The organism is Acholeplasma equirhinis (genome assembly GCF_017052655.1).
GTDB classification, from domain to species: Bacteria; Bacillota_I; Bacilli_A; order Acholeplasmatales; family Acholeplasmataceae; genus Acholeplasma; species Acholeplasma equirhinis.
In genome coordinates this window covers 1,211,104-1,268,774 of record NZ_JAFIDC010000001.1, presented here as the reverse complement: position 1 = coordinate 1,268,774, position 57,671 = coordinate 1,211,104, and the positions used below count along the sequence as shown (strand labels likewise).

At 33.0% G+C, this 57,671-nt stretch carries 54 protein-coding genes and 2 other annotated features (2 of these 56 only partly in view); of the genes, 34 read left to right on the top strand and 20 right to left on the bottom strand.

Translation table 11 applies throughout. The features are described from left to right. The 4 genes in view from rsmA to JV173_RS05970 are tightly spaced (each overlapping or abutting the next) and all read right to left on the bottom strand, a layout consistent with a single transcriptional unit that may run on beyond the window. Positions 1-98: the start of a 16S rRNA (adenine(1518)-N(6)/adenine(1519)-N(6))-dimethyltransferase RsmA gene (gene rsmA / locus JV173_RS05985; protein ID WP_205735385.1), read on the bottom strand. The gene continues 700 nt to the left of window position 1, outside the view; 98 of the gene's 798 nt are visible here — the first part of the coding sequence; the start codon lies at positions 96-98; the stop codon falls past the left edge of the window. Further along, entirely contained in the window at positions 82-624 is a 543-nt protein-coding gene (rnmV, locus tag JV173_RS05980; protein WP_205735384.1) for a ribonuclease M5, read from the bottom strand. Before rnmV ends, rsmA begins: the two co-directional genes overlap by 17 nt. Next, a complete protein-coding gene (locus tag JV173_RS05975; protein ID WP_205735383.1) occupies positions 621-1,826 on the bottom strand; it encodes an HD domain-containing protein in 1,206 nt (401 codons plus the stop codon). The genes rnmV and JV173_RS05975 overlap by 4 nt, the downstream gene beginning before the upstream one ends. After that, entirely contained in the window at positions 1,826-2,416 is a 591-nt protein-coding gene (locus JV173_RS05970) for a phosphate propanoyltransferase (RefSeq protein ID WP_205735382.1), read from the bottom strand. Before JV173_RS05970 ends, JV173_RS05975 begins: the two co-directional genes overlap by 1 nt. Before the next feature lie 102 nt (positions 2,417-2,518). On the opposite strand from JV173_RS05970, the gene JV173_RS05965 reads away from it, so the two are divergent. Continuing rightward, positions 2,519-2,935 (top strand): HIT family protein, encoded by a 417-nt coding sequence (locus JV173_RS05965; RefSeq protein ID WP_205735381.1) that lies wholly within the window; start codon positions 2,519-2,521, stop codon positions 2,933-2,935. On the opposite strand, the gene JV173_RS05960 is transcribed toward JV173_RS05965, so the two are convergent. The 12 genes from JV173_RS05960 to dnaA all read right to left on the bottom strand — a co-directional run bounded on the left by JV173_RS05960 (position 2,916) and on the right by dnaA (position 18,821). Then, the gene (locus tag JV173_RS05960; RefSeq protein ID WP_205735380.1) at positions 2,916-4,229 is read right to left on the bottom strand and encodes a sensor histidine kinase; all 1,314 of its coding nucleotides are present in this window, start codon (positions 4,227-4,229) and stop codon (positions 2,916-2,918) included. The two genes, JV173_RS05965 and JV173_RS05960, sit on opposite strands and share 20 nt — an antisense overlap. Continuing rightward, complete coding sequence (locus JV173_RS05955; RefSeq protein WP_240453020.1) at positions 4,226-4,882, bottom strand: response regulator transcription factor; 657 nt, start codon at positions 4,880-4,882, stop codon at positions 4,226-4,228. The genes JV173_RS05960 and JV173_RS05955 overlap by 4 nt, the downstream gene beginning before the upstream one ends. Before the next feature lie 199 nt (positions 4,883-5,081). Continuing rightward, complete coding sequence (serS, locus tag JV173_RS05950) at positions 5,082-6,350, bottom strand: serine--tRNA ligase (RefSeq protein WP_205735379.1); 1,269 nt, start codon at positions 6,348-6,350, stop codon at positions 5,082-5,084. A gap of 50 nt (positions 6,351-6,400) precedes the next feature. Continuing rightward, positions 6,401-6,604: a binding site (T-box leader), on the bottom strand. Positions 6,605-6,620: 16 nt separating this feature from the next. Beyond that, positions 6,621-8,930, bottom strand: a complete 2,310-nt coding sequence (locus JV173_RS05945) for an ABC transporter ATP-binding protein/permease (RefSeq protein ID WP_205735378.1) — start codon at positions 8,928-8,930, stop codon at positions 6,621-6,623. 1 nt (position 8,931) lies between these two features. After that, entirely contained in the window at positions 8,932-9,558 is a 627-nt protein-coding gene (locus JV173_RS05940) for a TetR/AcrR family transcriptional regulator (protein ID WP_205735377.1), read from the bottom strand. A 140-nt stretch (positions 9,559-9,698) separates the two neighbouring features. Then, positions 9,699-10,148, bottom strand: coding sequence for a hypothetical protein (locus tag JV173_RS05935; RefSeq protein ID WP_205735376.1), 450 nt, complete (start codon positions 10,146-10,148; stop codon positions 9,699-9,701). Between the two features lie 94 nt (positions 10,149-10,242). Continuing rightward, the gene (gene gyrA / locus JV173_RS05930; RefSeq protein WP_205735375.1) at positions 10,243-12,831 is read right to left on the bottom strand and encodes a DNA gyrase subunit A; all 2,589 of its coding nucleotides are present in this window, start codon (positions 12,829-12,831) and stop codon (positions 10,243-10,245) included. 14 nt (positions 12,832-12,845) lie between these two features. Further along, complete coding sequence (gyrB, locus tag JV173_RS05925; RefSeq protein ID WP_205735374.1) at positions 12,846-14,759, bottom strand: DNA topoisomerase (ATP-hydrolyzing) subunit B; 1,914 nt, start codon at positions 14,757-14,759, stop codon at positions 12,846-12,848. Continuing rightward, complete coding sequence (recF, locus tag JV173_RS05920; protein WP_205735373.1) at positions 14,746-15,795, bottom strand: DNA replication/repair protein RecF; 1,050 nt, start codon at positions 15,793-15,795, stop codon at positions 14,746-14,748. Before recF ends, gyrB begins: the two co-directional genes overlap by 14 nt. After that, entirely contained in the window at positions 15,792-15,998 is a 207-nt protein-coding gene (locus JV173_RS05915) for an RNA-binding S4 domain-containing protein (protein WP_205735372.1), read from the bottom strand. The genes recF and JV173_RS05915 overlap by 4 nt, the downstream gene beginning before the upstream one ends. Before the next feature lie 207 nt (positions 15,999-16,205). Continuing rightward, entirely contained in the window at positions 16,206-17,336 is a 1,131-nt protein-coding gene (dnaN, locus tag JV173_RS05910) for a DNA polymerase III subunit beta (RefSeq protein ID WP_205735371.1), read from the bottom strand. Positions 17,337-17,462: 126 nt separating this feature from the next. Then, positions 17,463-18,821 carry a chromosomal replication initiator protein DnaA gene (gene dnaA / locus JV173_RS05905; RefSeq protein ID WP_205735370.1) on the bottom strand — a complete coding sequence of 453 codons (1,359 nt, stop codon included), beginning with the start codon at positions 18,819-18,821 and terminating at the stop codon, positions 17,463-17,465. 365 nt (positions 18,822-19,186) lie between these two features. On the opposite strand from dnaA, the gene rpmH reads away from it, so the two are divergent. From rpmH to JV173_RS05740, 33 genes are all read left to right on the top strand, one after another. Next, positions 19,187-19,321, top strand: coding sequence for a 50S ribosomal protein L34 (rpmH, locus tag JV173_RS05900; RefSeq protein ID WP_205735369.1), 135 nt, complete (start codon positions 19,187-19,189; stop codon positions 19,319-19,321). 124 nt (positions 19,322-19,445) lie between these two features. Beyond that, positions 19,446-19,802, top strand: a complete 357-nt coding sequence (gene rnpA / locus JV173_RS05895) for a ribonuclease P protein component (RefSeq protein WP_205735368.1) — start codon at positions 19,446-19,448, stop codon at positions 19,800-19,802. Then, positions 19,795-21,267 (top strand): YidC/Oxa1 family membrane protein insertase, encoded by a 1,473-nt coding sequence (locus tag JV173_RS05890; RefSeq protein ID WP_205735367.1) that lies wholly within the window; start codon positions 19,795-19,797, stop codon positions 21,265-21,267. The genes rnpA and JV173_RS05890 overlap by 8 nt, the downstream gene beginning before the upstream one ends. Positions 21,268-21,283: 16 nt before the next feature. After that, complete coding sequence (gene jag / locus JV173_RS05885) at positions 21,284-21,904, top strand: RNA-binding cell elongation regulator Jag/EloR (RefSeq protein ID WP_205735366.1); 621 nt, start codon at positions 21,284-21,286, stop codon at positions 21,902-21,904. Positions 21,905-22,034: 130 nt separating this feature from the next. After that, positions 22,035-22,955: a hypothetical protein gene (locus JV173_RS05880; protein WP_205735365.1), complete on the top strand. Its 921-nt coding sequence runs from the start codon at positions 22,035-22,037 to the stop codon at positions 22,953-22,955. Between the two features lie 17 nt (positions 22,956-22,972). Next, positions 22,973-24,115: a DNA recombination protein RmuC gene (locus JV173_RS05875; RefSeq protein ID WP_205735364.1), complete on the top strand. Its 1,143-nt coding sequence runs from the start codon at positions 22,973-22,975 to the stop codon at positions 24,113-24,115. 17 nt (positions 24,116-24,132) lie between these two features. Continuing rightward, positions 24,133-24,349: a binding site (T-box leader), on the top strand. A gap of 42 nt (positions 24,350-24,391) precedes the next feature. Then, positions 24,392-25,783 (top strand): asparagine--tRNA ligase, encoded by a 1,392-nt coding sequence (gene asnS / locus JV173_RS05870; protein WP_205735363.1) that lies wholly within the window; start codon positions 24,392-24,394, stop codon positions 25,781-25,783. A gap of 338 nt (positions 25,784-26,121) precedes the next feature. After that, positions 26,122-27,750 (top strand): ABC transporter ATP-binding protein, encoded by a 1,629-nt coding sequence (locus JV173_RS05865; protein ID WP_205735362.1) that lies wholly within the window; start codon positions 26,122-26,124, stop codon positions 27,748-27,750. After that, positions 27,750-28,679: a carbohydrate ABC transporter permease gene (locus JV173_RS05860; protein WP_205735361.1), complete on the top strand. Its 930-nt coding sequence runs from the start codon at positions 27,750-27,752 to the stop codon at positions 28,677-28,679. The genes JV173_RS05865 and JV173_RS05860 overlap by 1 nt, the downstream gene beginning before the upstream one ends. Positions 28,680-28,688: 9 nt before the next feature. After that, complete coding sequence (locus JV173_RS05855; RefSeq protein ID WP_205735360.1) at positions 28,689-29,633, top strand: carbohydrate ABC transporter permease; 945 nt, start codon at positions 28,689-28,691, stop codon at positions 29,631-29,633. Positions 29,634-29,680: 47 nt separating this feature from the next. Then, a complete protein-coding gene (locus JV173_RS05850) occupies positions 29,681-31,165 on the top strand; it encodes an extracellular solute-binding protein (protein WP_205735359.1) in 1,485 nt (494 codons plus the stop codon). A 50-nt stretch (positions 31,166-31,215) separates the two neighbouring features. Further along, positions 31,216-33,939, top strand: a complete 2,724-nt coding sequence (locus JV173_RS05845; RefSeq protein ID WP_205735358.1) for an immunoglobulin-like domain-containing protein — start codon at positions 31,216-31,218, stop codon at positions 33,937-33,939. Between the two features lie 156 nt (positions 33,940-34,095). Continuing rightward, positions 34,096-35,052, top strand: coding sequence for a hypothetical protein (locus tag JV173_RS05840; RefSeq protein WP_205735357.1), 957 nt, complete (start codon positions 34,096-34,098; stop codon positions 35,050-35,052). Then, positions 35,049-36,269, top strand: coding sequence for a lamin tail domain-containing protein (locus JV173_RS05835; protein WP_205735356.1), 1,221 nt, complete (start codon positions 35,049-35,051; stop codon positions 36,267-36,269). Before JV173_RS05840 ends, JV173_RS05835 begins: the two co-directional genes overlap by 4 nt. Positions 36,270-36,375: 106 nt before the next feature. Beyond that, entirely contained in the window at positions 36,376-37,332 is a 957-nt protein-coding gene (locus JV173_RS05830) for a DHH family phosphoesterase (protein WP_205735355.1), read from the top strand. Continuing rightward, positions 37,310-38,251, top strand: a complete 942-nt coding sequence (locus JV173_RS05825; protein ID WP_205735354.1) for a DHH family phosphoesterase — start codon at positions 37,310-37,312, stop codon at positions 38,249-38,251. Before JV173_RS05830 ends, JV173_RS05825 begins: the two co-directional genes overlap by 23 nt. Before the next feature lie 20 nt (positions 38,252-38,271). Further along, positions 38,272-38,847 carry an MgtC/SapB family protein gene (locus JV173_RS05820; protein WP_205735353.1) on the top strand — a complete coding sequence of 192 codons (576 nt, stop codon included), beginning with the start codon at positions 38,272-38,274 and terminating at the stop codon, positions 38,845-38,847. Continuing rightward, positions 38,844-40,190, top strand: coding sequence for a tRNA uridine-5-carboxymethylaminomethyl(34) synthesis GTPase MnmE (gene mnmE / locus JV173_RS05815; RefSeq protein ID WP_205735352.1), 1,347 nt, complete (start codon positions 38,844-38,846; stop codon positions 40,188-40,190). The genes JV173_RS05820 and mnmE overlap by 4 nt, the downstream gene beginning before the upstream one ends. A 60-nt stretch (positions 40,191-40,250) precedes the next feature. Beyond that, positions 40,251-41,939: a DNA polymerase III subunit gamma/tau gene (gene dnaX, locus JV173_RS05810; protein WP_205735351.1), complete on the top strand. Its 1,689-nt coding sequence runs from the start codon at positions 40,251-40,253 to the stop codon at positions 41,937-41,939. Between the two features lie 3 nt (positions 41,940-41,942). Then, positions 41,943-42,233, top strand: a complete 291-nt coding sequence (locus tag JV173_RS05805; RefSeq protein WP_205735350.1) for a YbaB/EbfC family nucleoid-associated protein — start codon at positions 41,943-41,945, stop codon at positions 42,231-42,233. Further along, complete coding sequence (gene recR, locus JV173_RS05800; RefSeq protein WP_205735349.1) at positions 42,233-42,820, top strand: recombination mediator RecR; 588 nt, start codon at positions 42,233-42,235, stop codon at positions 42,818-42,820. The genes JV173_RS05805 and recR overlap by 1 nt, the downstream gene beginning before the upstream one ends. 90 nt (positions 42,821-42,910) lie before the next feature. Beyond that, the gene (gene rpoE, locus JV173_RS05795; RefSeq protein ID WP_205735348.1) at positions 42,911-43,462 is read left to right on the top strand and encodes a DNA-directed RNA polymerase subunit delta; all 552 of its coding nucleotides are present in this window, start codon (positions 42,911-42,913) and stop codon (positions 43,460-43,462) included. Between the two features lie 150 nt (positions 43,463-43,612). Continuing rightward, positions 43,613-45,220 carry a CTP synthase gene (gene pyrG / locus JV173_RS05790; protein ID WP_205735347.1) on the top strand — a complete coding sequence of 536 codons (1,608 nt, stop codon included), beginning with the start codon at positions 43,613-43,615 and terminating at the stop codon, positions 45,218-45,220. An 81-nt stretch (positions 45,221-45,301) separates the two neighbouring features. Then, positions 45,302-46,168 (top strand): class II fructose-1,6-bisphosphate aldolase, encoded by an 867-nt coding sequence (gene fba / locus JV173_RS05785; protein ID WP_205735346.1) that lies wholly within the window; start codon positions 45,302-45,304, stop codon positions 46,166-46,168. Positions 46,169-46,195: 27 nt separating this feature from the next. Then, the gene (locus JV173_RS05780) at positions 46,196-46,747 is read left to right on the top strand and encodes a hypothetical protein (RefSeq protein ID WP_205735345.1); all 552 of its coding nucleotides are present in this window, start codon (positions 46,196-46,198) and stop codon (positions 46,745-46,747) included. 131 nt (positions 46,748-46,878) lie between these two features. Beyond that, entirely contained in the window at positions 46,879-47,541 is a 663-nt protein-coding gene (locus JV173_RS05775; protein ID WP_205735344.1) for a hypothetical protein, read from the top strand. 48 nt (positions 47,542-47,589) lie between these two features. After that, the gene (locus tag JV173_RS05770; RefSeq protein ID WP_205735343.1) at positions 47,590-48,651 is read left to right on the top strand and encodes a Gfo/Idh/MocA family protein; all 1,062 of its coding nucleotides are present in this window, start codon (positions 47,590-47,592) and stop codon (positions 48,649-48,651) included. Beyond that, positions 48,641-49,087: a hypothetical protein gene (locus tag JV173_RS05765; RefSeq protein ID WP_205735342.1), complete on the top strand. Its 447-nt coding sequence runs from the start codon at positions 48,641-48,643 to the stop codon at positions 49,085-49,087. Before JV173_RS05770 ends, JV173_RS05765 begins: the two co-directional genes overlap by 11 nt. Positions 49,088-49,176: 89 nt before the next feature. Continuing rightward, positions 49,177-49,494 carry an antibiotic biosynthesis monooxygenase gene (locus JV173_RS05760; RefSeq protein WP_276208427.1) on the top strand — a complete coding sequence of 106 codons (318 nt, stop codon included), beginning with the start codon at positions 49,177-49,179 and terminating at the stop codon, positions 49,492-49,494. A 5-nt stretch (positions 49,495-49,499) separates the two neighbouring features. Continuing rightward, positions 49,500-50,474 (top strand): ABC transporter permease, encoded by a 975-nt coding sequence (locus JV173_RS05755; protein WP_205735340.1) that lies wholly within the window; start codon positions 49,500-49,502, stop codon positions 50,472-50,474. Then, on the top strand, positions 50,467-51,465 hold the full coding sequence (locus JV173_RS05750; protein WP_205735339.1) for an iron chelate uptake ABC transporter family permease subunit: 999 nt from the start codon (positions 50,467-50,469) through the stop codon (positions 51,463-51,465). The genes JV173_RS05755 and JV173_RS05750 overlap by 8 nt, the downstream gene beginning before the upstream one ends. Then, entirely contained in the window at positions 51,462-52,220 is a 759-nt protein-coding gene (locus JV173_RS05745; RefSeq protein ID WP_205735338.1) for an ATP-binding cassette domain-containing protein, read from the top strand. The genes JV173_RS05750 and JV173_RS05745 overlap by 4 nt, the downstream gene beginning before the upstream one ends. Before the next feature lie 14 nt (positions 52,221-52,234). Then, positions 52,235-53,230 (top strand): siderophore ABC transporter substrate-binding protein, encoded by a 996-nt coding sequence (locus JV173_RS05740; RefSeq protein ID WP_205735337.1) that lies wholly within the window; start codon positions 52,235-52,237, stop codon positions 53,228-53,230. 51 nt (positions 53,231-53,281) lie between these two features. Here JV173_RS05740 and JV173_RS05735 read toward each other — a convergent pair whose 3' ends face one another. The 4 genes in view from JV173_RS05735 to ftsH are tightly spaced (at most 52 nt apart) and all read right to left on the bottom strand, a layout consistent with a single transcriptional unit that may run on beyond the window. Next, entirely contained in the window at positions 53,282-54,469 is a 1,188-nt protein-coding gene (locus tag JV173_RS05735; RefSeq protein WP_205735336.1) for an endonuclease, read from the bottom strand. Positions 54,470-54,486: 17 nt separating this feature from the next. After that, entirely contained in the window at positions 54,487-55,968 is a 1,482-nt protein-coding gene (lysS, locus tag JV173_RS05730; protein WP_205735335.1) for a lysine--tRNA ligase, read from the bottom strand. Positions 55,969-56,020: 52 nt separating this feature from the next. Next, positions 56,021-56,269 carry a S4 domain-containing protein gene (locus JV173_RS05725; RefSeq protein WP_240453019.1) on the bottom strand — a complete coding sequence of 83 codons (249 nt, stop codon included), beginning with the start codon at positions 56,267-56,269 and terminating at the stop codon, positions 56,021-56,023. After that, positions 56,259-57,671: the 3' portion of an ATP-dependent zinc metalloprotease FtsH gene (gene ftsH, locus JV173_RS05720; RefSeq protein ID WP_205735333.1), read on the bottom strand. The gene runs 522 nt beyond the window's last position; 1,413 of the gene's 1,935 nt are visible here — the last part of the coding sequence; its start codon lies off the right edge, out of view; it ends in the stop codon at positions 56,259-56,261. Before ftsH ends, JV173_RS05725 begins: the two co-directional genes overlap by 11 nt.

Below are 57,671 nucleotides of genomic sequence, written 5' to 3'. Positions count from 1 at the left end.
TTTTTCCCTTGAATATTGGCATCATTTACAATTTTTCTTAAAAGATTTTTATCAGTTAAAAAGTTCTGACCAAATCTTTTTTTAGCTTGATGTCGCATATAGAACGTTTTCTAACTCCTCTTTTGTGATACCTAACCAATTAAGTCTAATGAGTAAGGTCTTTGCATTACAGTGTCCAATATGAAAATGCTCTGCTATTTTATCTCTTAGCAATTGGCTGTTTTGTTCTCCAGTTAAGCCAAGTGCATGTAAATCAGATGTTACTAGCTGATTATGATGTGCTTTTGGTCTGATTTCATATTGAAGCCTTTCTCTCAAAACTTTCGTTTTAATGTGTTCAATACCAATCTTTTTACCGTTTTTAGATCTTGCAACATCCTTTTCTACAAATATATGTGAAGGATTTTTAAGTTTCGCTGCAAGTCTTTTACGAATAGACTCACCTGCATGATCTGGGTCAAATACTAAAATTATATCTAATTTGTCTTCGTTTTTTTGAAGAAAATCAATGACATCTTGCTTGATTTGAGAACCACCCACAGAAATTGTTTGAATATCTGGATAGAGTGCCTTTAATCTTGCCTCATCATGATAACCTTCGACAACGTATATTCTATTTTTCATATTTTTTTATAGAAGAATTTTGGATCTATCTTCATTGAAGAAGTAATTAATGAGTGCACAATTGATGAGTGTTTTGAAAGTGGTACAACTTTATCTTTTTCGTTTAAGATATAAATTTGATCACCTAAATTATATTCAGTTGCATTGTATGCACCTTGAGTTACTGAAGTCTTTAAAGTATAATAGTGCTTTTCTTCTTCTGTCATAGAAGATAGTATCGCATTAATTTGCGCTTGATTTTCTTCAGTATCATCGATATAATCCCAGATTTTACGATTAAGGAAATCATGTGCAAGTTCATTTAAAATCTTGTCTTCTGATTTTAAGAAATAAGCAATTAGTCCATTCATATAGAAATCATCAACTTCTAGATAAGCATACATATCTTCTGGATTTTTAAGAATTGCTTTTAAGGCAGTCACATCTTGTTTAAAGTCAAAGCCTTGTTCAAGTAAATCTTTCACTCTTAAGTAAATCTTTTCTAAGATTACTTCATAAGCTCTTGCTTTTGGATGATAATAAACTTGCCAATACATATGGTACCTAGCAACTAAATAGTTTTCAATTGCGTGGATACCACTTGCTTTGAATACTAATTTCTTATCTTTAACAATAACAACTCGCATTAAACGATCTAAATCAATATGACCATATGCTGCACCTGTAAAGTATGCATCACGTTCTAAATAATCTAGACGGTCAATATCAAGTTGACTTGAAATTACTTGTTCAATTAAAGGATATTTCTTTTCTTTTAAAATGATTGAAGCAACATCATCTGCAAAAGTATCATCCACTTCATTTAAAACTTGACGAAGTTCTGGATGATTTTTAATCATATTTGCACCAATCTTTTCATGATTAACTTTAAAGACATATTCAAAAGCGTGTGAATATGCACCATGACCAATATCATGTAAAAGAGCAGATGCTAAAAAGAGTAACTCTTCTCTTTCTGTTAAAGCTTCTTTGATTTCTGGAATCATTGAGAAGCGATATGCAAGTTCATAAACTCCTAAAGAGTGTGAGAATCTTGAATGCTCGGCAGCATGAAAGACCATATGTACACCAGATAGTTGTCTAATCCTTCTTAAACGTTGAAACACACTTGTATCAATCAAGTGTGTAATCAAATCATATTCTATATGAATATATCCATACAATGGATCTCTAAATACTTGCTGTCTTTTTTTCTTTTCCATTATTCAACGATTTCGTACTTTTTAACTAAAGTAACAGTGTCGCCATTCTTAAGCATAAATGCAGCACCATCGTCAGTATCTAGATGGCAATCTAAACGGAAATTAGCATTCACACGGCATAAAACGTTATCTAAGATACCTGGTTTTACACCACCAATTTTGATTGAAACAACTTGTTTATCTGTTACACCAAATTCTTTAGCTTCTTCTAATGAGAAGTGAATGTGGCGATCTGCAATAATAACACCTTCAGATAATTCAACTTCGCCTGCAGGTCCAACTAATTTACAAGCACCACTGCCTTTAACATCACCTGATGAACGAACTGGAGCTTGGAATTTGTAACGGATGCAATCCGATTGTGATAATTCAACTTGTGATGCAGGTCTTACTGGTCCTAAGATACGGACACCTTCAAGGGCAAGTCCACTTGGTGATACAACAGTTACCTTTTCTTCGGCAGCATATTGTCCAGGTTGACTTAACATCTTAAAGACTTTTAGCTCATAGCCCTTTCCAAATAAGATTTCTAAGTGTTCTTGGGTAACGTGAACGTGACGTCCTGAGATCCCAACTGGTATATTTTTCATGATTAAACTTCCCTTCTATATAATCAATTTGATTATAACACTAAAAGAACGCATCACCTTCATAAAACAATTTGTTATAATGTATTTAAAGGAGTAAGACATATGAAAACCATTTTTTCCCAAATTATCGATCGTGAAATTCCATCATCAATTGTTTATGAAGATGACCTAGTGATTGCTTTTTTAGATATTACACAAGCAACCCCTGGCCATACACTTGTTGTAACAAAAGTGCCTTATCAAAATATTTTTGAAGTACCTGAAGAAACACTTAAGCATTTATTTGCTGTTGTACAAAAATTAAGCAAAGCTATCTTTAAAGCCTTTGATGCAAAGGGATTAAATTTACTTAATAACAATATGCCTGAAGCAGGACAAACTGTCTTCCATTATCATGTTCACATTATTCCTCGCTATGAAAAAGAGGAAGTTACCTTTAAACTAACAAATCATATGAGTACTTTAAATAGTGATGCGTATAAAAAAAGAGCAGCAATGATTATTGCGGCTCTATCGTAAATAATACACCATTTTGGTAATTTGTAACTTCACATTTTAAATTAAATCTATCAAGTGTTTCTTTAACAATTGCTAGACCTAATCCGAATTGTCCTTTAGATCCTTTTTCATATGCTTTAAAGATCTTAGGAATTAAGGCTTCATCAATTTGCTCACCGTCATTATAGATGGTGAGTTTTTTTGATTTTAATTGGATCACAATTTTGGTTTGAACATATCTTACTGCATTATCGACAATATTTGAAATGGCAACATAAATGTTTTCACGAACCATTCTGTGTTTCCAATCTTCTTTAATATCAACAATAAATTTAGCTTGTGTTAAATACTTATAGTGGTTAACCACTTGTTCAATGATTTCCTTCATTGAAATCATTTCGCGGTCGCCACCTAAATCAATATAACCAATTTTAGAATATTCAATAATTTGTTTAACTTTATTGTTTAAAACATCTGCTTGTTTAATAATAAGTTCTGCTGATTTTGAATCTTCAATGCCATCTAAAATGGCTTCTGCATAAGATTTAATCACTGCAATTGGTGTTTTCAAATCATGACCTAAGTTTTGGATCATTTCTTTTTTTGTATCTTCATTATTTTTAATCTCAACACGCATATTATCAATTGCTTTTGCTAAGCTTGAGATTTCTTCTGCACTGTCAATTGCAATCTCGGTTTGGTAATTATCTTGAACCATTTTGTCTACAACAAGTTTTAAATCATTTAACTTTTTAACGGTATTACTACTCCACAACCAAATGATAATCATACCAAGCGCTAGAATATTAATAAACGCCAAGGTTGTATAGAATGGTACATTCCCGGTTAACTCATTAATATACGCTTGTGTATTTGAAATTACAATAATCGCATACCTTGGATGATTAATATCATCAATGATTTCACCTAAGTAACTATAATTTCCAAATCTTGTATATTCAATATTCTTATAACTCAAATGTGTATTATTTAAGAAATACTCATTCTTAATCAGATTAATGATGTTATTTCTTTCTTTTGCATTTACAACATTATTTGAAAATGCCACCAAATCACCATTCATAATGATGAAGAAATCATTATACATAGATTCGTATTCAAAGTTGAATGTAACTGCGTTTGGATCATATTCTGACTTTATTTTTTTATAGTATTCACTTAATAAATATGCATTCTGGTTTTCATATCCTCTAGCAAATGAAAGGTTTAAAACGAATAAAAAAACCACACACGCCATGATGGATACAAAGCTAAATATAATATTTATTTGTGTGGTTAATTTAAATTGATTCATAATAAGCGATAGCCGTACCCATAAATCGTTTCAATTCGAAGTAGTGGCATCTTAGCGCGTAAACGTCTGAGCAGATCGTCAACAACACGGTCAGATCCAACATAGTTTTTACCCCAAATTGATTCAAGTAACATTTGTCTTTCAATTGGTTGTTGTTTATTCTTTAAGAACACTAACAACATTTCAAATTCTTTATTTGTAAGTTCGATTAATTGGTCATTGTGTCTAATTTCACGAGAATCTAATGAAATTGTATATTCAGAATACATCATATGTCCAGGTCTTGCATTCTTACGATTAAGAATTGCTTTCACACGTAAGATTAATTCTCTTGGAGAATATGGTTTTGCAAGATAGTCATCGCTACCTAATTCTAATCCCTTAATCTTATCAAGTGCTTGGTCACGAGCAGATGTAAAGATAATTGCTGCTTCAGGATTTACTTTTTTGATTGATTGAATTAAATCAAATCCATCAATTTCTCCTGTTAACATGATATCAAGGATCCAAAGATCAACTTGATCTGCAATATGCGGCATTGCAGATTCACCATCATAAAATACTGTCACATCATAATTTTCTCTAGCTAAGTACTTACGGATAATTTCTGATAAGTCTTTTTCGTCTTCAACATAATAAATTTTCACTGTCATACACCCCTTCTGATTAAGTGATTCTTTCCTTAATTTTATCACATAATTATGTGATTGATTTAAATTAACAAAAAGAGCCGCCTTATTAAGAAATCTTAATCGGTATGGCTCTATAAAAAGAGAGAAAAATGAAGTACTTATAGTATAAAACTTGTTGAACAAATCTTCAATAAATGTTCAAAACTATGTGAAACTTCATTTATTTGATTACTTTTTCTCTTAAATATGGCACTAAAACCTCAGGAACGGTTACTGTACCATCTGCGTTTTGATAGTTCTCTAGAATCGCAATAATTGTTCTACCTACAGCGAGTCCTGAACCATTTAAGGTATGTACATACTCAGTTTTAGCATCTTTATCACGTTTGAATCGAATGTTTGCACGACGTGCTTGGAAATCACCTGCATTTGAAATTGATCCAATTTCTCGGTACATATTTTGTCCTGGTAACCAAACTTCAATATCATATGTCTTTTTCATACCAAATCCCATATCACCTGATGATAATAAAACAACACGGTACGGCAAGTTAAGTAGTTGAAGTACAGCCTCACTATCTTTAAGCATTTGTTGGTGTTCTGCTTCTGATTCTTCAGGACGAGCAAATTTAATTAATTCAACTTTATTGAATTGATGTTGACGAAGAATCCCTCTTGTATCACGACCTGCAGATCCTGCTTCTGCTCTAAATGCAGTTGTGAATGCAACATAACGAATCGGCAACATTTCATTTGGAATAATTTCGTCACGGTAAAGGTTAATCGTTGGAACTTCAGCAGTTGGATTTAAATACCACTCTGTACCTGCTAAATTAAATGAGTCTTCTTTAAATTTAGGAAATTGTCCGGTTGCAAACATACTCTTTTCATTAACAATATATGGTGGAATGACTTCTTTATATCCTTTAGATGCATGAAGATCCATCATGAACGCGATTAATGAACGCTCTAATCGAGCAGCAAGTCCCATATCAACAACAAATCTTGTGCCTGTAATTTTAGCAGCACGCTCAAAATCTAGAATACCTAACGATTCCCCAATAGCAACATGGTCTTTAATTGGGAAATCAAATTGACGAATTTGACCCCATTTTCTAATTTCAACATTATCTTTATCGTCCTTACCTAGTGGCACTTCATCAGCTGGTAAGTTTGGTGTAATCGCAAGCATGTCAAAAATTTCTTTTTCAATTTCAGCAAGACGTGCTTCTTTTTCAGGAATTTCAACTTTAATTTGTTCAACTTCTGAAAGTAGAGATTGCGCATCTTTGCCTTCTCTCTTATATTGACCTACTAATTTTGAGATTTCGTTTCTCTTAGCTTTTTTAGTTTCAACATCATTAATGATCTGTTTTCTTTCTTCTTGAAGTGTTGGCAATTTCTTTAAGTAACTAAAATCACCATTTCTACCTTCTAATTTCTTTAGAACAAAGTCTAAATTTTCAGTTACAAATTTTAAATCTAACATGATATTTCCTCCTTAATATATAAAATAAAAGTCCTTAGGAAAAATGAATTCCTAAGGACGAATTTAAATTCGCGGTGCCACCTTATTTCTATGAGTTTTCTCATAGCGCTTTTAGCATTTTTAACGGAATGACCCGGATGGTTTTACCACCACTCCAGAGTAGATTCATTAATGACTAGTTATCTCTTCTCACCAACCAGAGACTCTCTTTAAACTAAAGTGCACTAATTACTTAGCTCTTTCAACGTGTTATACCTATTATATATTATTTTATTCTGTACGTAAAGCAACAACTGGGTCTTTTCCTGCTGCAATTTTAGAAGGAATTAATCCCGCAACAAATGTTAAGACAATAGAAATCACAATTAAACTGATTGCATGTACATAATAAAGTTCAGCAACGTTTTCTGTACCGGTTGCATCTTGTAAGATGATATTAACTAAAGGTACGATACCATAAGTAATGACAACCCCTAAGACACCTGCAATAAATCCAACAATAATTGTTTCTGCGTTAAATACTCTTGAAATATCTTTCTTGCGTGCACCAATTGAACGGAGTACACCAATTTCTTTTGTTCTTTCTAAGACGGATGTGTATGTAATAATACCAATCATCACTGATGATACAAAGAGTGAGATCGCAGAGAATGCGATTAAGACTGCAGAGATTGAATCCATAATTGTTTTAATCATAGATAAAGCAGATGCAATATTATCGGTATGATGAATTTGGTCATCTTCTGCTTTATCAATGTTATAGTCTGATAAGATTTTAACAATTGCTTCTTTTGAATCAAAATTATTTGGATAAATTAAGATTTGAGTTGGTAAATTGTTACCACCTAAAGCATACATTTGTTCTTCTTTAGTGTTTTGTCCAAAGAATGGCATATTACCAATAACATTAAGATCTGAGTCTCTTTGTGCAGCTACAATATCTGATGCCATATTCTTTTCTAAGACTGTACGGCTGACATTAGGTGAATACATGATTGCTTCACTCGCAGTAACAAATTCACTGTCTGATTTTACAATACCAACAATCTTAATGGTTATAACATCATTTGAATTTGAGTTGTAAACATCTTTAAGTTCAGCTGTGCTCTTTGTTTTATATGTATTATCTTCAAATTTATAGTATGCATTATTTGTAATGATTTTAAATTCTTTACCAACGATATCACTAAATGGTACAACAACATCTTCGCCTGTTTCAAAACCTAAAAATTCTAAGATTTTATTTGGTACTCTATGTTGGTTGTCTACAACTAAAATCGCTTCGTTAGCGGATTCTTGATAGAAATTACCAGCAACTGCTACAAAGAAATCTTCTAAGAAATCAACCGTATAACTTGATTGTGTAACGTAATTTCTACCGCCATTATTCAGTGCAGTTGAAGGACTCTTTGGATTATAGTTTAAAGTATCTCCAGCAAGATAGAAATATTGACCGGTAAAACCATAACTGTAAACGACTGTACCATATTCATCTAAATCACTAGACTCAAGATATTCAATATATTCTTGACTAAACTTGTTGGTTGCAAACCCTGTAGATGTTTGAGGATCATAACCACCAACACCACCATCAATTGGAGGTAGTGGATTTAATATTTGTTGGCGTTGATCAAGGAGTGCATTCATATCAATGTAACTTCTTGAGATGGTGATTGGAAGACCTGCAAATGTGCCGCGTTCCATATCATTTAAATAGTCTGTAAATCCATATTGAAGTGATAATACAAGTGCAACCCCAATAATACCAATTGAACCTGCTAATGCAGTAATTAAGGTTCTAACCTTTTTAGTAAGTAAGTTTTTAAAAGATAATTTAAGTGCTGTTAAGAATGACATTGATGTCTTCTTTGTATCATCTGCTCTTAATTCATCCACTTTAGGGTTGTATGGATTGGTATCACTAATAATCAATCCATCTTTTAATCTAACAATACGATTTGAATACTTTTCTGCAAGTTCACCATTATGTGTCACCATAATAATTAACTTATCTTTTGAGATTTCAGTTAAAAGATTCATGATATCAACAGATGTTTCTGAATCCAGTGCACCAGTTGGTTCATCAGCTAAGATGATCGATGGGTTATTAACTAAAGCACGTGCAATCGACACTCTTTGTTGTTGACCACCTGATAATTGATTAGGTTTTTTATACATATGGTCTTTAAGTCCGACTCTTGCAAGTACTTCTTTTGCGCGTGCTTGACGTTCTTCTTTAGTTACACCTGATAATGTTTGTGCAAGTTCAACGTTTGAAAGTACATCTAAATGTGGAATTAAATTATAGTTTTGGAAAACAAATCCAATTCTATGGTTACGATATGCATCCCATTCTTTATCTTTATAGTTTTTAGTAGAAATATTATCAATCACTAAATCCCCACTATTGTATCTATCCAGTCCACCTAAGATATTTAATAGTGTGGTTTTACCTGAACCTGATTCTCCTAAAATTGATACAAATTCTTGTTTTCTAAAAGATACCGAAATACCTTTTAATGCAGTAAAAATTTGATCACCTATTTTATAATGCTTTTTAATATTTTTGACTTCTAACATATTAAGCCTCTTTCTTCCATGTTGACACGAGTGATTTAAATATATGGTTTCTTACTTTATCGTCTTTAAGTGCACCTTCACCTAGGTTCATCTCTTCAACAACAAAGTGATATGTAAACATTCCAACAACTGAGAGTGTTGCAGTGTGTATATCAATTGCACGAATCTCACCTATATTGATTCTATCTTTTAAGAGTTCTGGAAACCACTGTTTTGTTTGATTCACAATTGTTTCAATATTCTTTTTATATGAATCATCAAGATCCATAAATGCTCCAACAATCAACTTAATTTCCTGATCAAACTTAACAAAGACATCTTGAGTGAATTGAAACATACTTTCTAGAATGTCTTCTAGTTTCATACTTTCAAATGCAATCTCACGTGAACGCATCTCTTTTTCTAGTTGCATAACTGCTTCTTCAGAAATAATCTTAAAGAGTTCTTCCTTACCACCAGGAAAATAGTGGTAGAGTAAGCCGTCTGCAACATCAATCGAATTATTGATATCCCTAATTGATGTTCCATGAAATCCTTTAACTGAAAATCGCTTTAAAGCAGCATCCAATATCTTTTTCTTTGTATCTTGAGCTTGTTGTTCCCTGATAGATTTTTTCTTTTCTTCCATATTAAAATCACCTTCATTGAATAAGTGTTCAACAAAATATTATCATATATTATATCACTACTTTCTTTTCTTACAAGAATGTGTGTAATATTATAAAATTTACGACATTTTAAAAGGCGGTAAATTACGCCTTTTACTTTTTAAGGATTTAATGCATCTTTTTTATAATCTTTATAATAAACAAAGAATGCAGATATCATATATATTGATAACATCCAGAAAATGAATGTCTCTTGATCGGATTTTACTTCATTTATAAGTGGATTACTTTCTTTTATATAAGAGATTGTGACGCCTACTGCGACTACAAAAGATATTGTCATCACAAGAATCACCCAATTCATCACCTTATGATACTTAGATAATTCATTAATTCTTGAATATAGTTTAACCGGCAATAAACCAAATCTTAAAAGTATGTATGAAACAAAGAAAAAAATATTTGAATACATAAGATCATCCATGATGTTAGGATGAAACAAATCTTTATTGATAACATATCTTAAATTAAAATCTATTTTAAGATAAATTAACATTGAAAAAAATAAAATCTCAACAACATATACTAAAATACCCAGTTCTTTTTTCATATGATCCCCTCATGTTTTAACTTTAATATAAATGATATGATTTTACAAAGAAAAAACTCTATCCCAGACAGAATAGAGTTTAATTTGTTAGGTATTATAAATCTAGTTTTTGTTGAGTTGCTGATGTTTCTTCTTCTTCAACATCTTGGTCAACAGAAAGTTCAACAGCTTCAACACGTTTAGCTGCTTCACTTAAGTTTAATTGTTCTTGAGTCATTTCAGGACCTTCAACAACCTCTTCAGTTTCTTCTTGATGAGGAACGATTGCGATAGTTGCAACCTTTTGATCATTCTTAAGTGAGATAATTCGAACGCCTTGAGTTGCACGGCGTGTTTGTGAAATTTGATTAATTGGGAGACGGATTGTAATACCCTTATCTGTTGCCACAATTAAATCTTCTTCATCAGTAACTGAACGAAGGGTTGATAATTGACCGTTCTTTTCAGTTACATTTAAGGTTTTAACACCTTTACCACCACGGTTTTGGAGACGATATTCATCAACTTTTGTGCGTTTACCATATCCTTTTTCTGTAATGACTAAGATATCTTCATCACCTTGTACAACTGCAACACCAACGATTGACTCATGGTCTTCAAGTGACATACCACGTACCCCAGTTGCTGTACGTCCAATTTCTCTTGCATCATTTTCGTCAAAGCGGATTGCTTTACCGTTTGATGCACCTAAGATAATTTGTTTAGCACCGTCTGTTGATTTAACAGTAATTAATTCATCACCTTCACGTAAGTTAAGAGCGATGATACCGTTTGAACGGATGTTTTGATAATTAGAGATATGTGTTCTCTTAACAATACCTTTCTTAGTAACAAAGAATAGATAATGGTTTTCTTCTTCGAAGTTTTTAATTGCTGTAAATGATGCAAGTTTTTCGCCTTCTTGGAAGTTTAAGTAGTTAACAATTGGAACACCTTTAGATTGTCTAGAACCGCTTGGTAGAGCGTATCCTTTAATTTTAAAGACGCGTCCAAAGTTTGTGAAGAATAGGTGGAAGTCATGGGTTGATGTCATTGCGATATGTTCAACATAGTCATCTTCATGGAGCTTCACACCACTCATACCAACACCACCACGGTTTTGAAGTTTATATTCATCAACCGGCATGCGTTTGATATAACCATTGTTTGTAACTGTTACAATAATATCTTCAACCGGGATTAAGTCTTCATTATCGATATCAAGGTCTTCATATAGATTGATTTCTGAAACTCTATCATCAGCATATTTATCTCTAATTTCAGATAATTCTTGATGAATCACTTCATATTTTCTTTCTTCTGATGCAAGAATTTCTTGATATTCTTTAATCTTTAATTTTAAACCTTCTGCTTCTTCATAAATCTTATCAATTTCAAGTGATGTTAATCTTTGAAGTTGCATTGTAAGGATTGATCTTGCTTGAATGTCCGTAAATTCATATTTTTCGATTAAACCATTGCGTGCAATATCTGGAGTTTTTGCATCACGAATGATCTTAATCACATTATCAACATCAGATAAAGCTTTAACGAGTGCATCTAAAATGTGCATTCTTGCTTCAGCTTTTTCAAGTTCAAATTGCGTACGGCGTGTAACGATTTCAACTTGGTGTAATAAATAGTAATGAATTGCATCTTTAAGTGATAGTAATTGTGGTTGTCCGTTGACTAGGGCAATCATATTAATACCAAATGAAGTTTGTAGTTGAGTATGTTTATATAGGTTATTTAATGTAACCATTGGATTGACATCTTTTTTAAGTTCGATGACAATACGCATACCTTTTCTACTTGATTCATCACGTAAATCTGAAATACCTTCAATAATTTTATTCTTAACAACTTCAGCAATTCTTTCGATTAAAGCAGATTTATTAACTGCATAAGGAATTTCAGTAATGATAATTTCTGTTCTGTTTTTAGTTACAACTGTTTCGTGTTTTGCACGGATTGCAATAATCCCACGTCCTGTTTCGTATGCTTGACGAAGTCCTGTAATACCAAGGATTTGACCACCAGTTGGAAAGTCTGGTCCTTTAATATATTTCATTAGATCAAGCACAGTAATTTCAGGATCTTCCATGTATGCAAAGATTGCATCAATAACTTCACCCAAATTATGTGGTGGAATATTTGTTGCCATACCAACTGCAATACCTGTTGAACCATTTACTAAAAGGTTTGGATATCTTGATGGTAAGACAGCAGGTTCTTTTTCTGATGAATCATAGTTGTCAACAAATGGCACAGTGTTTTTATCTAAATCACGAACCATTTCACCAGCAATTTTAGATAATCTTGCTTCGGTGTAACGCATCGCAGCTGCACCATCACCATCAACAGAACCGAAGTTACCATGTCCATCAATTAATGTTTTTCTGTAACTAAATGGTTGTGCCATACGAACCATTGCTTCATAGATTGAAGAGTCACCGTGTGGGTGGTATTTACCCATAACATCCCCAACAATACGTGCAGACTTCTTATGTGCTGAAGTTGCATACATATTGTTTTCATGCATTGCATATAAAATGCGTCGTTGAACCGGTTTTAAACCGTCTCTAACATCTGGTAACGCACGCGATACAATAACGCTCATTGCGTAGTTTAAGAAGGATGTCTTCATTTCTGAAGAGATATTTACTTCTTTTATTTTGTCATATTGTTTAATATCGTCACTCATGATGAAATCCTTTCTTATACGTCAATATCTGTTGCATATTGAGCGTTCTTTTGGATGAAATTTTTACGCGGTTCAACTTCTTCACCCATTAACATAGAGAAGATTTGGTCTGCTTCAATTGCATCTTCAAGTTTTATTTGTAATAAGGTTCTTGCATGTGGGTCCATTGTTGTTTCCCAAAGTTGTTCTGCATTCATCTCTCCAAGACCTTTATAGCGTTGGATGGATGGTTTAGATTCAGCTTTAGCAACAACTGCATTCATCTCTTCATCAGAGTATGCATAAACTAAGTTTTTGCCCCATGTAATCTTGTAAAGTGGTGGTTGAGCTGCATAGACATATCCTGCATCAATTAAAGGTCTCATATGTCTAAATAAGAATGTTAAAAGTAAGGTTCTAATATGTGCACCGTCAACGTCGGCATCGGTCATGATAACGATCTTATGATATCTTGATTTTGTAATATCAAATTCATCTGAAATACCTGTGCCCATTGCTTGAATGAGGTTCACAATTTCTTTATTGTTTAACATTTTGTCTAAACGTGCTTTTTCAACGTTTAAGACTTTACCGCGAAGTGGTAAGATTGCTTGGAATTCTGAATCACGACCTTGTTTTGCAGAACCACCCGCTGAGTCCCCTTCGACGATGTATAACTCTGATTTCTCTGGGTCTTTAGAACGGCAATCAGCAAGTTTTGATGCAAAACCTAAAGCATCAAGTGGTGATTTTCTTCTTGTTAATTCTTTTGCTTTTCTCGCTGCAACACGTGCACGAGTAGCTAAGATAACTTTTTCAACAATTGATTTAGCTTGTGCTGGGTTTTCAAGTAAGAATCTTTCTAAAGCTTCTTGTGTAATTTGTGATGTGATTGAACGCACTTCTGGGTTACCAAGTTTAGTTTTGGTTTGTCCTTCAAATTGTGGTTCAGGGTGTTTAACAGAAATAATTGCAGTTAAACCTTCTCTTGTATCTTCACCAGAAATTGCATCATCTTTTTTCATTTTTTGATCATCTGCATATTTCGATAAAACACGTGTTAAGGCTAACTTAAATCCATCTTCATGCATACCACCTTCAGTGGTTGAAATGTTATTTGTAAATGAGTAAATGTTTGGTGAATAAGAATCAACGTATTGAAGTGCAATCTCGACTGTAATGCCATCTTGTTCTTTATCAATATAAATGACTTCAGGATGGATTTTTGATTTTGATTGGTTTAAATAATGAACGTATTCAATAATCCCACCTTCATAATGGAAAGTTTCTTCATAGCGTTCTTCTGTTCTTGAGTCAATTAATGTAATCATTAATCCTTTGTTTAAGAATGCTAATTGTTGAATTCTGTTTTTAAGTGTTTCAATATTATAGTGTGTTGTTTCAGTAAAGATTTTAGGATCAGCAAGGAAGGTAGTAATGGTACCTGTTTTATCGGTTGGCCCGATAATTTTTAAGTCGTATGCTGGAATACCATATTCATAGCGTTGTTCATATGCTGTACCATCTTTATGAATTTCAACTTTATACCATGTTGAAAGACCGTTGACGACTGAAGCACCAACCCCGTGAAGTCCACCAGATACTTTATATGAACCTTTATCGAATTTACCACCAGCATGTAATGTTGTTAAGATGGTTTCAACCGCTGGACGACCAGTTTTAGGGTGAATGTCGACCGGAATCCCACGACCATTATCCGTTACTTGGATAATATCACCTGGTAAAACTTCAACTTTAATCGTTGATGCATATCCAGCTAAGGCTTCATCGATTGAGTTATCAACGATTTCCCAGACTAAATGGTGAAGTCCTCTTTCACCGGTTGAACCGATATACATACCTGGACGTTTTTTAACAGCTTCTAATCCTTCTAAGATTTGAATATTATCGGCAGTATAGTGAGCATTATTCTTGTTATTTTGATCCATCTTGCTTCTCCTTTGACAATATAACTTTCTGTAAGTCTAATTTGGTGTTAAGTGGAATCGCACTTGAAATGAAAGTTTGATGTGCGTTAGATATTGAAGTTAAAAATTGTTCTTGTCTTTCACTATCTAACTCTGAAAGTACATCATCAAGTAATAAGACAACATCTTTCTTTGTTTTTTCTTTAATCCACTCTAATAGTGCGAGTTTAATTTCAATTGTTATTAATCTTTGTGTGCCTTGTGATGCATAATCCTTTGCAGGATGACCATTAAATAGCACTTCAAAATCATCTTTGTGGATACCTGTTGTTGTTTGTTCGTACAGGATATCTTGTTTTTGTTTTGTTTTTAAGTATTTTAACCATGCTTCTTTAGTAAGATTAGGTTCATATCTAATTTCCACTAAAAAGTCTTTATACTTTAAATTTGAAGCCTTCAGGTAAGTATTAATCTCAGCTAAGAAGGTTTCTCTTGCATCATAGATCTTTTCTCCAACCTCATAGAGTTGTTCAGCTAAAATGTTTAGGAAAGTATAATCATCATCCACTTTTAGTTTTTTCAGTAATGCATTTCTTTGTTTCAAAATCTTTTTATAGTGATTTAACCATCTAAGATACTCTTTAGAAACTTGCATCATTTCAAGATCCATAAAGTATCTGCGTTCTGAAGGGCTGCCTTTGACTAAAAGTAAATCTTCTGGGGCAAACATAACAAGATGCAGTTTACCTATGTAATCTGATATCTTTTTTATTTCAACTTTATTAATTAAAGTTCTTTTACCTTTTTCACTTAAAATAATTTCGTGTTGAGCATCACTTGTTTTAAGACGTACCATGGCATATGGTTTATCATGTTCAATCATGTCTTTTTCAGTTGAAGTTCGATGTGACTTCGTTGTCGCCGCAAAATAAATTGCTTCTAAGACTGAAGTTTTACCAACCCCATTTGGACCTTCAAGTAAAATCACCGGTTTGGTCGTATTAAATTGAAATTGTTCTAAACTTCGAAAGTTCTTAATTTCAATCTTTTCAATCATTTCATCAGATATCTCTTACTGTTGATTTTGACAATGTCACCACGGAATATCTTTTTTTTCTTTTCAAAGACAACTGCTTCATTTAATAAGACTTCGTTTTCCAATAAAAAAAACTTCGATTCCCCACCGGATCCGATGTAGTCTAAAACTTTTAAAAGTTGTGAGATTGTAATAAATTCGCCTTGAATTTGAAAGATTTCCATGTTGTTATTTCCTTTGTCATTTTATATTATATCATAATATAAGAAAAAACATGCCAATTTTAACGCTTTTTCACATTGAAATTTAACTGAATACCTCTCGATATAAAACTTTTTAAAAACGGCGATTTTTGCCGAATAATAAAAAGTGGCGTTTTGATGTTCTTAAATTTATGCAGAAAAAAAGCACCACTTAGGTGCTCTTAGTTTTTAGTCGATTCTAACTGGTAAGATAAGGTGTAGTAGATCTGGATCTAGGTTACCTTTAATTACAAATGGACGAATATCACCTGCAAAGTTTAATGTTACCTCAGAGGATTTGAAAGCTTTTAATGCTTCATTTAAGTATTTGGATGAGAATGCAATTGAAATTAAACCACCTTCAACATCAGAGCTTGGAATAACTTCTTCTTTAGCGTCCCCAATTTCATTGTTTGTTGAAGAAATTTCAACGACTTGATCAGGACGTAATGTTAATTTGATAATGTTGTAGTTTGATTCACGATCACGTGGTGATAATAAACTTACACGATCAACAGCTGCAAGCAATTCTTCTTTATTGAATGAAATAATTGTTGGGAATGAGGTTGGAATGATTTTGAAAGTATCTGGATATGTACCTTCTAAAAGTCGAGTTTGGAATAGAATTTTATTTAACTTAAATAAAACTTTGTTTGGATTGATGTAAACTTCAACTTCTTCATTCACATGATCTAAGATTTTTGATAACTCATCAAGTGACTTGTTTGGGATTACAATATTAAACCCTTCAGAACTTGCTCGTAATGCTAAACTCTTTTGAGATAGACGATAAGAGTCGGTTGCTACCGCATAAATTCTTTGATCTTGATATTTTAAATTAACACCGGTTAAAATTGGTCGTTTTTCATTATCAGCTGTAGCAAAGTTTGTTTCTTTTATAATCTCTTTGATTGTTTCAGAAGAAACCGTAATTGGTTCTGATAAATCTAAGAAATCTACATCTGGATAATCTTCAACATCCATTAATTTAAGTTTGAACTCAGAACGATCTGCGCGGATAACTAATAATCTTTCTTCTTGAAGTGCAATTTCAATTCTTTGAGCGGCCACTTTTCTAATAATATCTATAAAGTAACGACCAGGCAGCGCAATCTTACCTGTTTTAGCAACTGAAAGTGATTTATCATCTATTAACACTTGAATTGCAATATCAGAGTTAGATGCAGTTAATTGAATATAATCTGAAAACACTTCAAATTTAATTGCATAAAGAATAGGTAGTGGTGTTTTAACAGGTAATCCTTTTTGAACATGAATCAGGTTATTTAAAAGTATATCTCGGTCAATTGTGAAATTCATAGTTAACCCCTTTTTATATTATTATTTATAAGTTATTGTTATTAGTAACTGTGGGAATGTGGAAAAGCCTTTTTAATCGCTTCACATCCATTATATTTTACCACAATTTCGATATTTTTTCCACAATTACTTTGTGGATGAAGAGTCTAATTTTTTAAGAATTGAATCAATTGCGAATTTTAAATTTTTATCAAGTTTCATATCCTTTTCAACCTTCTCACATGCAGCTAGTACAGTTGAGTGATCACGGTCACTAAATAAGGATCCAATTGTCTTATAAGCTAAGTTATATTTTAGTTTAATTAAGTACATTGCGATATGTCTTGGAAGTGCATATTTTGCATGTCGTTTTTTGCCTATTAAGTCTTGTAGACTTATATTGAAATAATCTGCAACAACACTTTGAATCTTATCGTAATTATTTTCATTTAATTGATCAGTCTTTCTACGGGTCTTTAAGATGCTACTTAATGCATCATCTACAACATCCATTGTGATATCTAAATTAAAGGTTTGAGCATAGTTAATTAAACGAATTAATGCACCTTCCATCTCACGGATATTTGCAGTGAATTGTGATGCAATAAAGGATAGAATTTCATCAGGAACAACTTGAGAACTTTCAAAAGTTAACAATTTACGTTTTAAAATACTAATTCTGTGTTCTAAATCAGGAACTTCAATATCAACAGATAATCCTGCTTCAAATCGAGTGGTTAAACGTGGCATAATATTTGTTAATTGACTAGCAGGTTTATCAGATGTAATAACAATTTGTTTATTATTTAAATATAGATAATCAAATAGCTTGAAAAATTCCATTTGAGTCTTTGAAGCGTTAGCCATAATTTGAATATCATCGACCAATAAGACATCAATATCTCTATATTTATTATTAAATTCATCAGTTTTGTTATTTCTAGATAGTAAGGATACAAAATCTTCAATAAAATTATCAGCTTTTACATACAAAATACGTTTTTCAACATCATTATCTAATATATAGTTACCAATTGCTTGCATAAGGTGTGTTTTACCTAGTCCAACATCACCAAAGATGTAAAATGGATTTGCAACAGCACCAGGCTGATCTGCAACCTTCATTGCCATGCGGAATGCAAACATATTAGATTTACCAACAACAAAGGAGTCAAAGGTGTAAGTAGAATTTAAGTTCTCTTGACGATAATCGATTGAAATTTTACGCTCTGGAGCTGAATCCTCTGGTTTTACCTCATCAGAAGTAATGAATTTGAATCTAACCGGATGTTCTGAGTATACAGAAGCTAACTCATTGATTTTACCAATATATAACTTATTGATACGGTTTTTTAGGAATTCATTAGCAACAACCATTGTAATCAATCCATTTTGGTATTTATATGTACTTGTTATCGGTGAAAATAACTCTGTGTAAGTTTCTTCACTATAAAGTCTTTCTAAATCCTTTAGAATTGTTTGCCATAAGTTGTCGTAAGGACTCATTTTTGTCTCCTCTTTCAGTTAGTAATTTAAGTTACTAATATCATAGCATACGAAAATCAAAAAATACTAAAAAGTTTTCCACAATATTTGTGGATAAAATTTACAGAAAATCACTTTCATAACATGAGAATGTGGAAAACTTTAGACCACTTATCAGCCTTATTAAGCAAAAATATATGTTTAATCCACATATCCACAATGTTGATAACTTGTGGGTAATCTTCCCACATTTTTGTGGATAAAAGATGTGAATTATTGTGGATATAAAAGTGGGAAAAATTATTTTACAAAATGTGTTTGACAATTAGCATTACTTTATTTATAATAAGTAAGGCAAGGTTTCATATGAAAGGCGGTGTTCGTAAATGAAAAGAACATATCAACCAAGCAAAATTAAACACCAACGTGTACACGGATTCAGAGCACGCATGGCAACAGCTAATGGTCGCAAAGTACTAGCAAGAAGAAGAGCTAAAGGCCGCCACGTACTAACTGTTTAATTTTCTACCAAATTAAGTTAATCAATCAATTAAAAATACCAGGACTACCCGATAATTGACAAATTCGTATGATTTGTTTTAGGCAGTCCTTTATTTTTTATTTATATATTTATAAGGTGATCTTGTGAAAAGAGTTTACTCATTAAAAAGTAAAGATGTAATAGATAGCATTTTTAAAGCTAAAACTTCTGTAGGTAATAGCTATTTTGCAATCTACTATCAAAAACACGAAGATATACATTTTAAATATTCGATCTCTATTGGTAAAAAATACGGGAGTGCCGTGGAGCGTAATTTGGCAAAACGTCGCTTAAGATACATCCTATCTAAATTCAAAGATGAATTAAAACAAGATGTATCTTTTGTCATCGTTGTCAAACCAAGCGTCAACACACTAAAATATAATGATATTTTAGAAAACATCAAAAAACTTTTAATTAAAGCAAGATTTATAGAGAAAGAGGAACAAACAAATGCGTAAATTTTTAGCACTACTTACAGTGTTAGCACTTGGGTTTATTCTAGTTGCTTGTCAGCAATCTGTAAACAAAACTGACTTATTTGTTTCACCAAATAAAATTGTTTATACAACAACTGAATCAGCAAATGGTAAACCTATTGTTTCAAATAGTGATTATGAAGTATTCGTTATTAACGACAATCAAACAGCAACAAAAATTGAAGCAACTGAATTTACTTCAGTGATCACAGATTTAGAAGATAATATTTTCAAAGTAACAATTACACACCAAAATTTCACTGCTACTTATAATGTATATATGTATGATGCAGCTGCAATTGATCCAAGCGCAGTCGCAGTTAGAGCAGTATCAGCAACATATGGTATCGATTCAGATTCAGAAAAGTTAGCTAATGTAACAAAATTATATTGGACAACTATCATGAATAAGATTGATTTAAATGGAATTTCTGTTTTATCAGCTAATTTCGATGCCGAAAGTTCAGAAGATGTTGTAGTTGAAGATGCAGTATCATATTTTGAAGCTGCTCAACCTGAAGGCTATGAACAAAATATTAAGAAAATGTCATCATTAAATGTATTTACAATTAAATTTGATGATGCTAAAGAAACAACAATTGTTGTAAGAAACAATACAGTTAAACCAATTGATAATCAATTACCAATCTCAACTGAGATGGAAAATACATTCCTAGGTTATATTTGGGACTGGATTTTAATTATTCCTATCTCATTTATTATGCAATTCTTTGCAGGACTATTCTTTAATAGCTATGCTGTTGGCATCTTCTTTGCAACCATTATCGTACGTACAATTGCATGGCCAATTTATGCTAGAGCAAACGATATGTCAATGAAAATGGCACTTGCACAACCTGAAATGAATAAACTTCAAAACAAATATGCATTAAAGAAAGATCCAGCAAGCCAACAAAAGATGCAAATCGAAATGATGGCTATCTATAAGAAGTATGGTATTTCAATCTTAGGTTGCTTCACACCATTCTTCCAAATGCCAATCTTCCTTGCAATGTTCCAAGTTGTTTATAGAATCACTCAACCAGGTGGTATGTATACAGGAGCAATTTCAAACAGTAAATTATTCTTTGGTACATTAGATTTAGCATCAGTAGGTGGTGTAACAGATGTATGGAGTTATGTACTTGCTGCAATTGTTGGTTTAACAATGTGGTTATTACAAAAGATTTCAGCTAAAAAACCATCTTATGCTAAAAACACTGGTACACAAGTTAAAAATGAACAACAAATGCAAACTGAAAAAACAATGAAAACCGTATCAATGGTTATGATTGCTATGATGACAATTACAACATTCTCATCAATTAACGCGTTAGGATTCTACTGGGTTGTAGGTAACATTTACTCAATCGGTCAATCATTAATTAACCGTAAGTTATCTGAAAGAAAACACAACAAGTTAAAGAATCAACATTCAATCGTTTAAATAGGGGGTAAAAACTATGTTAAAACAAGTTGAAATTGAAGCTAAGACTCAACAAGAAGCACTTAAAAAAGCGTCTGAATTGTTAAAGATCGCAGAAGACAAAATCGAACTTGAAATTGTCAAAGAGAAAAAGGGATTTCTCGGTGTTGGTGCAACAACTACATTTAAAGCAACCCCTAAAATTGACTTAACTACCGAAGGTAAAATCTATTTAGAGGGTATTGTTTCTGCACTTGGTATTGATTGCAAGATGGAATTTAGATCACATAATCCAAATGAAATCTATTACCGACTACAAACATCAGAAAATGCACTATTAATTGGTAAAGATGGTAGAACATTACTTGCCCTACAAACTTTATTAAGAAATCATTTAGCATCATTCTCAAAAGATCCAATTTTAGTTACATTAGATATTGGAAATTATCATGAGAATCGTAAAAAACAACTTGAAATTTTAGCAACTAAAACTGCTAAAGATGTTGCAAGAACAAGAATTGCAGTTAAACTTGACCCAATGAATGCTTTTGATCGTCGCATCATTCATGCTAAATTAGCTGAATGGCGTGATGTTGAAACCGAATCAGAAGGTGAAGGCGACGAACGTGCAATCATCATCAAACCAAAAAGAAAATAAAAAAATTAAGTGGGACAAAATGTTCCACTTTTTCTTTCTCATAAATTCTTTTGGTATTATCGTATAATAGTATCAAGAACGAGAAAGGTATAAAGGATATGTAATATTCTTTAAATGCTATAATATCAGTATGAAAAAAAGAAAAATTGGTAGAAAAATACTCAAGTTAATTTTATATATAGCACTCTTTTTCTTTATGTATTCAATTGGTGTATCGACCTATGAAAATCATAAGAAGAATGAAAAATTAGAAGAGTTCAAATCACGTGCTTATGAAGAAGAAACTATCATGCATTCAAACGGTGATAAATATGTTTATCATAAGGTACAAAGAGTACATGATTATGAACTTCAAGACACAAGAGATGTGTTCTATGATGAGGAAAGAATGAACCCAGGACTTGAAGGGGATATTCTTTTAGCATTTGAATCACCATTCCCATATGTACCTGTTGTGCATCAAATGCTATCTTTCTGGTTGGGTGGACACGCTGCATTAGTTGGTAAGAATAATACAATTTTACAATCAACAGGTATGACATCAAACGGACTTCTTAATTTAGAAACAATGTTTAATGTCATCACGCATAGAGGATATGATGAGGAAAATATATATGGGGTCTCTGCTCAAAAAACATATAATTATTGGATGCGACCATATCGAAATGAAAATCATGCAGAATACCCATACTATGGTAAATATTATCGTCCTGAAATTTTTGCTGTTAGACCAAAATTTAATGATGTAAATACCATTCAAGATGATATTGATCAAGCAGTAGGTTATGTTGAAGACAAAGTTGATCGTGGTTTATATAATTATTTATTTATATTTGATACGGAATATAAGTTTTATTGTACTGATTTGGTAACAAGAGCTTACAGCTCTGTGACATCTGTAAATGGAGAAAGCTATAACTTAGACCCGGATGGATTTATCCCATCTGACTATGATATTTTACTTTCAGATGATGTCTACATTACGATTTATAAAGAAACAATTTTCGATGAAGATGGTTCATTTACAATCCATGTATATTACCTCGATTAAATAATGGAGGATCAATTATGGAAACAACATTAATTATTTTATCGGCTGTATTGGTGTTAGTGCTCATTCTAATGGGTGTACTGATTTTTTTACTTGTCAAAAAGCCTAAATCAACTGATGATGAAGCACGTATAAGATATCAACAAGAACTTGTCACTAAAATTGAGCATTTAAGAAATGAATTTGCTAAGGAATTAGAACTTGTTAATGCGAAATCTAAAGGTGAAATTAAAGACGAACTCGACAAATTTAAAGATTACTTAACACATAAAGTAACCACAGATGTGACCTCAATCAATGAAAAAGTTGAACGTCGATTAACTGAAGGATTCAAAACGACGCAAGAATTATTCAATGGCATCAAGGAGCGATTAACAGTTATTGATACAACACAAAAGAATATAGAGAAATTATCAACGAATGTAGATGAATTATCCGGACTCTTATCAGATAAAAAGTTGCGCGGCCTCTATGGTGAAGCACAACTTTACAATATTTTAAATAATGTTTTTGGTGAAGGTAATAAAGTCTTATATGAACAACAAAAGAAACTTTCAAACGGCACCATGGTGGATGCGATTATCTATGGTCCTGAAGGTGTGGGTAACATTCCAATCGACTCTAAATTCAGTTTAGAAAACTATTTGTTAATGAATGATGATAAAGCCTCACAAGATGAAAGAAACCAAGCTCAAAAAGACTTTAAAACAAACATTAAAAAGCATATTGATGATATTAGTTCTAAATACATTTTAAAAGGTGAAACAGCAGACCAAGCAATCATGTTTATTCCGTCTGAATCTGTCTTTGCAGAAATTCATGCAAAATACCCAGATTTAATTGAATTTGCTCAAAAAAGATTGGTTTGGATTACATCACCAACAACACTTGTCTATATGCTGACAATGATTATTGTGATTGCATCAAATATTGATAGAGAGAAAAACGCTGAACGCATGTTAAAAGAACTTGAAGGTTTATATAAAGACTTTAGGTTATTCTTTGAACGTTGGGATGAAGTTAAAAAAGCAATTGATAAGATGAACAAAGTAGCGGATGATTTAGAAAAACCAATGGAACGCTTAAATAAAAAGGTTTATCAAATCGAAAAGTCTGATTTTGATCAGTTAAAAGATGAATCTATCATTGATAAATATTAATAATTTGATATAATCAAACTAAATCGTAGAGAAGTCGAGTAATATACGAAAGATTTAAAGAGAGTTAATGGCTGGTGAAAATTAACAATCAAAGTATATGAACAACCCTTTGAGAGACAGAAGAAAGTCATAAAGATGAGTAGAACTGTACGTGTAACTTGCGTTAAAAAGTTTAAAGAGTGCCGGGCAACCGGAACTAAGGTGGTACCACGGAATATATAATTCGTCCTTAGACTAATTTTTCAGTCTAAGGATTTTATTTTTTAGGAGGTTAACATGGAATTAACAATTAGACAAATATATAAAGATCCAGCTTCATTTGCAAATCAAGAAATTGTTTTACAAGGTTGGATTAGAAATCACCGCGATCAAAAAGAATTCGGATTTATTAATCTAAATGATGGTAGTTTCTTTGAAACTATTCAAGTTGTATATGAAAGAGAAAAAACAAAAGACTTTGAACAAGTAACACGTTTAACGGTTGGTTCATCAATCAAAGTTATTGGAACACTCGAATTAACACCAGAACGTAGCCAACCTTTTGAAATTAAAGCTAAAGAAGTCGAACTTTTAGGTGGAGCTGATGAAACATATCCAATTCAACCAAAACGCCATACAAGAGAATTCTTAAGAGAAGTTGCACATCTACGTCCAAGAACAAATCTATTCTCTGCAGTATTTAGAATTAGAAGCTTAACTGCTTATGCAATCCATAGATTTTTCCAAGAACAAGACTTTGTTTATGTCAACACACCAATCATCACTGCAAACGATGGTGAAGGTGCAGGTGAAATGTTTAAAGTGACTACTTTAAATTTAGACAAATTACCACGTACAGAAGATGGTGAAATCGATTATTCAAAAGACTTCTTTGGTAAAGCGGCTAACCTTACAGTTACAGGTCAACTTGAAGGTGAAGCTTATGCCATGGCATTTAGAAACATCTATACATTTGGGCCAACTTTCCGTGCTGAAAACTCCAATACAATGACTCACGCGTCAGAGTTTTGGATGATTGAACCAGAAATGGCATTCACAGATCTAGCAGGTAATATGGAAATGATTGAAAGCATGGTTAAATATGTCATTTCATATGTATTAAAACATGCCCCAGAAGAAATGGCATTCTTTGATAAGTTTGTTGAAAATGGACTTTTAAATAAACTCAATCACGTCTTAAACTCAGAATTTACCAAAATTACACATAAAGAAGCAATCGATATTTTACTAAATGCTGGTGTAAAATTTGAAAATAAACCAGCTCATGGCAGAGATTTAGCTAAAGAACACGAGAAGTATTTAACAGAAAAACATTTCGGCACTCCAGTATTTGTAACTAACTGGCCAAAAGACATTAAAGCCTTCTATATGAGATTGAATGACGACAATGAAACAGTAGCTGCTGTTGACTTAATTGTTGCTGGTAGTGGTGAACTTGTTGGTGGTTCTCAACGCGAAGAACGCTTAGATTTACTAGAAAAACGCATGGAAGAGATGCATATTCCTAAAAAAGACCTCGATTGGTACCTAGATTTACGCAGATATGGTGGTTGTGTCCACTCAGGATTTGGTCTAGGATTTGAACGTTTATTAATTTATCTAACAGGTGTTGAAAACATCAGAGACGTCATCCCATTCCCAAGAACACCAAAAAATTTAGAATTCTAATGAGTGTGCAATTATGCACACTTTTTTCTTTCCTGAAGACTTGGAAAAATTAATGATAAACAACAGATGAGAAACTTTTTTGCTAATTTTGTAAAAAATTAAAACATGTAAAGAGGTCGTCTATACTTGTATTTGGGAAGGCTTTATCATATAATGATATGTGAAGTTGGAGGAAACTGGATTTATATGAAACTAATGATGATTAGCTTCAATTTAATTCAATTAAACGATACCAACGAAACATACGTTTCTTTTTTAGTCTCAGATTAGTCCATTGTTGTGGGCTTTTTTTATGTTATTGACAAAGAACAAAAAAATATACTAAGGAGCAAGGCAATATGCAAATTAAGTTAGAAGGATTAACCAAGGTATTCGCGGATCCAAAAGCTAAAACTGAAACACGCGCAGTTTCAAATTTAGACATTGTAATCCCATCAGGAAAACTGGTTGGTCTTTTAGGACCTTCAGGTTGCGGTAAATCAACAACACTTTATATGATTTCTGGTTTACTCTATCCAACAGAAGGTAGAATCTTCTTCGGTGACGAGGACGTAACCGAATTAACACCTGAAAAAAGAGGAATTGGTTTAGTTTTCCAAAACTATGCACTTTATCCTCATATGACTGTGAGAAAGAATATTCTATTCCCACTAGAAAATATGAATCTTCGCAAGAAGTCTATTGAAGAAGCTTATCAAAAAGCACACTTACTTGAAGCACCAGCAGAAGCTAAAGCTTATTATGAATATCAAGAAAAACTAGAAGTTCTTCAAAATAAATTTAGAAGAATGGAATCAGAAGCAAAAGCTCAATTTGACAGCGCACTTTTAGCGGCTGCTAAAAAAGTCTTAGATGCTAAGGCAGAAGCAAAAGCAACTGGTGATAAAACTCTAGTAGCAAACGCTAAAACAGCATATAAAGCTGAAGTACTTGAAATTAAAGCAAACCATAAATCAAAGATTGCTCAATTTGAAGTTGATTATGCACTAGCTAAACAAGAAATCACTCCGGAAGGATTAGATACTTTATTAAAGACTATTCAAGCTAAATACAATGCTGTAGAAGCTAAATTTAATGAAGATAAAAAAGAAATCGTCGCTAAGGTTGTTGCAGAAGAAACAGATCCAATTAAGCGTAAAGCTAAGATCCAAGTTAAACTTGATGCAATGATGCCAGAGAGCGTTAAACTCGTTCATGAAGCCAAATCCAAGAACTATAAGAAATATATGAATGAACAAGCAATTGAAATGGCTAAACTTGTTGGTATTGAAGATCAATTAGACAAGAAACCTGCTCAATTATCAGGTGGTCAACAACAACGTGTTGCAATTGCACGTGCGCTTGTTAAGAAACCAAAAGTATTATTACTTGATGAACCACTATCAAACTTAGATGCGCGTCTTCGTTTACAAACTCGTGAAGAAATTAAACGTATTCAAAAAGAAACTGGAATTACAACAGTATTCGTAACCCATGACCAAGAAGAAGCAATGTCAATTTCTGATGAAATTATCTTAATGAACTTCGGTGAAGAACAACAAAAAGGTCAACCACAAGAAGTTTATGACCAACCAGAAAACTTATTCGTTGCTAAATTCTTAGGTACACCACCAATCAACCTTTACAATGCAACTTTAGATGGTACTAAAGTCATGATCGACGGAAAAGCTGTCTTTGAATCTGCTAAACTTAAAGATTCAAATGCAAAAGAAGTGGTCGTTGGTGTTAGACCTGAAGGATATGAACTTGCTGAAGATGGCAAATTAACAGTTGATGCATTATTTGTTGAAACAATTGGCCGTGACTTAGCACTTGTATCATCACATAAAAATGCAATTTCTGAATCAATGAGAATTATTCTAAATAACGATGAAGTTAACTTAAATGGTAAGAAAACTGTTAATTTCAACCTAAAACCACGTAAAACATTTATCTTTGATAAAGAGACTGGTAGGAGAATTGCATAATGTTAGACTATAAGAAAGATAGGATTGCATGGCTCTATCTAGCCATTCCACTGTTCCTTTTAATAGTATTTACATTCTATCCATTAGTCAAAACTGTATTGATTTCATTATTTACCCAATATAATTCACTCACAGATGATTTCGGTAAGTTCTTTGACTTAATGGCATATCAGCATGTGCTAGGTGATAGATTCTTCTTAGGTGCCCTAGGCAATACGATGATTATTGTTTTCGTATCAGTGCCTATCTCAACTATCTTGGCTATTCTAATCGCTGTTGCACTTAATTCAATCAAACCATTACAAAAAGTATTCCAAACAATATTCTTCATTCCATATGTTACGAATACACTTGCAATTGGTATGGTATTCTCAGTAATGTTTACTCACTCTAGTGTGCAAGGCTTACTACCGGAAGGATTGGTTAATACAATCTTTAATTTGAATTTAGACTGGGTCGGAGAATCTGCACCTTTTGAACGATGGATGTTTGTAGTCTTACTATATAATATTTGGAATGCATTACCATTTAAGATTCTAGTCTTTATTGGTGGGTTACAATCAATTTCTAAGCAGTACTATGATGCAGCTAAAATTGATGCAGCTCCAAAAAATAGAGTACTTACAAAAATTACAATTCCTTTATTATCACCTTTAATTAGTTACATCGTAATTACTTCATTCATTGGTTCATTTAAGACCTATGAATCCGTACTTGCAGTTGCTGCTAAACCGGGTAAATCACTTGATTTTGATAGACTTACAGTTGTTGCATATGTCTATGATAAGATTGATAAAATCGGTATGGACGAAATTAATTTTGTCTCACACTACTCAAAAGCAGCTGCCGCCGCAGTTATACTGTTTGCAATTATCTTGATCTTCACAGTGGTTAATCTATATGTGAGCAAGAAGAGAGTTCATTATTAGGAGGCCGACATGACAGCACAACAAAACATAAAAATTAAAGCCGACTATAAAGAAAATAAAAAGTTAGTTGCACAAAAAACAGCTTCAATCGTATCAAAAACAGGTATTTATATTTTCTTAATTATTATGGCGTTTATTGTACTTGTTCCATTCTATTGGATGTTGAATGTCTCATTCCAAAGTACGGAAGAAGTCTTAAACTCTACTAACATGAGTTTATTCCCTAAAGAATTTTCACCTCAAAACTATGTGAGTGTCTTCGAATACTCATCTAGCCAAACTGGTGGAATCAACTTTATGGGTTACTTAACAAATACATTGATTGTTGCAGTATTCTCAACAATCTTAGGTACTTTATTCTCAATATTTGTTGCATTCGCACTTGCAAGATTAAATTTCAAAGGACGCGAAATAATTTTCACAGCATTACTTGCAACAATGATGATTCCTGGGGAAATGATGGTTATTTCTAACTTCGTAACAGTTTCTCGTTTAGGTTGGGTTAACCAAGATGGTGTTGGATCATACCTTGCTATGATCGTTCCATTTTTAGTTTCAATTTTCCACATTTACTTATTAAGACAAACATTCAAACAAATACCAAATGAACTTTATTATGCAGCTAAAGTAGACGGTTGTGGTGACTTTAAATACTTATGGAGTGTTATGGTTCCTATGGCACAATCAAGTATCATTACAATCGTTATCCTTAAATTAATGGGTACTTGGAATGCATATATTTGGCCAAACCTTGTTGCGAATGAAAAATATAAATTAGTTACTACATGGTTAAGAAGCTCATTCACAGATCCAAATGCTGGTGCTGATGGTAGAACACTTTTCAACCTGCAAATGGCTGCAACCGTGACAGTAACCGTACCGCTACTCTTACTTTTCGTATTCTTTAGAAAATATATTATGAGTGGCGTATCTCGTAGTGGTGTTAAAGGTTAATCTTAAAAAGGAAACCTATAAAAAAGAAAAAGGAGAGAATAATAAACATGAGAAAATTATACATTGGTATCATGGCGTTACTCGTTACACTTGCACTAGTTGCTTGTGCTGATGGTGATCGCTCTGGTGGTGTAAAGAATCGTTTAGTTGAATGGTATGAATTATCACCAGAAGTTCAATTTGATACTGAAACCCCAGTAACTATTACATTCTGGCATCGTATGGGTGCTGCCAGCCAAAATATCTTAAAAGGTTGGATTCAAGAATTCAAAACTGTTTATCCAAATATTACAGTTATTGAAGAAAAAGTTGCATCTGACTACGGTGGATTAGTTGACAAAGTTGCTCTATCATTATCAGCAGGTATTGGACCAGATTTAGCAGAATCTTATCCAGACCATGTTGCAAGATATGCACAATCAGATGCACCTCTTGCATTAAACTATTTCATCAGCCATCCAGATTTAGGATATGATGAAGAAGAACTTGCAGACTTCTTACCATCATTATGGGCAGAAAGTACAAGTTATGACAATGATGGTACAATCCTTTCAATGCCATTCTCTAAGTCTTCAGAAGGTTTCTTCTACAACAAGACTTACTTTGATGCACACACATTAAATGGTAAAACATACACTGAAATTGTTGAAGAAGACGGATTAACTTGGGAAAAAGTCTTTGCGATTGCTGAAGACATTAAAGCAAGAGAACCTGAAGCAACACCTTTCGGTTATGACTCAGATTCAAACTTCTTCATTACTGCATCAGAACAATATGGTGCACCTTACACTGGATTCTCAGAAACAACAGGTCGTGGTGAAGTTTTATTTAACAATGAAAAATCAATGGAAATGATTAAATACTTTAAAGACAAAGTCGATAAAGGTTTAATGGTTGTTTCAGGTGCTGTTGGTGATGGTTTCTTCGCATCAGACATCATGAAAACAAATGAAAAATTATACATGTACGTTGGTTCAACAGGTGGAACACGTTATGCTTATGAAAATGCTCATCCAGATGTTATTGATGAAACTAAAGGTAACTACCGTGTTGGTGTAACAATTGTTCCTGCGTTTGATGGTGAAAATCCAAAACAAATTCAACAAGGACCAAACTTAACATTATTCAAAAAAGATAACGAACAACAAATGATTGCAACTTGGTTATTCACTAAATTCATCACTTCAGCTGAAAAGAGTGCACAATTTGCTGCTCCATCTGGTTATGCACCAATTCGTTATTCATCATATGAATCAGATTTCTGGCAAAATCATTTAGACAATTTAAATAATCCTAATAAAGCTCTACTTACTCGTTTAATTGATAATTTAGTCGTTGAAGCAATTAACTTATTCTTAGATCACAACGAAGTGTTCTTCACTTCTCCTGTGTTCGGATTATCATCTAAGTCTCGTGATGAAGTAGGTAAACTCGTGATTAAAATCATGGTTTACAATGCTCAAAGCGAAGAAGATTTAGATGCATATATTAGAGAACAATATCAAAACACTTACGATTTCGTATTGAGTTAATCGAAATTTCATGTCATATTTCAAAAAATAAAAAAAGGAGAGAAAATTACATGAAAAAAGTTTTATCAGTATTACTGATTATGCTATTCTCCATCGTATTAATTGCTTGTGAGGAAACACCAAACCCACCAGCAGGTGAAACCGATGCGTCAGTAGCAAAATTAGCTTTAGCAAAGAGTGGTCTTAATGCTATCATTGCGGACCCAACTAATATTACAAATGGTTTCCAAGTTCCTGGCTTATCTAACGGGGTTACAATTACATGGGAATCAAATAACCCTGGTGTTGTATCTGTTGGTCAACTAGCAGGTGTCTTCTATAATATAGTTGTAAACCGTCCAGAAAAAGGACAAGGTGATGCTACAGCTAAACTAACTGCGAACCTAAGCATTAAATCTGCTTTATCAGATGATATGTTAACTGATACTTGGTCAGTAGATTTAACTGTTAAAGAAAAGGTTGTTGCAAGTATCACAATTGATACAGTTGCAGATCTTTTAGATCTTAAAGAACCTGCGTACGATAACAACTATCAAGTTACTATTTCAGATATGACTATCATTGCTAAATCTGGTGCTGAAGCCTGGGCAACAGATGGTACTGGTGTAGTTATGTTATTTGGAGCTGGCGATAAAGTTCAAGTTGGTAAAGTTTATACAGTATCTGGTACTATTGATTGGTACTTCGGTATTTGGGAAATTAAGAACATTACAGCAACTGAACAAACTGATGCAACTCCACTTGATGTACAACCAGAAGTTATCGAAAGTATTCAAGATAAAATTGATGAACTCGTTGCAGCTGGTGAAAATACATATGCACTAGAAGAAGACGATGATGCTTCTAAAGGTAATTTTGAAGCAATCTATGCTACAATCACTGGTCAAGTATTTATGATCCCTGGTGATACTGGCAACTACAGTACTTATATTGTGGATGTTGATTATGACCTAGAACAAGAATGGCGTGCTGGTACAAAACAACAACCAGCTGATGGTTTACTAGTTTACTATCAATCAGGTGATTTAGCTTATGTTAGAGACCATGTTGGTAAAACTGTTACTATGGATGTAGTCATTTATACATATCGTTCAAATCAACAAACTTTCGCTATTTACTATGTAGGTGGACCTACTGGTATCGTTGCTGATTACACTGATGAAGAAGCAGTTGCAACTGCTAAGACTGCATTATCATTACCAGGAACAGTTAATGAAGCAGGAAATCTGCCATTAATCACTACTGGTGCTGGTCAAACTAACATTTCATGGGCATTCAAAAATGCTGATGATCCAAACAATGCTTTAGTTAATCTTGCAACAGGTGCATTCACATTACCTGCTCAAGGTACTTCAGTTTCAGTTACATTAGTCGCAACAATTTCAAGAGGTGATGTAACAGACACTAAAGAATTTACTGTTACAATTTCTAACATTCAAATTATGACTGTTGCTATGGCAAGAGCTGCTTCAGGTCAAGTTACATTCCAAGCAACTGTATTAGGTTATATTGCTGATGATACAATTCTATTATTTGACGAAACAGGATTTATCGTTGCTTACAATAACTCAACAGATGAAGCATTATTTGCAGACTTTGGTAAGATGATTGAAATTACTGGTACACGCGGTGCGTATAACGGTTTACAACAAGTGACTAATTATGATTGGGAAGTTGTAGGAGATGGTTTAGATTTACCAGAAGCAATTGATTTACAATCATTAGAATCATGGGCTGCAGCTGATTTATTACCACTTCAAGGTGCAATCATTTCAGCAGCAAATTTAAAAGTTTCTGCAATCAATAGCGTACAATATGGAAATGTTGATTTAACACTATTAGATGAATTAACAGGTAAAACAATTAGATTATTCTGGGATTCAAGAATTACAAATACAATTGGTGGTGCAGATTTCCTTAAAGCATTAGCTGTAGGTGACTATGTAACATTTGAAAACGCAGTATTAGCTTGGCCAAATAATGGTCCAGCAATTACTATCTACAATGCGAATCAAGTTAAAACTGGTGTAGCACCAGAATTAACAGATGAACAAAAATTAGCTTTAGATAAAGCAGCATTAACATTACCTGAAACTGCTGCTGAAGACTTAGAATTACCTACTGGACCTTTAGCAAATGGTACTGATGTTTCTTGGGCATCTTCTAATGAAGCAGTTTTAGGTGCTGATGGTACTTATGGTTCACCTGCTGAAGACACAATTGTTACTTTAACAGCTACATTAACTAACGGTACTGCTGAAGATACTAAAGTGTTTGAAATTTTAGTTAAAGCTGGAGATTCATTACCAGAATTAAAAGCAACTGCTTCATATTCAGGTGCAACCGGAAACATGGCAGGTGGAAATAACGCTGCAACAATCAATTTAGATTCAGATCTATTTACTGTTACAGCTAACAAAAATACACCATCAAATAATGTTGGTTTAAATGGTTCTGGTCAAATCAGACTTTATGCAGATAGAGCCAGTGGTGATGGTAACGAATTAGTAATCTCAATTGCTGCAGGTTACCAAATTACCGGTGTTAAATTCACTTTTGGTGCATCTACAAACAACCCAACTGCCACATTGAAACTTGGTGATGTTGAATCATCACTAGTTAATGCCGACTTATTTGATACAACATTAACACATGTAGGTTTAGCAATTAATTCATTCTCATTAAAGAATACACAAACTGGTGGTTCTAATAATGCTCAAATCTACATCTTAACAATCGAAATTACTTACGTTGTACTTCCAGCTGCTGAATAATTAAATTAGTATTGTAAGTAAAATTAAAGGAGCGTTCGCAAGAACACTCCTTTTTCTTTTATCTAAAGGCTTTGATACGTTTGATAAATAAGGCAAAATCGGTTATAATATATTGCACATAATACAATTAAAATTGTATTTCAAAAAGGAAAAATTATGAACAAAAGCTGGATTGGCATCATTTTTTATCTAATTTTTGTCGGCATAATCACATATTTCATTGCGAGTTATACGGAAGCTGAAAAGGTACAAGAATTTTTATATTTAAATAGAGAATATGTTAAATCAGATAATCGTATTCTACTTTCAGCAACAACACTTGCAAATTCAAATGATGGTACAAAAGCATATGTTTATAAAGATGCATTGTTTGAAGAAACATTTGTCGATGGAGAAAACAAAGTTACTGTTTCAATTTATTCATATGTAACTGTAAATCGATCTAAAGTGGACAATTATTTTGGCATCATTTTAAAAGATCTAGTAATTAATCAAGATGATTTATTAACTGGTGATTATAACGAAACAATTGTTTTAACGGATTTAGTCTTCAATCAAAATGTAACATATAATGGTGAAACAAAAAAAGTCTTCACAGAAATGTATATTACAGGTTATGAAGACTCACTTAAGATTATGACAATTCCCTATGATAAATTACAAGCAGAAAATGTCATTGAACTTGAAAAAATTACTATACATTACGTTTTAAAGAATGGAAGTACACCAACATTTGTTGAACTATACAACTCAGATTTAAATCCATCCCTTACAGGTGATGAATTTGAATTGACTTTTAACAGAGATATTAAGAATGTTTCATCAAATTATTTAAAATTAAAAGAAAAATATGGTGTCAATAATATTATTGGGAATCCAGAACTGTTCTTTGATGACAGTCTTCAAAGTAAACTCGATAACTTAAATATCTTATATCTTAAAAATATCGGGTTAGAACTTTTATTTCTATTCCCAATTACGTACTTCTTATTTGTTCATAAGTATGTTTTAATGAAATTAAGAGCAAAAAAACAAGATAAGAAAAAATCAATAGAAACAGAAGTCCTAAAACTTAAAAAAGAGATTGAAACAAAAAAAGGAGACAAATCATGAAAAAAGTAGTACTACTTATTGTTGCTTTTATCGCAGCAATTGCAGTTGTTGCCTGTGACACTGCGACATCACCTCTGGTAATTTCAAAAGTTTACACTACAGATAGACAAGCAAATAATTTAATTGAACTTTACAACCCAGGAGAAGGTGCCATTGATTTATCAGCATACGCATTAAATTTTTATACAAATGGTTCAAAAGAAGTATCAACAACAATTCAATTAGAAGGCACAATTGAAAGTGCATCCTATTTCTTAATTGGTAGTGGAAATCACAACGTACAATCAGCAAAAGAAAAAATTGATTTCCAACATACAACAGGTTCATTACCTTTTAATGGAAATGATGTTATTGAATTAATATTCAATGGTAATAGATTAGATATCGTTGGTCGTATTGGACTTGATTATGATTATTCGAGAAATACGACAATGATTCGTTTAGGTGAACCGGAAGATTACGCTCCAAAAACTGAATACGATGAATTCACTTTTATTCAATATGCACCAGACCTTTATGAATTTTTAAAGAATGATGATTATGAAATTAGAACATTAGAACAACTTTATGCAGGTCCACAACTTGAATCACGTTATTTGGATATGCCGTTCGTGAGTCCAAATAATGATAAACTAGGTGGAGGTGGTGCATTAGTAACCACACTACAAAGTATTGCAGACGGTGATACAGCCGCATTTGCTGGTAAATCTCAACAAGGTTTCCCTGGTGGTTCTATGCGTTATTTCTATATTAATACACCAGAAGTGAACAGTACGTATGTTATTGCAGAACCTTGGGGTTATGTTGCAAGTAAATACAACAAACAATATTTATTAAATGATGCTTCATCAAAAACAATTATTATTCAATCAATTCCGGGATACAACTTAGTAGAAGGTAATGGACGTTCATTAGGATTAGTTTGGGTGAACGGCGCACTTTCTCAGCACTTAATTGTTAGAGAAGGTTTAACAGAGGATGTTCCGATTACTTATCAACCATATGACGTATTATTAACATATAAGAAAGTTCCATATCTAACATTCTTACGTTATGCTGAAAAAGTAGCTAAGGATAATGGTTGGGGTGTTAAAGGATATCCGGCTAACCCGAATGGTGAAAAATCACCAGACTGGAACTTTGATGCAAATGGTGGAACAGGTGCATTAGCAACTACAAACCCAATTTGGGAACCACATTTACCACTTCCTTGGTAATTAATAAAAACGTAGGGTTCTATTCTTGAAAAAGAATATAGCCCTTTTCGTTTCTAATTCATAAATTTGTGCTATACTGATATATTCTAAAAGAAGTGGTAAAAATATGGAAAAACAAATATTAGAAAAAATTAAGTCTTATCAAACAATTATTATTCACCGACACACTAGACCAGATTTAGATGCTTATGGCTCACAATTAGGGTTTAGATCTTTACTTAAATTAAATTTCCCTGAAAAACAAATTTATGTTGTTGGTGATGATCAAAACTATCCTTTTGATCACACAATGGATGAAATCAGTGATGATCTATATGAAGGTGCACTTGCATTTGTATTAGACACAGCAGAGGCTAAACTTGTAAGCGATGACCGTTATAAGTTAGCTAAAGAATTAATCGTTATTGATCATCATTTGAATGACACCAATTTGAATCCTGCGATTTTTTATAAAAATGAAAAATGGATTTCATGTAGTGAAATCATTGCAGACTTAGGATTAAAATGGGGATTTAAATTTGATAAAGAAGCAGCAGGCCATATGCTTGCTGGTATTATTGGTGATTCAGGACGTTTCAACTATATCAATAAAGATAATGGAGAACACGTCTTTTATATTTCATCTGTTTTAATGAGTTATGGCATAGATATCAAAGAAATTTATGATTATCTTTACATTGAGCCACTTGTTAAAAGAAAAGGCAGAGTTTTATTCAGTGATTTCCAATTATCTGAAAATAATGTTGCTTATCGTTTTAATGACCAAGCATTAATTGAAAAATCGGGACTTGATTTCTTCTCAGTTTCGCGTGGCATGGTAAATGGTATGGCAGGTATTAAAGAAGTACCAATATGGGCAAACTTCACTGAGAATGAAAAAGGTGAGATTATTGCCGAATTAAGAAGTAGAAATATCTCAATTGTTGATATTGCTAAAAAATATGGTGGTGGTGGACATGCAAATGCATGTGGTGCAACACTACAAAGCTTTGATGAGGCATTATTAATGATCAAAGATTTAGATGAAAGGGCAAAGCTATATGATACTCAAAACAATTTATAATAAGATTAAAAAATATCCAAAAATCATTATCTATGGTCATATTAGACCAGATGGTGATTGTTATGGTGCACAATTCGGTTTAAAGAACTTAATTCAAAATGCATTTCCTGAGAAAGAAGTTTATGTAACAAGCCAACTTAGCGAAGCGATGCAATTTGTAGGTATGCCAGATATTGTTGTACCAAGTGATTTACCAGATAGTTTCTATAGTGATGCACTTTCAATTGTCGTTGATACTGCAACAGCAGATCGTGTTTCGAATCCCAAATATACATTAGGTCTAGAAGTTATTAAAATTGATCACCATATTCCAATTGATCAATATGGAGACTATCAATGGGTTGATACTTCTTTCCCATCATGTGCTCAAATGATTGCATATTTTTCAACTAAGTTTAAGAAATTGAAAATAACTAAACCTGGTGCGGTTGCAATGTATACAGGTATTCTTACAGATACAGGTAGATTTAAATATCGTGGTGTATCAGAACTTACACACCAAATGGCAGGTATGTTATTAAATCATGGTGCAGATGTTGAAGAAATCGATAAACAACTTTCAATTGAATCATTAGACATGATTCGTTTCAAAGGTTTTGTATATCAAAACTTTAAAACAACAGACAAAGGTTTTATTTATTTAATTATCACAGACAAAATCCGCGAAGAATTTAAGCTTTCTTATGAAGAAGCGAGTTCGGTTGTTAATATGTTAGGCGGTATCGAGGGCTTCCCCGTTTGGGCAATCTTTATTGAAGATAAAGGTGAAATCCGTGTAAGACTTCGTTCAAATGGACCTGACATTGATAAAGTTGCTAATCAATTTAGAGGTGGTGGACATGCAAAAGCAAGTGGTGCTACACTCTCAAGTTTAGATGAACTTGATCAATTCATCGAAGCGGTACATAAAGTCTTATAAGGAACAAGGGGGAATTAAGTATGAATATATTAGCAGGTCTTCCCGAAGGAGAAGACTTAATTCAAACATTTATGAGTTGGGACCAATGGTTATTCGTTGTCATTATTCCACTTGTAATCACATTTGGTGTGACATTCTATATAGGACTTGAACGTCAAAACGTTGGTAAAGCAGCTGGTATTTCTGCACACGTCTTAGTTGGTGTTGGTGCACTGATGGTTGCTATTATGCAACGCCTATTATTTTATGGTCAAGCAGAAGCTGGTTTTAGCGATCCTGAAGGTCAAAGAGTTATCGCTCAAGTTGTTTCAGGTATTGGTTTTATTGGTGCTGGTGTCATCATGAAAGATACGAATAATATTATCCATGGTATTACAACTGCAGCAACACTTTGGTTCTCTGCTATGTTTGGATTATTATTAGGTTCAGGATTCATCTATGAAGGGCTATTCTTTGGAATCTTTGTTGTGTTATTTATAACAATTCGTGATTTAAGACGTGGTTTTAATCCCCTTAAACAACGTGTTAATTCAGCAAGTGCACAACTCAGAAGAAGACCAAAAATCGAAATCATTAATGACGAAGAGGTTCTATGAAATTTGATACAATTGCCGCTATAGCAACCCCTCTAGGAACAGCCGGATTATCTGTAATCCGTGTTTCAGGTGAAGGTTCAATCGAGGCTTTAAACAAAATCTTTAAAGGTAAAAATTTAACAAAAGCAAAAGGAAATACAATTCATTATGGTCATATACTTGCAACTGATATGACAGTCGTTGACGAAGTCATGGTGAGTGTTTTTCGTGCACCAAAATCATTTACCAAAGAGGATACTGTTGAAGTCACAACTCATGGTGGTATTTTGATCACTCAAAAAGTTTTAGAGCGAATTTTAGATACGGGTATTCGTTTAGCTGAACCTGGTGAATTTTCAAAGCGTGCTTATTTAAATGGACGCATTGATTTAATTCAAGCAGAAGCAATCATGGATTTAATCCATGCAACAAACGAAAATGCATTAAAAGTTGCACATCGTGCGCTATCTAAAGAAACATCAAAACTGATTGAAAATTTAAAGAATAAAGTATTAACATTAATTGCCAAAATTGAAGTTAACATTGATTATCCTGAATATGATGATGCTGAAATTATGAGTAAGGAAATCATCTATCCTGCAACACTTGATTTACTACAAGAAATTGATGATGTGTTAAAACATTCAAGAAAAACCCAACTCATTAGAGAGGGCATTAAAACAGTTATTGTAGGTAGACCGAATGTGGGTAAGAGTTCGCTTCTTAATGCGCTTTTAGACGAAGATCGTGCGATTGTATCAGATATTGCAGGTACCACACGCGATACGATTGATGCCTATGTAAATCTTGCAGGTGTAACACTACATTTAATTGATACTGCCGGTATCAGAAATGCAACGGATACCATTGAAAAGATTGGTGTTGAAAGATCGTTAAAAGCAATTAATGAAGCAGATTTAGTTTTACTCATTTTAGATTTATCAAGTAAGTTAACAGATGAAGATAAAATCTTACTTGAACAAACAAAAGATAAGAATCGTATCATTATTGGTAATAAGAAAGATTTAAAACGAGCACTGGAAATAGAAACTGTTGTTGAAATATCATCACTTCAAAAAGATGGGTTACATGATTTAGAAAAAGCAATCTTAAAAACACTTGAACTTGATAACTTAAATGATAAAGACTTTAATTACTTATCAAATATTCGCCATATCCAAAAATTAAAAGAAGCAAAAGCCTCACTTGAATCTGTAATTGATTCAATAAAACTTGATATGCCAGTTGATATGTACGCGATTGACTTAACTAAATCTTGGAATCTTTTAGGTGAGATTTTAGGTAACCATTCATATGGTGATTTACTCACAGAACTATTCAGTAAATTTTGTTTGGGTAAATAAAGTATTGATATCATATGTATGATATAATAAGTAGCAAAAAGCGAAAGAGGGATAATAAATATGAGTTATGTTGCATTATATAGAACATACAGACCAAAGTATTTTAAAGATGTTTTTGGTCAAAAAGTCATTGTTCAAACACTTCAAAATGCACTATTACATGAGAAGTTTGCACATGCATATATTTTCTCTGGTCCTAGAGGAACAGGCAAAACCTCAATTGCTAAAATAGTCGCTAAAGCTTTAAACTGTGAAAAAGCACCAACCGCAGAACCATGTGGTGAATGTGCAGTTTGTTTAGGTATTGATAAAAGTTCAGTGAGTGATGTCATTGAAATCGATGCTGCATCTAACAATGGTGTCGATGAAATCCGTGATTTAAGAGATAAAGTTAAATATGCCCCTTCTGTTGGTAAATATAAAGTATATATCATCGATGAAGTCCATATGTTAACTCAAGCAGCTTTCAATGCACTTTTAAAGACTTTAGAAGAACCTCCAAAATATGTTGTCTTTATTCTAGCAACAACAGAAGTCCATAAAGTTCCAGCAACGATTCTATCCCGTTGTCAAAGATTTGATTTCAAGAATATTGATACAGCAGACATTGAAGCAAACATTAAAAAGATTGTGAATAAAGAAAGACTTAAAATTTCTAATGAAGCAATCAATGCAATCGCAATCACCTCAGAAGGTGGTATGCGAGATGCGTTATCACTTCTTGATCAAGTGGTTTCATTTACAAAAGATGAAATTAGTGAAGAAGATGTTTATAAAGTATCTGGTGGACTTTCCAGAAGATTTATATCTGAACTCTTACAAACAATCTATCAAAAACAACCTCAAAAAGCACTAGACTTCTTAAATCAAGTGCTTCAAGATGGTAAAGATATTTCAAGAATGGTATCAGATATTATCTTAGCTTTAAGAGATGTGCTTCTTGATAAGATTAGAGAAGATAAAAAATATCCTGAACTTAATGGTTTAACACCACCTTTAATTTATGCTTATTTAGATATTTTGAATGAACTCCAACAATCATTAAAATATACAACATCTAAACGTGCATATTTAGAACTTGCAATTATTAAGATGATGAATCATCAATCTATTGAATATGTTGAACTCAATCAAAAGATTGATGCCCTTCAAAAAGAAATGCACAACTTAGAAACAAGACTTAGATCTGAAGTTCAAGTTAAACAAGTTGAAAGTTCAAAAAATATTAAAGTACAATCAAAATCTAATCTTAAACCACTTGTAACAGTTTCTGAAATTTCAGAAATTTTAAATCAAGGTGATAGAGAAAAGAAAAACTTACTCAAAATAGGTTGGCCAAGCCTAGCTGATTATGAAGTGCCTCAATTAAGAGGTGTTGCAAAACTTCTTCATGAAGGTTCTTTAGAGGCAGTTGGTGCCAACCGCATGTTACTTGTCTATGATGACATCATCACTGCACAAAACATGTTAAAGAAGGAAACAAAAGAAAAAGTATTAAAGATTATCAATTCTAAGAAACAACTGATTGATGATTACACGGTTTTACTAAAAGCTGACTGGATGATTTTAAAAGACGATTATGCATATCAATATAATGCAGGTATTAGTAAACCTAAATTAAAAGAAATTGATTTACACCTTTATGAACAGGATGAAGATTCTATTCAAGAGGTAAAATTAGAAGAAGATCCACTTGTAGAATTTGCAAAAGCAAGTTTTGGTGAAAATTTAGTAAAGGTAGAGGAATAATATATGAATCCAAATATGTTAAATAAATTAAAGAAAATTCAAAAACAAATTCAAGATGCTCAAGAAGAATTAGAAGCATCAGAATTCACAGGTAAAGCATCAGGTGTAACTGTAATTATGCAAGGTACACGCCAAGTCATCGATGTTAAAATTGATACTGACTTACTGGATGAAGTTGAAATGTTACAAGATGCAATTTTACTTGCCGTAAATGATGCATTACAACAAATTGACAAACGCCAAGAAGAAACAATGGGTCAATTCTCAGGTGGCATGGGTGGATTTGGTTTCTAATGTACCCAGCAATCATTGAGAAACTGATCCAAGATTTCAAAAAGTTACCAGGTATTGGTGAAAAGACAGCAGAGCGTTTAGTTTTAACAATAACAAATTGGAATGATGATGACTTAAAAGCGTTTGGTTCACATTTAAGTGATTTAAAATCTTCAATTAAGTTTTGTAAAACATGTGGTCTTTTAACTGACATGGATACTTGTGCAATCTGTCAAAACGAAAACAGGGATCAAAAAACAATCATGGTAGTTGCAGACAGTAAAGATGTGTTTGCTATAGAACAAACGAACACATTTTTCGGTACGTATCATGTGCTTCATGGTTTAGTTGACTTCTCTAAAGGTATTGAACCAAAAGATTTAAATATTGATGCATTAACGAGCAGGATTGAAAAATCAAATGAATTGATTATTGCAACGAATGGTACAGTTGAAGGTGAACTCACTGCACAATACTTAAAATCTTTATATAAAGAAAAAAAAGTTAATATTACAAGATTAGGTTACGGACTACCAGTTGGTGCAGAACTTAAATATGCCGACCAATTAACACTCATAAAAGCAGTCGAAAACCGTCAAAAGTATTAATTTTGACTTTATTTACTATTATTTAAAAAAAAGTGTTGCTTTATTAAACACTTTAATATACAATATAAGCGGTTTTTAGGAGGGTTAAAAATGGCAGCAGAAAATTTATCTGATTTAAGCTTAGTGGATATCGTAGAACATATCCTAAAAAACAGCAATGAGCCAATTTCCATTTATGAGTTAATTGAACAAGCAGCGAACCTTAAAGGTGTAGACCCTGCGAATACCGATCAAATGACTCAATTATATATGGATATTACCTTAAGTGGTAAGTTTGTTTTTGTTGGGGAAGATAAGTGGGCCTTAAAAGATGGCAACTTAGAGTTCTGGGACAAAGACGGTTATGCATTCATACAACCAGAAGAAATTGAAGAAATCGAAGATGATGAAATTGACTTCTCTGAGTTTGTCTTAGAAGACGTCGAAGACGCTGAAGAAGAAGAACTTGAAGAAGAAGAAGACGAAGAAGAACTTGATGAAGAAATCATTGAAGAGAAAGAATATGTTGACGTTGGTCTTGATTTAGAATCAACTGACGAAGACGATGGTATCGAAGATGTAGACTTAGATCTTGATGATGATTATGATGAAGATGACTACAACGATATCATGGATGAATTCGAAGATATGTATGACGAATAAGAGGAGAAATCCTCTTTTTTGTTAAATCTCTCCCATAATGTTGGAAAAAGACTTTGACTTTGATAAAATAAAGAAGGGCACCTATAAAATCAGAAGTCTCCTCATCTAGAGGGGACTTATATTTTTTTAATGAGAATACGAGGTACTAAAATGGCTACAAAATTTATATTTGTAACAGGTGGTGTTGTATCATCACTTGGAAAAGGGATTTCAGCTTCAGCAATTGGACAACTTTTAAAATCACGTGGCTTAAAAGTGTTTATTCAAAAGTTTGATCCATATATTAACGTTGACCCAGGAACAATGAGTCCATATCAGCATGGTGAAGTTTTTGTCACCAATGATGGTGCTGAAACAGATCTTGACTTAGGACACTATGAAAGATTTATTGATATTAATCTTTCTAAAGAATCATCTGTGACAACAGGAAAGATTTATCAATCTGTAATTAATAAAGAACGTCGCGGAGAATATTTAGGTAGAACTGTTCAAGTTATTCCACACGTCACAGACGAGATTAAATTACGTTTAAAAGAAGCCGCAGAAAAATCAGGTGCAGATGTTGTCATCACAGAAATTGGTGGTACAGTTGGGGATATTGAATCCCTTCCTTACCTTGAAGCAATTCGTCAAGCACGTCGTGATTTTGGATATAAGAACACTTTATATATCCATAATACACTTGTTCCATACCTTAGAAGCAGCAATGAAATTAAAACAAAACCGACTCAACACTCTGTGAAAGAGTTACGTTCTTTAGGTATCCAACCAGACATCATTATTTTACGAAGTGAAGTTAAAATTGTCGATGATGTTAAGGAGAAAATCGCTTTATTTTGCGATGTTGATAAAGAAGCAGTGTTTGAATCACTAGATGTTGAAATCATTTATGAAGCCATTTTAAACCTTCATAAACAAAAAATTGATGATTATATCTTAAAACACTTCCAAGTTGAAAATGAGGAAGCTGCAGATGTGACGCCTTGGATTAATTTAATTGACCGCATCAGAAGTTTAAAGGATAAAGTTTCTATTGGTTTGGTTGGAAAATATGTCACACTACAAGATGCATATCTATCTGTTTCTGAAGCATTAAAACATGCAGGTTTTTATCACAATGCACATGTCCAAATTAAATGGTTAAATGCAGAGAAAATTAATGAAAAGAATTATCAAGAAACACTTAAAAATCTAGATGGTATCTTAGTCCCTGGCGGATTTGGTGAACGTGCAACACACGGTAAAATCTTAGCCATTAAATATGCAAGAGAAAACAATATTCCATTCTTTGGGATTTGTTATGGCATGCAACTTGCATCCATTGAATATGCAAGAAATGTTTTAGGGTTAGAAGATGCAAATACAACTGAAATCAATCCGAATACTAAAAACCCAATCATTAAAATTCAACCACTAAACCCTGAAGATTTTGGTGGCACTTTACGTTTAGGTTTACAAACTGCACATCTTAAAGAAGGCACTAAAGCATATAGTGCATACGGTACAAAAGAAATCAAAGAACGTCATCGCCATCGTTATGAATTTAATAATGATTATAAAGAAATGTTTGAATCAAAAGGCATGGTAGTTTCTGGAATGTTTACAGAACGTGATCTAGTTGAAGTGATTGAACTTCCAAACCACCCATGGTTTGTTGCAGTACAATATCACCCTGAATTCTTATCTCGCCCATTAAGACCACATCCACTATTTAGAGATTTCATCGAAGCTAGTCTAAAAAATCACAAAATCAGTTAAAAAGTTACCACATTGTTTGTATAAAACCCATATTAGTTATATAATAACTATTGGCTAAAATCGTCAAGGAGGAATTAATAAATGTTAGTTTCAGCAAAAGAAATGTTACAAAAAGCAAGAGCTGAAGGTTATGGCGTTGCACAAATCAACATCAACAACTTAGAATGGATTAAAGCAGTCTTAACTACAGTTCAAGAATTACAATCACCAGTTATCTTAGGTGTATCAGAAGGTGCAGCTAAATATATGGGCGGATACGAAAACGTTATGGCTATGGTGTCAACTTTAGACAAAGCGATGAAAATTACTGTTCCAGTAGCAGTACACTTAGACCATGGTACATTTGAAGGTTCATTCAAAGCATTACGTGCTGGTTTCACATCAATTATGTTTGATGGTTCACACTATCCATTTGAAGAAAATCTACAAAAGACTAAAGAAGTATTAGCAGCAGCTCACGCTATGGGCGTATCAGTTGAAGCTGAAGTTGGTTCAATTGGTGGAGAAGAAGATGGTGTTGTAGGTATGGGTGAAGTTGCTGATATTGAAGAATGCCGCATTATCGCAGCTACAGGTGTTGACCTATTCGCTGCAGGTATTGGTAATATCCACGGTAAATATCCAGCTAACTGGCCAGGTTTAAGATTTGATGTCTTAGAAAACGTTGCTAAAGTTACAAATGGTGTTCCACTTGTCTTACACGGTGGTACTGGTATTCCAGCTGACCAAATCAAAAAAGCTATTTCATTAGGTATCGCTAAAATCAACGTAAACACTGAATTACAACTTGCCTTTGCAGCAGCAACAAGAGAATACATCTTAGCTGGTAAAGACTTAGAATCAAAAGGCTTTGACCCACGTAAATTATTAGAACCTGGTTACAAAGCTATGAAACAAGTTATTAAAGATAAATTAGAAATGTTTGGTTCAGTTGGTAAAGCTGCTTAATACCAAATAAAAAAGTGAGGGATCTTCATGCGTGATGAGTTAATATATCACGAATATGCTGGTTGGAAACTCGAGCATAGTGAATTATTAAACAACTTAAAACAATTAGATTCTCCACTCATTATTCGATTTGAGAATGTTTTAAATGTGATTGATCATCTATACGATAAACTCATTGATGATCCTCAATTTGGAGATGACGAAGATCAAATCTTTACGACAGGATTTTATTATGTCTATGATCAAATCGAAGAGATTAAAAAAGTTCTTCAAGAGTATTATCATAATGACTATGTTGAACTGAATTTAAATTCTAAAAAAGTTAATCTTTTACTTAATGCCATTGATTTCCAAAATGAATTGATGAGTCATGAAAACTATGACTTACAAGCGATGCAATTTCTCTTAGATTTTGAATCTGAAATAAAAGAAAAACTAGCGAAAAAAGAAATCATTGATGAAGCAATGTATAAGAAACTTGATGAAGAATCAGAAAAGATTTTTAGCAAGATGAAAGTGGATTTCTATCCAATTGATATGATCTTCTTAGAAATCGCTGATGAACTCGGAATTATCTAATAATCAAAAGAGCGAACACATTCGCTCTTTTTTTTCGCACTTTTGAACATTACACGTTACTTTGTGCAAGTTATTTGAAAAAGTTTGAATGACATATTTGATATCTATATAATGTGGGTAGGTGCGATAACATGAAGAAAATATTATTAAGTTTATTTTTTTTCAATTTAATTTTTCTTTCAGGATGTAGTGTGGTTGATAATACGCCAAAAACTACACCAAAAGATACTGCAATTGAAATCTATCAAGAGTTTTTAGATAACTACACATTTAAAGGTATTGACGTTAAGGTTAAAATGGACACTTCTGAATTCTACTATCACATGCAAGAAGATATACTTAATATGACAACAAGGTTTACAAATGACAAAGGTTATTTAGAATTTAGATACAACAAACAAAGTAAAGTGCTTCGTCAAAGAGAATACGATGTAAACGGTGAAGTTTTGAATGAAAAGTTTACAGAGGATTTTTATGAATCCCTTTATAAAGCCCTTTTCTTCCGTACACATGAAACAAGAATATATTTAGATTTGGAGAAAACCAATGAACATAATTATCAAATTGAACCAGGAACAAACCAATTGCCTGAAGGTAGAAATGACCATCTTAAATTCGAAAACCACGAAAGTTATATCTATAGAATTTTTGATCGATTATACGAATTTGATGTAACCGATCTTTTTATGAATTCATCTAAATCACAAAACAAATTCAAATTGTACAGTTATACAGTGAAGGGAATTATAAAAGATAGCTCTCAGCCAATTGAAATCCGTATTAACGCTGTATAACTAACCAAAGGAACATATATTGTTCCTTTTTTCTTGTATAATGAAAGTATGAAAAAAATAAGAGTTGGCGTGATTGGCGCAGGAAACATTGGAAAAGTTCATATTGATGCCTTAAGAAATTTACCAAATGTTGAGGTTGTTTCAATCTGTTCTAGAACAAATATGGAAGAAAGAGCTAAAGCATTAAACATTGCTTCTTTTTATACAGACTATAAAGAAATGATTAATCAAGAGAACTTAGATTCAGTTCATATTTGTACAACAAATGATACACATTTTGAAATGGCAGAATACGCAATTGAACATAACCTTCATGTTGTTTTAGAAAAGCCAATGACAAAAACATTAGCAGAAGCCAAAAAACTATATGATTTAGTTAAAGATATTAACCTCGTACACGAGGTTCATTTTCACAATAGATTTTATCCTGCAAATCAAGAAATTAAGAGAAACATTAAAAAAGCAGGGAAACTCAATTTAATCTATGGTAATTATCTACAAGATTGGATGACACCAAAAGATCAATTTAATTGGAGAGCAACCAAGGAAGCATCTGGTGTAACAAGGGTTATCCACGATGTAGGTACACATTTTTTTGACTTAATTGAATATGTTTCAGGGCATAAAGTTGTAGAAGTCTTTGCAGAACTTAAAACAATTTATGATGAAAGAAATGGTGTTTTGATTGACACTGAAGACATTGGTGTTGTGATCTTTAAAACAGACAAAGGAGCACTTGGAAATGTTTTAATCTCACAATCTGTTCCAGGTATTAAGAATGAGTTAAAAACTGTTTATGTTGGAGAAAATGCAACCTTTTCATGGGATGGTAAATCGGTTAATGAAAGCCATATCCTATATTATGATAAAGATACCGAAATCATCAAAACAAGTAGTATTGAGACTCTTAAAAATGGTATCATGTATGATGTAGATGGTTTCTTTGATAGTTTCAAAGAAACATTAAGAGGCGTTTATCATAAAATAGAAAACAGAGAATTTAAGCAGGAGTTTGCTGATTTCAGTGATGGTCTACATTCTATGATGATCGTTGAGGCAATTTATCAGTCATATGTGAAGAAAGATTGGGTAAAGTTAAATGAATTATGATGTTTTAAAATCAAGATTATATACAAGATTAAGATATACAGTTACAGTATTTTTGATTGCAGTCGGTGTGATTGGATTTACACTTTATGATGTTTTTGCTCGTGAAACAGATTTAGGTATGCAAGTATTTAATTGGGTCTTAATTGGGATTTCATTTTTAATTGCTGCCTTTGTTTCATATGTCATTATTGGAGCAATTATTGACCTAGTCGATATTAAAAATAAAAGACAATATAAAATGAGAGCTAAATTTGTAAGTTACATGAAAAAACAAACAACAAAAGGTGTTGTAACTTACGAAGGACAAGTCTTTCTGAATCTTGAAACAAATAAAGAAGAGATGTTAGATGTACTTGGTGTTGAACCAGGTAAAACCTACACAATTTTATACACAAAACACTCTAAACAAGGTATTCCAATCTCAAAAGGTGAGTAGTTATATAAAATACTACATCTAAAGATGTAAGTTGTTGTATAATAAAAAAGGATAGATTCATCATTGTAGAACGAAAGGAAAATAATAATATGTATGTACTTGTACGTAATATGAAAGTTAAAAAAGGCTTTCAAAAAGAGATGGTTGAACGTTTTTTAACGCCAGGACCTATGGTTAAATCACCAGGGTTTGTCAAAGCTGAACTTTTATTAATGTCTTCAGCGAAAGAAGAGTTTGATTTATATCGTCAAACAATTTACTGGCAAGATAAGAAGGCGTTTTATATTTGGGAAGGATCACCTGAGCATATCGCTCTGCACAAGAATAAAGATCATGCACATAATCAACGACCAGAAGAAATCGTTGAGGTTACTAGAGAAGCTTTCGAATTGATCGCAACCAAATAATTTATATGTTTAAAAATCGCTTATTTTACATTGTACTTTTTATCATTTTAATCATCCTATCTTTAGGATTTGATGCTAGAAAAGATGTCAATTTGATATCTATTTTTAGTTTTGATAAAGAAGCGATTGATATTTTATTACTTTCTAGAATTCCAAGTACTTTAACAATTATTTTAACCGCTGCAAGTTTATCTGTTGCGGGTTTAATTATGCAATCAATCGGTAGAAATAAATTTATTTCACCCTCCATTGCAGGTAGTCAACAGTCATCCATCTTAGGATTACTCATTGCCTATTTATTTATAACAGATGCACCACTTTGGGGACAATTTATCTTTTCATTTATTTTCTCTTTAATTGCGTCATTTTTCTTTATCTCATTTATTCAAAAACTACAGTTTAAAAATGAAATCTATGTTCCACTCATTGGTTTAATGTTTGGTGCGATGATTGGTTCATTATCTATGTTAATTGCACAACTCACCAATACCCAACAACTATTAGCTGTGCTTGGTGTTGGTAGTTTTGCAAATAAAACAATTGGCACATTTGAACTGATCTTATTTACTGTACCGGCATTAATTTTAAGTTTTATCTATGCCCAGAAGTTTAATATTGTTGCGTTAGGTGAAGATTTTTCACTAAACTTAGGAATCAATTATAAACGTGTTTTATCACTAGGGATCATCATCGTTTCGCTTATTTCTGCATCAACATTTATTGTTGTTGGAAGTCTACCATTCTTAGGTTTGATTATTCCAAATATTGTTTCAATTCTATACGGAGATAACATAAAAAAGAATATTTGGGATATTGCACTTTTTGGTAGTATCTTTGTCTTAATCTGTGATTTAGTCGCACGCCTTGGTATTTATGTCTTTACTGGATTATCTTATGAGATTTCAATTGGATTTATTATGGGTCTTGTAGGTTCTCTGATCTTCCTTGGAATGATATTTAGGGAGGTCAAACATGCGTAAAAAAATAACCATTTTGATACTCATCCTTGTTCTTTCAATGTTTGCTTACTTAAGCGTATTCTTAGTTTCAACATGGGAATCTTTGATGTATAACTTATCAAGACCAGATAGACAACATTTAGTATGGAGCGGCATTTTAAATATTTTAAGCAATCGAAGTGTACAACTTGTTGCACTCATCATGGTTTCAATGTTAACTGCATCAACAACATTAACATTCCAGACTTTAACGAAATCTAGAATTTTAACACCTGCAGTTATTGGGTTTGACAGTATCTTCATTATGATCCAAACAACACTCGTATTTTTCTTCTCAAGTGTTCCAAATTTATACTTAGACCCAATTTTAAACTTTATCATTTCGTTCTTAATAATGACTAGTCTTTCCATATTCATTTATCTATCCGTTTTAAGAAAACATAGAAATAACATTGTCTTCTTATTACTGCTTGGATTAATAATTTCAACACTCGCGTCAAACTATGTCAACTTACTCCAAGTTTTAATGGAACCAGAGACTTTCCAAACAGTTCAAGCTTTAACAACAGTATCTGTTGTTAATATTGAAGTGAGTTTAGTTTGGTTATCGATTCCACTTGCGATTTTGATCATGTTCTTCCTATTTAAGAAGAATCATGTGTATGATGTGATGTTGTTAGGCGAAGAAGTATCTAAAAACTTAGGAATTGATTATAATAAAGAATCGATAAAGAATTTAGTACTCATTTCACTTGCAGTTTCACTAACAACTGCGCTAGTTGGACCACTATCATTCTTGGGACTGATTGCAGTAAATATTTCAATTGAACTGTTTAAAGATTACAAACATAAGAATTTATATATATTTAGTAGTTTACTTGCAGCAATTGTCCTCATATTTGGACAATCAATTATTGAACTTACAGGCTTCCGTTCAACAGTAACTACCTTAATTTCATTTGTTGGTGGTGTGTATATGATGATACTTATCTTAAAGGAGAATAGAGCATGATTACTTTTCATAAAGTTAGTCAAAAGTATGGCGATAAGACCATATTGAATAATATCGAACTAAATATTCCTGAGGGTAAGTTAACTGCAATTGTGGGTTCTAATGGTTCAGGTAAGTCAACATTACTCAAAACAATTACAAGATTAATTCCTATTTATGAAGGGGATATTCTAATTGATGGTCAAACGGTATATGAAAAGCATATTGATATGGCGAAAACCATTTCATTACTGCGTCAAAATCATCAAGTCGCATTAAAGTTAAAAGCTTATGACTTAGTTTCATTTGGTAGATATCCATATTCAAAAGGCAGATTAAAACCGGAAGATCACGACATGGTTAATCGAATTATGGATTACTTAGAAATTTCACATTTAAAGGATCGTTATATTGATACATTATCTGGTGGGGAATTCCAAAGAACCATGCTCGCTATGATATTGGTTCAAGATACAAAGTATATCTTACTTGATGAACCACTCAATCATCTAGATATTCATTATTCACTTGATATGATGTATTTACTTCAACAGTTTATTAAAGACTTTAATAAGACAATCGTCATTATTATGCATGATTTAAATATGGCAGCAGCTTATTGTGATTATGCAATTGGTCTTAAGAAAGGTGAAGTTGTTTTCCAAGGGGAAATTGATGATTTAATGAATGAAGACGTACTTGCAAAAATATTTGATTATCCAATTCAAGTACATTCAGTTTGTGACCAAAAGGTTTGTGTCTATAAAAAGTTGTAGGAGGAAAAACGAAAATGAAAAAAATATTTTTAACAATCAGTTTACTGATTGGTTCATTATTGGTTGTTGCTTGTTCATTAAATTTTGAAGAAGATACAAGAGAGCGCGTAGCGATTACGCATACAGTTACAAAGGTTACGATTGTTAATGGTGAAGAAGTTCAAAATAAAGTCGCCATAACAGAAAACTTTGTTGTAAATCCAAAAGTTGTTGCAGTATTTGCAATTGATGTTGTTGATATGATTGATGCGATTGGATTAGATAAGTTTGGAATTGACTTACTGGGTATTGCTAAGTCGAATTTACCTTCTTACCTAACTGAATTCAATGATTCAAAATATCCAAATGTGGGTACACTTTTTGAACCAAACGAAGATCAATTAACAGCAATGATGCCGGATTTAATTATCATTGGTGGTAGAAGTGCATCATTATACGATAGTCTAAAAGCGGATTATCCATACGCAGATGTACTTGATTTATCAAACTCTAATTACAGTTTTGAAGTTCAAAAACAAGTGTTTGAAAACATAGGAAAAGTCTTCCCAGCAGTCAAAGAAGATTTAGAAAGTTATGAAGCATCATTTGAAGCATCATTTAATGAAATTAAAACAGCAGTAGAAGGTAAGAATGCATTATTCTTACTTGTGAATGGTTCTGCAATTTCAGTCTTTGGTGCAGGTTCAAGATATGGTGCATTATATGAAGAATTTGGATTTATGCCAAGTGATCCAAATGTTGGTGAAACAACTTCACATGGTAATATCGTTTCTTATGAATATGTATCAGCAATTAACCCTGAAGTTATCTTCTTAATGGATAGAGGGGTTGCAACAGGGGGTTCTGCTGCAACGGATCAAGTCATTAATAATCCATTAATTACAGGTACATCTGCTGGACAAAACGGTTTAGTCATTACTTTAAATGCTTATGCATGGTATATCACAGCAGGTGGTATTCAAGCAACTCAAGCAATGATTGATGATATTTACGAAGTATTTGTTAATTAAATTTAATTTTATGCAAAATAAAACCCTAGAGAAATCTCTAGGGCCATTTTTTTAAGCCGTAAAAATATTTGAGAATGAAACTGTTTCGAATCCTAATGTTTGATACATTGGAGTTTCATAAGTTGTTGATGTAGGTGTACTACCAAATAGTACATAAGCAAGTTCTGGATGATCAATGAAAGGATTACGGTTCTTTTGATATCCGAAAATTCTTTCATTACGAGTTAATTCAAATTCATTGACTGGATCAGCTGCATGCCATTCTAAGAACATTTGAAGATTACCAACGGCAGTCATCGGAACATTGTAGCGTGTTGTAATGTAGAATACGATTCTAGCAACATCGCCTCTATGTTCATCACCAGGATAGAATTTACCACCTGAAGATTTCCATGAACCACTACCAGGACCGAACGGATCATTACCACGGGTTGAGTTTACACCAGAGTTTGCTGCTCTTAAGTTATGTAAATCATCTTCAGGTGCTTTAGCATCTCTTAATTTTGAAGCAGGTACTGTGTGTTCACGATTACCATAAGATCCTAAGCCTGTATAGATTAAGTAGTATTGACCTTGCCAGCTATCGACTGATTTAACTTGTCCAGTTGAACCAGATTGAGAACCTGTATTTTTAATCATATTACGAAGTGCAGTTTGAAGTGCAGAGTTTGATAATCCATTTAAGTTTGAGTAATACCCAGTGTATTCACCAACAGGAATGCCTGATGTATCAAATGACCATTTACCATAGATATCGAGATCTTGTGTAATAGTATTTGATGGATTAAACGCTGTAGTGAAAGTACTATTTAAGAACCAACCATCAAATATATAATTATTCTTATCGGTTGAAGGAATTTTGTCTGCAACAGATCCATTTTGTGGAACTTCATAAGTTGCAAGAATAACCGAACCATCAAAGAAGCGTACTTGATAAGTAATTAATACTTCATCAAAGTGTGCAACAAGTTCTAAGTTACCAGTAACTTTTCCACCTTCAATTTTTTCACCTTCAGCAAACCAGCCAACAAAGACGTATCCTTCTTTAATTGGATTTGCAGGGAATAATAAATCTTCATTTGAATCAGATTTATATGAGAAGAGAGTTGAACCATCCTCTAATTTAAATGTGATTTCGTAAAGACTATCTCCTTTATCACCATTACCTTCTTCATCTAAACAAGCTGTAAGAAAGAATATTGAAAGTGATAAGAAGAGTAATAATAGAATTTTCTTCATTTTTTCTCTAGACCTTTTTATTTTTTTCTAGCATGAGGGAATAAGATTACATCCCTAATGTTAGGTGTATTTGTTAGTAACATGATAATTCTATCGATACCAATACCGATACCACCTGTTGGTGGCATACCGTATTCAAGTGCTTCAACGAAGTCAGTATCCATTTCAGCAGCTTCTTGGTCACCTTTAGCTTTTTGTTCAAGCTGTTTTTCAAAACGTTGTTTTTGATCAATTGGGTCATTTAGTTCTGAGAATGCATTCGCATATTCGGCACCCATAATGAATAATTCAAAACGGTCTGTAAAACGTGGGTCTTCATCATTTTTCTTAGCGAGTGGAGAAATTTCAACTGGATGTCCGTAGACAATTGTTGGTTGGATTAATGTATCTTCAACGAATTTAGCGAAGAAAGATTCAATGATATGACCAACAGTGAAGTGCTTTTCAAGTTCAACACCGTGTTTTTTAGCAAGTGCTACAGCTTCATCAAGTGTGTAATTATTGAAGAAATCAACACCAGTTTGTTCTTTAACAAGTTCAACCATATGTGCTTTCTTGAAATTCTTTAAGTGAATAACAGTTTCACCGAATGTAACATCATAAGTACCTAAAACTTCATAAGCAACAGAAGAAATACATTCCTCAACTAAGTTCATCATATCAGTTACATCACCGTATGCAAGATATGCTTCAACAGTAGTGAATTCAGGATTGTGTCTAGCATCAATACCTTCATTTCTGAAGAGTCTACCAATTTCGTATACTCTTTCCATACCACCAACGATTAATCTCTTAAGTGGTAATTCGGTTGCAATACGAAGATATAAATCCATATCAAGTGCATTATGATGGGTGATAAATGGTCTAGCATTTGCACCACCTAATATTGTGTGCAGTACAGGTGTTTCAACTTCAACATAACCATTGCTGTCAAAATAGTGTTGGAATGCACGAATGATTCTTGGACGCAAGAAGGCAACGCGTCTAGCATCTTCGTTAACGATTAAATCAACATAACGTCTACGACGGGCTTCTTCCTTATCTTGTAGTCCATGGAATTTATCAGGAAGTGGTGTTAAAGCTTTAGTTAAGTGTGTGTATTCACTTGCTTTAACAGTTAATTCGTTTGTTTTAGTTCTAAATAAGTGACCTTTGATACCTACGATATCACCAAGGTCAGCGCGTTTGAATAAATCAAATCCAAATTCACCAACATGATCAAGTCTAACGTAAACTTGAATTTTACCGTCTCTATCTTGGACGTGCATGAAACCAGCTTTACCTTGTTCACGTTTTAATACGATACGACCAGCAATTGTCACTTCTTTATTTAAAGATTCTAATTGGTCATGATCAAGTTCACCAAATTCATCAAAAATTTGTTTTGTTAAATGTGTTCTTTCAAAACGTTTACCAAAAGGGTCAACGCCGAGCTGTCTTAACTCTTCAGCTTTTTCTCTACGAATTTTCTGTTGTTCGTTTAAATCATCAGGAAACATAATGTCCCTCCTTAAGCATATCTATTATATTACAAGTCTCATGAAAAAACGATCAGAAAGATCGTTTCTCCTCCGAAATTAATTCATACATTTCACTGTCTTTTGACAGTGTAGTCGATGTGATTTTAATGGTTATGATTTTTAATCCTAAGTGAAGTGTAACAAGATCACCGACCTTGACTTCTTTACTTGGTTTTGCGAGCACATTGTTGACATAGATTCTATCGTGATCTGCGACTTCTTTAGCAACTGTGCGTCTTTTGATTAACCTTGAAACCTTTAAATACTTATCAATTCGCAATGTTCTCTTCCTTTGGTTCTTCTTTAGCTTGATCTTTATTATCCCACCAAGCAAGTTTACCGGTTGCTGCGATTTCATCGATATCATTCTTCGTTAATGTTTCAACAGCCATTAGATATTTAGCAATGTTATCAAGTAAATCCTTATTTTCTAAGATGACTCTCTTAGCATCTTCATAACATTCAGTAATAATTTTTCTAACTTCTTTGTCAATTTCAAGTGCAACTGCATCAGAGAAATTCTTTTCTTTTAAGTAGTCACGACCTAAGAAGACGTTACCACCATCTGATTCATATTGGATAGGTCCCAAATCAGACATACCATATTCAGTTACCATTGAACGTGCAAGTGCGGTTGAACGTTTAAAGTCATCATATGCACCAGTAGATACATCTTCAAACATGATTTCTTCAGCAACACGTCCACCTAAAGCAGAAGTGATGATTGATAGAAGTTCCTTTTTAGAACGTGTGAACTTTTCTTCAACTGGCGTATAAAGTGCATAACCACCAGCGCGTCCACGAGGAACAATTGTAACTTTTTGAACAACAGAAGCATCTCTTACTTTTAAGCCAATCACTGCGTGACCTGCTTCATGGTAAGCAATCATTTCTTTTTCTTTTGGTGTATATTTTCTAGATTTCTTAGATGGTCCCATTGTGACACGGTCAGCTGCTTCATCTAAGTCAGTTGTTGTAATGACTGTACGATTTTCACGTGCAGCAAGTAAGGCAGCTTCATTTAATAAGTTTTCAATATCTGCACCTGTGAATCCTGGGATACGAGATGCAATATCTGATAATTTGATTGATGGATCTAATTTCTTTGATTTAGCATGTACTTTAAGAATTGCTTCACGTGCTTTAAGATCAGGTACTTGCATTGTAATTTGACGGTCGAAACGTCCTGGTCGTAATAACGCTGGGTCTAAAACGTCTGGTCTGTTTGTTGCAGCAATAATGATGACACCTAAATTGCTACCGAAACCATCCATTTCAACAAGTAATTGGTTTAGTGTTTGTTCTCTTTCATCGTTACCACCACCAAGGCCTGCTCCTCTTTGACGACCGACAGCATCGATTTCATCAATAAAGATGATACATGGTGCATTTTCTTTAGCAACTCTGAATAAGTCTCTTACACGGCTTGCACCGACACCAACATATAATTCAACAAAATCAGAACCTGAGATTGAGAAGAATGGAACATCTGCTTCACCTGCAACAGCTTTTGCAAGTAAGGTTTTACCGGTACCAGGTGAACCAACAAGTAGAACACCTTTTGGAACTCTAGCACCCATTTCGGCATATTTTCTTGGGTTTCTTAAGAAGTCAATAAGTTCTGCCATTTCTTGTTTTTCTTCATCTGCACCAGCAACATCATCAAACTTAACTGCTTTACC

Bases quoted from the DNA above. Each gene is read 5' to 3' on its own strand.
- JV173_RS05840 (WP_205735357.1), top strand. From the start codon at position 34,096: ATGAACAAAAGCTGGATTGGCATCATTTTTTATCTAATTTTTGTCGGC.
- JV173_RS05745 (WP_205735338.1), top strand. From the start codon at position 51,462: ATGATTACTTTTCATAAAGTTAGTCAAAAGTATGGCGATAAGACCATA.
- JV173_RS05775 (WP_205735344.1), top strand. From the start codon at position 46,879: ATGAAGAAAATATTATTAAGTTTATTTTTTTTCAATTTAATTTTTCTT.
- JV173_RS05750 (WP_205735339.1), top strand. From the start codon at position 50,467: ATGCGTAAAAAAATAACCATTTTGATACTCATCCTTGTTCTTTCAATG.
- JV173_RS05780 (WP_205735345.1), top strand. From the start codon at position 46,196: ATGCGTGATGAGTTAATATATCACGAATATGCTGGTTGGAAACTCGAG.
- dnaA (WP_205735370.1), bottom strand. From the start codon at position 18,821: ATGAGTCCTTACGACAACTTATGGCAAACAATTCTAAAGGATTTAGAA.
- JV173_RS05760 (WP_276208427.1), top strand. From the start codon at position 49,177: ATGTATGTACTTGTACGTAATATGAAAGTTAAAAAAGGCTTTCAAAAA.
- JV173_RS05880 (WP_205735365.1), top strand. From the start codon at position 22,035: ATGAAAAAAAGAAAAATTGGTAGAAAAATACTCAAGTTAATTTTATAT.
- JV173_RS05960 (WP_205735380.1), bottom strand. From the start codon at position 4,229: ATGAATCAATTTAAATTAACCACACAAATAAATATTATATTTAGCTTT.
- mnmE (WP_205735352.1), top strand. From the start codon at position 38,844: ATGAAATTTGATACAATTGCCGCTATAGCAACCCCTCTAGGAACAGCC.
- JV173_RS05835 (WP_205735356.1), top strand. From the start codon at position 35,049: ATGAAAAAAGTAGTACTACTTATTGTTGCTTTTATCGCAGCAATTGCA.
- JV173_RS05915 (WP_205735372.1), bottom strand. From the start codon at position 15,998: ATGGAAATCTTTCAAATTCAAGGCGAATTTATTACAATCTCACAACTT.
- JV173_RS05865 (WP_205735362.1), top strand. From the start codon at position 26,122: ATGCAAATTAAGTTAGAAGGATTAACCAAGGTATTCGCGGATCCAAAA.
- JV173_RS05970 (WP_205735382.1), bottom strand. From the start codon at position 2,416: ATGAAAAATATACCAGTTGGGATCTCAGGACGTCACGTTCACGTTACC.
- gyrB (WP_205735374.1), bottom strand. From the start codon at position 14,759: ATGGATCAAAATAACAAGAATAATGCTCACTATACTGCCGATAATATT.
- JV173_RS05975 (WP_205735383.1), bottom strand. From the start codon at position 1,826: ATGGAAAAGAAAAAAAGACAGCAAGTATTTAGAGATCCATTGTATGGA.
- JV173_RS05735 (WP_205735336.1), bottom strand. From the start codon at position 54,469: ATGAAGAAAATTCTATTATTACTCTTCTTATCACTTTCAATATTCTTT.
- JV173_RS05955 (WP_240453020.1), bottom strand. From the start codon at position 4,882: ATGACAGTGAAAATTTATTATGTTGAAGACGAAAAAGACTTATCAGAA.
- pyrG (WP_205735347.1), top strand. From the start codon at position 43,613: ATGGCTACAAAATTTATATTTGTAACAGGTGGTGTTGTATCATCACTT.
- dnaN (WP_205735371.1), bottom strand. From the start codon at position 17,336: ATGAATTTCACAATTGACCGAGATATACTTTTAAATAACCTGATTCAT.
- JV173_RS05845 (WP_205735358.1), top strand. From the start codon at position 31,216: ATGAAAAAAGTTTTATCAGTATTACTGATTATGCTATTCTCCATCGTA.
- JV173_RS05755 (WP_205735340.1), top strand. From the start codon at position 49,500: ATGTTTAAAAATCGCTTATTTTACATTGTACTTTTTATCATTTTAATC.
- JV173_RS05805 (WP_205735350.1), top strand. From the start codon at position 41,943: ATGAATCCAAATATGTTAAATAAATTAAAGAAAATTCAAAAACAAATT.
- JV173_RS05765 (WP_205735342.1), top strand. From the start codon at position 48,641: ATGAATTATGATGTTTTAAAATCAAGATTATATACAAGATTAAGATAT.
- JV173_RS05740 (WP_205735337.1), top strand. From the start codon at position 52,235: ATGAAAAAAATATTTTTAACAATCAGTTTACTGATTGGTTCATTATTG.
- JV173_RS05940 (WP_205735377.1), bottom strand. From the start codon at position 9,558: ATGGAAGAAAAGAAAAAATCTATCAGGGAACAACAAGCTCAAGATACA.
- dnaX (WP_205735351.1), top strand. From the start codon at position 40,251: ATGAGTTATGTTGCATTATATAGAACATACAGACCAAAGTATTTTAAA.
- JV173_RS05945 (WP_205735378.1), bottom strand. From the start codon at position 8,930: ATGTTAGAAGTCAAAAATATTAAAAAGCATTATAAAATAGGTGATCAA.
- JV173_RS05935 (WP_205735376.1), bottom strand. From the start codon at position 10,148: ATGAAAAAAGAACTGGGTATTTTAGTATATGTTGTTGAGATTTTATTT.
- asnS (WP_205735363.1), top strand. From the start codon at position 24,392: ATGGAATTAACAATTAGACAAATATATAAAGATCCAGCTTCATTTGCA.
- rpmH (WP_205735369.1), top strand. From the start codon at position 19,187: ATGAAAAGAACATATCAACCAAGCAAAATTAAACACCAACGTGTACAC.
- JV173_RS05860 (WP_205735361.1), top strand. From the start codon at position 27,750: ATGTTAGACTATAAGAAAGATAGGATTGCATGGCTCTATCTAGCCATT.
- jag (WP_205735366.1), top strand. From the start codon at position 21,284: ATGTTAAAACAAGTTGAAATTGAAGCTAAGACTCAACAAGAAGCACTT.
- fba (WP_205735346.1), top strand. From the start codon at position 45,302: ATGTTAGTTTCAGCAAAAGAAATGTTACAAAAAGCAAGAGCTGAAGGT.
- JV173_RS05855 (WP_205735360.1), top strand. From the start codon at position 28,689: ATGACAGCACAACAAAACATAAAAATTAAAGCCGACTATAAAGAAAAT.
- recR (WP_205735349.1), top strand. From the start codon at position 42,233: ATGTACCCAGCAATCATTGAGAAACTGATCCAAGATTTCAAAAAGTTA.
- JV173_RS05820 (WP_205735353.1), top strand. From the start codon at position 38,272: ATGAATATATTAGCAGGTCTTCCCGAAGGAGAAGACTTAATTCAAACA.
- rnmV (WP_205735384.1), bottom strand. From the start codon at position 624: ATGAAAAATAGAATATACGTTGTCGAAGGTTATCATGATGAGGCAAGA.
- JV173_RS05830 (WP_205735355.1), top strand. From the start codon at position 36,376: ATGGAAAAACAAATATTAGAAAAAATTAAGTCTTATCAAACAATTATT.
- serS (WP_205735379.1), bottom strand. From the start codon at position 6,350: ATGTTAGATTTAAAATTTGTAACTGAAAATTTAGACTTTGTTCTAAAG.
- recF (WP_205735373.1), bottom strand. From the start codon at position 15,795: ATGATTGAAAAGATTGAAATTAAGAACTTTCGAAGTTTAGAACAATTT.
- JV173_RS05875 (WP_205735364.1), top strand. From the start codon at position 22,973: ATGGAAACAACATTAATTATTTTATCGGCTGTATTGGTGTTAGTGCTC.
- JV173_RS05890 (WP_205735367.1), top strand. From the start codon at position 19,795: ATGCGTAAATTTTTAGCACTACTTACAGTGTTAGCACTTGGGTTTATT.
- rpoE (WP_205735348.1), top strand. From the start codon at position 42,911: ATGGCAGCAGAAAATTTATCTGATTTAAGCTTAGTGGATATCGTAGAA.
- JV173_RS05965 (WP_205735381.1), top strand. From the start codon at position 2,519: ATGAAAACCATTTTTTCCCAAATTATCGATCGTGAAATTCCATCATCA.
- JV173_RS05770 (WP_205735343.1), top strand. From the start codon at position 47,590: ATGAAAAAAATAAGAGTTGGCGTGATTGGCGCAGGAAACATTGGAAAA.
- JV173_RS05850 (WP_205735359.1), top strand. From the start codon at position 29,681: ATGAGAAAATTATACATTGGTATCATGGCGTTACTCGTTACACTTGCA.
- lysS (WP_205735335.1), bottom strand. From the start codon at position 55,968: ATGTTTCCTGATGATTTAAACGAACAACAGAAAATTCGTAGAGAAAAA.
- gyrA (WP_205735375.1), bottom strand. From the start codon at position 12,831: ATGAGTGACGATATTAAACAATATGACAAAATAAAAGAAGTAAATATC.
- JV173_RS05825 (WP_205735354.1), top strand. From the start codon at position 37,310: ATGATACTCAAAACAATTTATAATAAGATTAAAAAATATCCAAAAATC.